Origin of the sequence: Alloprevotella sp. oral taxon 473 str. F0040 (genome assembly GCF_000318095.2) — a bacterium.
Taxonomy (GTDB): domain Bacteria; phylum Bacteroidota; class Bacteroidia; order Bacteroidales; family Bacteroidaceae; genus Alloprevotella.
In genome coordinates this window covers 295534-353204 of sequence record NZ_KB290717.1, presented here as the reverse complement: position 1 = coordinate 353204, position 57671 = coordinate 295534, and the positions used below count along the sequence as shown (strand labels likewise).

At 41.9% G+C, this 57671-nt stretch carries 42 protein-coding genes (1 of these 42 running past the window's edge); 15 read left to right on the top strand and 27 right to left on the bottom strand.

Annotated features, from left to right (window positions below):
* Both yihA and HMPREF9999_RS07060 read left to right on the top strand, forming a co-directional pair.
* Positions 1-308, top strand: partial view of a ribosome biogenesis GTP-binding protein YihA/YsxC gene (gene yihA, locus HMPREF9999_RS07065; protein WP_009752015.1) — the 3' portion only. 298 nt of this gene lie to the left of the window's left edge; only the last 308 of its 606 coding nucleotides appear in the window; the start codon falls outside the window, past its left edge; the stop codon is at positions 306-308.
* Positions 292-1476 carry a sensor histidine kinase gene (locus tag HMPREF9999_RS07060; RefSeq protein ID WP_009752014.1) on the top strand — a complete coding sequence of 395 codons (1185 nt, stop codon included), beginning with the start codon at positions 292-294 and terminating at the stop codon, positions 1474-1476. The genes yihA and HMPREF9999_RS07060 overlap by 17 nt, the downstream gene beginning before the upstream one ends.
* Here the strand turns inward: HMPREF9999_RS07060 and HMPREF9999_RS07055 are convergent.
* From HMPREF9999_RS07055 to HMPREF9999_RS07045, 3 genes are all read right to left on the bottom strand, one after another.
* Positions 1473-2387 carry a glycosyltransferase family 2 protein gene (locus HMPREF9999_RS07055; protein ID WP_009752013.1) on the bottom strand — a complete coding sequence of 305 codons (915 nt, stop codon included), beginning with the start codon at positions 2385-2387 and terminating at the stop codon, positions 1473-1475. The genes HMPREF9999_RS07060 and HMPREF9999_RS07055 overlap by 4 nt on opposite strands.
* Positions 2388-2713: 326 nt before the next feature.
* Positions 2714-5401, bottom strand: a complete 2688-nt coding sequence (locus HMPREF9999_RS07050; RefSeq protein ID WP_009752012.1) for a valine--tRNA ligase — start codon at positions 5399-5401, stop codon at positions 2714-2716.
* Positions 5402-5525: 124 nt separating this feature from the next.
* Positions 5526-6515: a Gfo/Idh/MocA family protein gene (locus HMPREF9999_RS07045; protein ID WP_044063253.1), complete on the bottom strand. Its 990-nt coding sequence runs from the start codon at positions 6513-6515 to the stop codon at positions 5526-5528.
* Positions 6516-6573: 58 nt separating this feature from the next.
* Here HMPREF9999_RS07045 and HMPREF9999_RS07040 point away from each other — a divergent pair, with 58 nt between their 5' ends.
* Genes HMPREF9999_RS07040 through HMPREF9999_RS07030 form a run of 3 tightly spaced genes read left to right on the top strand, consistent with a single transcriptional unit; the run spans position 6574 to position 9501 of the window.
* Positions 6574-7167, top strand: a complete 594-nt coding sequence (locus HMPREF9999_RS07040) for a hypothetical protein (RefSeq protein ID WP_009752010.1) — start codon at positions 6574-6576, stop codon at positions 7165-7167.
* Positions 7168-7172: 5 nt separating this feature from the next.
* Positions 7173-8837 carry a M6 family metalloprotease domain-containing protein gene (locus HMPREF9999_RS07035; RefSeq protein WP_009752009.1) on the top strand — a complete coding sequence of 555 codons (1665 nt, stop codon included), beginning with the start codon at positions 7173-7175 and terminating at the stop codon, positions 8835-8837.
* Between the two features lie 34 nt (positions 8838-8871).
* Positions 8872-9501 carry a lipocalin-like domain-containing protein gene (locus HMPREF9999_RS07030; protein ID WP_009752008.1) on the top strand — a complete coding sequence of 210 codons (630 nt, stop codon included), beginning with the start codon at positions 8872-8874 and terminating at the stop codon, positions 9499-9501.
* A 203-nt stretch (positions 9502-9704) separates the two neighbouring features.
* Here HMPREF9999_RS07030 and HMPREF9999_RS07025 read toward each other — a convergent pair whose 3' ends face one another.
* The 8 genes from HMPREF9999_RS07025 to HMPREF9999_RS06990 form a co-directional block, all read right to left on the bottom strand.
* Positions 9705-10121 carry a deoxycytidylate deaminase gene (locus HMPREF9999_RS07025; RefSeq protein WP_009752007.1) on the bottom strand — a complete coding sequence of 139 codons (417 nt, stop codon included), beginning with the start codon at positions 10119-10121 and terminating at the stop codon, positions 9705-9707.
* Positions 10122-10224: 103 nt separating this feature from the next.
* Positions 10225-12273: a M3 family metallopeptidase gene (locus HMPREF9999_RS07020; RefSeq protein ID WP_009752006.1), complete on the bottom strand. Its 2049-nt coding sequence runs from the start codon at positions 12271-12273 to the stop codon at positions 10225-10227.
* A 3-nt stretch (positions 12274-12276) separates the two neighbouring features.
* Positions 12277-13581 carry a tetratricopeptide repeat protein gene (locus tag HMPREF9999_RS07015; protein WP_009752005.1) on the bottom strand — a complete coding sequence of 435 codons (1305 nt, stop codon included), beginning with the start codon at positions 13579-13581 and terminating at the stop codon, positions 12277-12279.
* 84 nt (positions 13582-13665) lie between these two features.
* Positions 13666-14961 (bottom strand): tetratricopeptide repeat protein, encoded by a 1296-nt coding sequence (locus HMPREF9999_RS07010; RefSeq protein WP_009752004.1) that lies wholly within the window; start codon positions 14959-14961, stop codon positions 13666-13668.
* Between the two features lie 49 nt (positions 14962-15010).
* Positions 15011-17611 carry a DNA gyrase subunit A gene (gene gyrA, locus HMPREF9999_RS07005; RefSeq protein ID WP_044063337.1) on the bottom strand — a complete coding sequence of 867 codons (2601 nt, stop codon included), beginning with the start codon at positions 17609-17611 and terminating at the stop codon, positions 15011-15013.
* Positions 17612-17837: 226 nt separating this feature from the next.
* Positions 17838-18098 (bottom strand): hypothetical protein, encoded by a 261-nt coding sequence (locus HMPREF9999_RS07000; protein ID WP_009752002.1) that lies wholly within the window; start codon positions 18096-18098, stop codon positions 17838-17840.
* A gap of 2 nt (positions 18099-18100) precedes the next feature.
* Positions 18101-18523 carry a hypothetical protein gene (locus HMPREF9999_RS06995; RefSeq protein ID WP_009752001.1) on the bottom strand — a complete coding sequence of 141 codons (423 nt, stop codon included), beginning with the start codon at positions 18521-18523 and terminating at the stop codon, positions 18101-18103.
* Positions 18524-18535: 12 nt separating this feature from the next.
* Positions 18536-18742, bottom strand: a complete 207-nt coding sequence (locus HMPREF9999_RS06990) for a YtxH domain-containing protein (RefSeq protein WP_009752000.1) — start codon at positions 18740-18742, stop codon at positions 18536-18538.
* A 306-nt stretch (positions 18743-19048) separates the two neighbouring features.
* Between HMPREF9999_RS06990 and HMPREF9999_RS06985 the strand changes: the two genes are divergently transcribed.
* Entirely contained in the window at positions 19049-19546 is a 498-nt protein-coding gene (locus tag HMPREF9999_RS06985; RefSeq protein ID WP_009751999.1) for an SPOR domain-containing protein, read from the top strand.
* Positions 19547-20155: 609 nt separating this feature from the next.
* Here HMPREF9999_RS06985 and carB read toward each other — a convergent pair.
* The 7 genes from carB to HMPREF9999_RS06950 form a co-directional block, all read right to left on the bottom strand.
* Entirely contained in the window at positions 20156-23407 is a 3252-nt protein-coding gene (gene carB, locus HMPREF9999_RS06980) for a carbamoyl-phosphate synthase (glutamine-hydrolyzing) large subunit (RefSeq protein ID WP_009751998.1), read from the bottom strand.
* Positions 23408-23413: 6 nt separating this feature from the next.
* A complete protein-coding gene (carA, locus tag HMPREF9999_RS06975; RefSeq protein WP_009751997.1) occupies positions 23414-24505 on the bottom strand; it encodes a glutamine-hydrolyzing carbamoyl-phosphate synthase small subunit in 1092 nt (363 codons plus the stop codon).
* Positions 24506-24615: 110 nt separating this feature from the next.
* Entirely contained in the window at positions 24616-26538 is a 1923-nt protein-coding gene (locus HMPREF9999_RS06970; RefSeq protein ID WP_009751996.1) for a glutamine amidotransferase, read from the bottom strand.
* A 266-nt stretch (positions 26539-26804) separates the two neighbouring features.
* A complete protein-coding gene (locus tag HMPREF9999_RS06965; RefSeq protein WP_009751995.1) occupies positions 26805-27677 on the bottom strand; it encodes a hypothetical protein in 873 nt (290 codons plus the stop codon).
* Positions 27678-27698: 21 nt separating this feature from the next.
* Positions 27699-28148: a DUF6108 family protein gene (locus HMPREF9999_RS06960; RefSeq protein ID WP_009437823.1), complete on the bottom strand. Its 450-nt coding sequence runs from the start codon at positions 28146-28148 to the stop codon at positions 27699-27701.
* Between the two features lie 13 nt (positions 28149-28161).
* Positions 28162-28662 (bottom strand): hypothetical protein, encoded by a 501-nt coding sequence (locus HMPREF9999_RS06955; RefSeq protein WP_009437819.1) that lies wholly within the window; start codon positions 28660-28662, stop codon positions 28162-28164.
* Positions 28663-28682: 20 nt separating this feature from the next.
* Complete coding sequence (locus tag HMPREF9999_RS06950; protein ID WP_009437818.1) at positions 28683-29243, bottom strand: RNA polymerase sigma factor; 561 nt, start codon at positions 29241-29243, stop codon at positions 28683-28685.
* A gap of 298 nt (positions 29244-29541) precedes the next feature.
* Between HMPREF9999_RS06950 and HMPREF9999_RS06945 the strand changes: the two genes are divergently transcribed.
* Complete coding sequence (locus HMPREF9999_RS06945; protein WP_009437817.1) at positions 29542-30270, top strand: YjjG family noncanonical pyrimidine nucleotidase; 729 nt, start codon at positions 29542-29544, stop codon at positions 30268-30270.
* A gap of 90 nt (positions 30271-30360) precedes the next feature.
* On the opposite strand, the gene uvrB is transcribed toward HMPREF9999_RS06945, so the two are convergent.
* On the bottom strand, positions 30361-32460 hold the full coding sequence (uvrB, locus tag HMPREF9999_RS06940) for an excinuclease ABC subunit UvrB (protein WP_044063249.1): 2100 nt from the start codon (positions 32458-32460) through the stop codon (positions 30361-30363).
* A gap of 828 nt (positions 32461-33288) precedes the next feature.
* Positions 33289-33966: a tRNA (guanosine(37)-N1)-methyltransferase TrmD gene (gene trmD / locus HMPREF9999_RS06935; protein ID WP_009437811.1), complete on the bottom strand. Its 678-nt coding sequence runs from the start codon at positions 33964-33966 to the stop codon at positions 33289-33291.
* Between the two features lie 144 nt (positions 33967-34110).
* Between trmD and ligA the strand changes: the two genes are divergently transcribed.
* The 8 genes from ligA (at position 34111) to ettA (ending at position 49439) form a co-directional block, all read left to right on the top strand.
* Entirely contained in the window at positions 34111-36189 is a 2079-nt protein-coding gene (gene ligA, locus HMPREF9999_RS06930; RefSeq protein ID WP_009437810.1) for an NAD-dependent DNA ligase LigA, read from the top strand.
* Positions 36190-36306: 117 nt separating this feature from the next.
* Complete coding sequence (gene dapA / locus HMPREF9999_RS06925) at positions 36307-37197, top strand: 4-hydroxy-tetrahydrodipicolinate synthase (RefSeq protein WP_009437809.1); 891 nt, start codon at positions 36307-36309, stop codon at positions 37195-37197.
* The gene (locus tag HMPREF9999_RS06920; protein ID WP_009437808.1) at positions 37194-39338 is read left to right on the top strand and encodes a putative porin; all 2145 of its coding nucleotides are present in this window, start codon (positions 37194-37196) and stop codon (positions 39336-39338) included. The genes dapA and HMPREF9999_RS06920 overlap by 4 nt, the downstream gene beginning before the upstream one ends.
* 82 nt (positions 39339-39420) lie before the next feature.
* Positions 39421-43284 carry a DNA polymerase III subunit alpha gene (gene dnaE / locus HMPREF9999_RS06915; RefSeq protein WP_009437807.1) on the top strand — a complete coding sequence of 1288 codons (3864 nt, stop codon included), beginning with the start codon at positions 39421-39423 and terminating at the stop codon, positions 43282-43284.
* A gap of 68 nt (positions 43285-43352) precedes the next feature.
* On the top strand, positions 43353-44228 hold the full coding sequence (locus tag HMPREF9999_RS06910) for a glycosyltransferase (RefSeq protein ID WP_009437806.1): 876 nt from the start codon (positions 43353-43355) through the stop codon (positions 44226-44228).
* Between the two features lie 113 nt (positions 44229-44341).
* On the top strand, positions 44342-46087 hold the full coding sequence (locus HMPREF9999_RS06905) for a phospho-sugar mutase (RefSeq protein WP_009437805.1): 1746 nt from the start codon (positions 44342-44344) through the stop codon (positions 46085-46087).
* Between the two features lie 72 nt (positions 46088-46159).
* Positions 46160-46945, top strand: coding sequence for an NAD(+) diphosphatase (gene nudC, locus HMPREF9999_RS06900; RefSeq protein ID WP_009437804.1), 786 nt, complete (start codon positions 46160-46162; stop codon positions 46943-46945).
* A 799-nt stretch (positions 46946-47744) separates the two neighbouring features.
* Entirely contained in the window at positions 47745-49439 is a 1695-nt protein-coding gene (ettA, locus tag HMPREF9999_RS06895) for an energy-dependent translational throttle protein EttA (RefSeq protein ID WP_009437802.1), read from the top strand.
* 215 nt (positions 49440-49654) lie between these two features.
* On the opposite strand, the gene HMPREF9999_RS06890 is transcribed toward ettA, so the two are convergent.
* The 7 genes from HMPREF9999_RS06890 to HMPREF9999_RS06860 all read right to left on the bottom strand — a co-directional run bounded on the left by HMPREF9999_RS06890 (position 49655) and on the right by HMPREF9999_RS06860 (position 57438).
* Positions 49655-51508 (bottom strand): glycoside hydrolase family 13 protein, encoded by a 1854-nt coding sequence (locus HMPREF9999_RS06890; RefSeq protein WP_009437801.1) that lies wholly within the window; start codon positions 51506-51508, stop codon positions 49655-49657.
* A gap of 76 nt (positions 51509-51584) precedes the next feature.
* Positions 51585-52859, bottom strand: coding sequence for an NADH:ubiquinone reductase (Na(+)-transporting) subunit F (gene nqrF / locus HMPREF9999_RS06885; protein WP_009437800.1), 1275 nt, complete (start codon positions 52857-52859; stop codon positions 51585-51587).
* Positions 52860-52879: 20 nt separating this feature from the next.
* Positions 52880-53509, bottom strand: coding sequence for an NADH:ubiquinone reductase (Na(+)-transporting) subunit E (gene nqrE, locus HMPREF9999_RS06880; RefSeq protein WP_009437799.1), 630 nt, complete (start codon positions 53507-53509; stop codon positions 52880-52882).
* A 33-nt stretch (positions 53510-53542) separates the two neighbouring features.
* Positions 53543-54166: an NADH:ubiquinone reductase (Na(+)-transporting) subunit D gene (locus HMPREF9999_RS06875; RefSeq protein WP_009437798.1), complete on the bottom strand. Its 624-nt coding sequence runs from the start codon at positions 54164-54166 to the stop codon at positions 53543-53545.
* 18 nt (positions 54167-54184) lie between these two features.
* Complete coding sequence (gene nqrC, locus HMPREF9999_RS06870) at positions 54185-54886, bottom strand: NADH:ubiquinone reductase (Na(+)-transporting) subunit C (protein ID WP_009437797.1); 702 nt, start codon at positions 54884-54886, stop codon at positions 54185-54187.
* Positions 54887-54904: 18 nt separating this feature from the next.
* Positions 54905-56065 (bottom strand): NADH:ubiquinone reductase (Na(+)-transporting) subunit B, encoded by a 1161-nt coding sequence (locus HMPREF9999_RS06865; protein ID WP_009437796.1) that lies wholly within the window; start codon positions 56063-56065, stop codon positions 54905-54907.
* Between the two features lie 17 nt (positions 56066-56082).
* On the bottom strand, positions 56083-57438 hold the full coding sequence (locus tag HMPREF9999_RS06860) for a Na(+)-translocating NADH-quinone reductase subunit A (protein ID WP_009437795.1): 1356 nt from the start codon (positions 57436-57438) through the stop codon (positions 56083-56085).
* Between the last annotated feature and the right edge of the window lie 233 nt (positions 57439-57671).

Sequence of the window (57671 nt, the reverse complement as noted above, 5' to 3'; positions counted from 1 at the left end):
ATATCTTAGAGCGTCAGCAACTTACATGTTTGTTTGTACTTATCGATTCGCGCTTGCCACCACAGAAGATAGACTTAGAATTTATCCAGTGGTTAGGGGAAGAAGGTATCCCATTTTCTATCATCTTTACACAAGCAGACAAAAATAAGGTGGGAGAGTTGAAGAAGAATGTTCAAGGATTTCTAAAGAAACTTCAAGAAGAATGGGAGGAACTTCCCAAGCACTTCGTTACGAGCAGTGAAAAAGGCACAGGTCGTACTGAATTGTTAGATTATATCGAGGAGATTAACCATGGTTTGGACGGATAAAGTTCGCCAATTAAAGATTATTTTCATTGGAGTTGCGATACTAATTGTCGCAACTTCTCTGTTTGTGTCTCATCAACTAGTTGAAGATTTGAAAGGCGAGGAACGCTCCAGAATGGAAGTATGGGCAGAAGCTATGCGTTCACTAACTGTTGCAGAGGACAATACAGACTTAAATCTAGTATTAACAGTCATCAATGGTAACAACTCCATTCCTGTCATTGTTACTGATGAAGAAAACCATGTCCTTTCTCATAGAAACCTTGGAATTTCAGCTACAGATTCAAAGGACTCTTTACAAAAACTGCATAGGACACTAGTTGAACTCCAACAAACAGGAAAACAGATGAAGATGCCTTTGGAGGTTTCTTCAGCAGAAGAAGTAGTAGCGGAACAAAGTCATATTTATATCTACTATGATGAATCTTTGATTCTTCACAGGTTAGCATGGTTTCCCTATATACAACTTGGAGTGGTGAGTCTGTTTCTCCTTGTTGCACTCTTAGCACTCCTTTCGACGAAACGGGCAGAGCAGAATAGAGTGTGGGTAGGTTTGACAAAGGAAACAGCACACCAGCTAGGCACACCAATCTCTTCCTTAATGGCGTGGATAGCTGTTCTCAAAGAGAATTATCCTCATGATAGTTTGATAGAAGATATGGAGAATGATGTTCAGAGGCTTGAGCGCATCACTGAGCGATTCTCTAAAATTGGTAGTCAGCCAGAACTCAAGTTTACAGAGATAGCACCAGTTATCAATCATGTTATTGACTACCTCAAGCGCAGAGTGTCCAATAGGGTGGAGATTTCTGTGGATTTTCAGGATAAAGTTTTGCTTCCGCTTTCTGCACCGCTCTTTGAATGGGTCATAGAAGTAATCTGTAAAAATGCGGTTGATGCCATGGCTGGTACAGGGAACATAGCATTAACTTGCCACACCATTGACAAGAGCTATGTGATAGATATTCGAGATACTGGAAAAGGAATTCCTCGCAAGCATTTTTCATCTGTATTTAAGGCTGGTTTCACCACGAAACAACGAGGATGGGGCTTAGGTCTATCTTTGTCGAAGCGTATTATCCAAGACTACCATCATGGTAAAATCTATGTTCTGGAGTCAGCGGTTGGTAAAGGCACAACGTTCCGTATAGAGCTTCCGATGAAATCCTAGTTTTTTCCATGCTCTGCTGCGCATAATGTAGCAAAGTAACCGAGCTTATACAAATTGAATATAAACAAAGAAGGGTGGTGTGAAAGAAGGTTCTTTCGCATCCACCCTTTATTGATGCGAAAGAAAGCTCGCAATAAGGCACCAATCCCCATTTTATTTACCTTATTGTAAGTGAGAGCTACGCGAGCCTTCTTTGTCATTGGGGCTCCAAGTCTATTAAGCATTCGGAGTGCAGCTTCGCTGTTGGTTAGAAAAGAGTGATTATCGTTGATTCCTGTGTGTAAGAGTGGGTTGTCTATATGGATCACAGGAACATTTATTTGAGCGAGTTGCACACCCATCATGGCATCTTCGTAACCGTATTCTGTAATCCGTTCATCAAACACCACTTGCTCTAATACAGCGCGGTGAAACATCACATTAAATGTGGAAAAGAAGTCGTAGGGATACTCCAGACGATAAGACAAAGTGCGCTGTTGCTCAGCGGCAAGCTCATACTTTAGTCGTAATTCGTATCCGCGCTGAGCAGATGTTGGTGTTTTGATTCCTCCTACAATAACAGAATTCTGTTGTCGAGCCTCCCAATACATCAACAGAAAATCATCGCTAATTACTTCTGCATCAGCATCTATAAATAGCACATAGTCAAAATGCGAATTAGTTATTAACCAGTTTCTCAAAGACACGCGTCCAACATTGGACTCCATTCGGATGTATTCGCAGTTGGGCAAATATTCCATCATCTCATTCTTGTTGACAATGCTCTCATCAGTACTAGCATCATCCGCTACAAGGATTTCGTAGTCAAAAGACTCTCCATATTGAGCTTGAAGCTCCTCACACTGTTTCTGTAAATCCGTGACAAGACACAGACAGTTCATGTTGTAGGTGGGAATAAGAATTGAGAGCATGGCAAGATAGAGAATGGAAATCTGGTAAGCAGGATAACTTAAAATCTAAAGTTTGAGATAAAACCTCCGACCTCCTTCAGGAAGTCTCCGAGTTTTTCATAAAAGTCTCTGAGAGAATTTTGAAAATGTCGAAGATTTTTACTTGGACTCTAGGAGTTTTTCTGCGAGGTTTCATATACAAACTCAAAATTCTATGCGTTTACAGTATTGAGTATCAGAAGGGGTATATAAAAGATGCGTATCCAGGTGAGAAATCTGGATACGCACCTTGACGTTTACATTATTAGCTCAGAAATGAATGAGTACACTTCTAAAGAACATAGTGCTTAGAGTTTAGCTTCCAAGGCTGCAATCTTAGTAAGTGTATCCGCCTCTTTCTTACGCTCTAGGGCTACAACTGCTTCTGGAGCGTTATTTACAAAGCGTTCGTTAGAGAGTTTACCTTGAATGCTCTTAAGGAACTTGCGTAGGTGCTCTAGCTCTGTACGAGCTGCTTCCTTTTCGGCCTCTAGGTCTACTACATCACCCATATAGAGTGCGTATTCGGTTGTACCAACGAGGAAGGTGCTATAGCCGGCTCCTTCAACTTGAGCTGCTGTCTCGATTTTGTCCAATCCAGCAAGCTTCATAATGAGTCCATCATACATTGCAAGTTCATTTGCTGCCGCCACAATAGTGAGTGAAAGTTGCTCACGAGGAGAAACATTCTTTTGAGCACGCGCAGCACGCACACCAGCAATGATACCCTTAACACGCTCTACATCAGCAATCAAACTTTCATCAGTGGTCTTGGGGGCTGTGATAGATTGAGGAGACACCATGATGCTCTCGCCTTCGCGGCGTTCAGCGAGGTGTTGCCACAATTCTTCAGTGATGAATGGCATGAAGGGGTGGAGCAAATGCAGGAGATCATCGAAATTCTTCAAGGTTGCCTCGTAGGTTACAGCATCAATAGGTTGCTGGTAACCAGGCTTAATCATTTCAAGATACCAAGAAGAGAACTCATCCCAGAACAAGCGATAGACTTCCATCAAGGCTTCTGAGATGCGATACTTAGAGAAAAGATCTGCAATCTCAGCAGCACTCTTACGCAATTGAGCGGCGAACCATTCTGTGGCTTGCTTAGAAGTTTCGGGTTGTGCCAAAGTCTTGTCTACCTCCCAACCTCGTACAAGGCGGAAAGCATTCCAAATCTTGTTACAGAAGTTGCGACCTTGTTCGCACAAAGATTCGTCAAACAAGATGTCGTTACCAGCAGGGGCAGAGAGCATCATACCCATGCGAACCCCATCTGCACCAAACTTTTCAATAAGATCGAGGGGGTCTGGAGAGTTACCAAGTGACTTTGACATCTTGCGACCCAACTTATCACGCACGATACCTGTGAAATACACATTCTTGAATGGCATCTTACCGGTATATTCATAACCAGCCATAATCATGCGTGCCACCCAGAAGAAGATAATGTCAGGACCAGTCACAAGGTCACTTGTGGGATAGTAGTAGTTGATTTCCTCGTTGTTAGGATTGTTAATACCATCAAAGAGGGAGATAGGCCACAACCAAGAGGAGAACCAAGTGTCGAGCGCATCATCATCTTGACGCAACTCTTCGGGTTTTACTTCCCGACCATACTTTTGAGAAGCCAATTGTATAGCTTCTTCTAGGCTGTTTGCTACAACAAATTCTTCCACCTCTGCATTGGGTGCACTTAGGTAGTAAGCAGGAATGCGATGGCCCCACCACAATTGGCGACTAATACACCAGTCTTGAATGTTGGACAGCCAGTTATTATAGGTGTTCTTATATTTAGCAGGGTAGAACTTGATGTCGTCATCCATAACAGGAGACAAAGCAAGGTCAGCAAAGTGTTGCATGCTCAGATACCACTGCATACACAGGCGAGGTTCAACAGCAGTGTCCGCATTACGTTCGCTATAACCTACCTTATTGTCGTAGTCTTCAACCTTTTCAAGAAGACCTGCTTTAGCAAGATCTTTTGCAATCTGCTCACGCACTGCCATGCGATCTTGACCAATATACATGCCTGCAGCCTCAGAAAGCGTACCATCAGCGTTGAAGATGTCAATCGTTTCAAGATTGTGCTTCTTACCCAAAGCGTAGTCATTGACATCGTGGGCTGGGGTAACCTTCAAACAACCGGTACCAAATTCTACATCTACATAGCGGTCTTCAATCACAGGGATTACTCTGTCTACGAGAGGCACGCGTACTAGCTGGCCTTTGAGCCATCCGTTTTTAGGGTCCTTAGGGTTGATGCACATGGCTGTGTCACCCATGATGGTTTCAGGACGTGTGGTAGCCACAACTGCATAGCGACCATTGGCATCTTGGTGAATGACTTCGCCTTCTACACCAGTTGCATTGCCATTGTCGTTAACAACATAATACTTGAGGTAGTAAAGCTTACTCTTCTCCTCACGATAAATCACCTCCTCGTTAGAAAGTGCAGTTTGAGCCTTCGGATCCCAGTTTACCATGCGGAGACCACGATAGATAAGTCCCTTGTTGTAGAGATCTACAAAGACTTTTATGACACTCTCTGAGCGAGTTTCGTCCATAGTAAAGCCAGTGCGATCCCAGTCACAAGAAGCTCCAATCTTACGAAGTTGCTTTAAGATGATACCACCATGTTCTTCTGTCCATTCCCAAGCATGTTTCAAAAACTCTTCACGAGTTAGATCTAGCTTGCGGATGCCTTGTTGAGCGAGTTTGTTTACAACTTTAGCTTCAGTAGCAATAGAAGCATGGTCAGTACCAGGGACCCAACAAGCGTTCTTACCCTCCATTCTTGCACGACGCACCAAGATGTCTTGGATTGTGTTGTTTAGGATGTGGCCCATGTGCAACACACCAGTCACATTGGGAGGAGGTATAACAACGGTATAGGGCTCGCGACCATCAGGTTTTGAGCTAAAAAGTTTATGGTTTGTCCAGTATTCGTACCATTTTCCCTCCACTGCTTCGGGAGAGTATTTAGTGGCAAGTTCCATATATAGAGATAAAATTTCGTTTGCGATTGCAATTACTGGCTGCAAAGATAGCAATTTTTGAGTGATTCTTTGATAGTGGTTGGCCTGAAACTACGTATTCTAAGGCTTGATTATCTACTTTTTGCTAGAATTTCCCTAATATTCGGTCTATAGCCCAGTTGGTTGGCGTTGCACTTACGGAGTCACAGGTGCAGATGCCAGAGCCGTTGAGATGATCCATGATATTCTTGAGCAAAGGCACTTGTACATGTTGAGGATTCTCTACAACAATGTGCTGTTCTCCCGCTTCATTCTGAAGATGGATCGGAAGGTAAGTAAACACAGAGAATGACAATTGCCCCTTATCGCCAATAAGAAGAATACGATCTTCCTTTGCGCTTTCATGAGCAACGAAACACCAAGTTCCAGAAGCTGGGATGCCATTAGCAAAACGGAACGCTGCACTTACCGAATCTTCTGTACTATAGAGCTGACGGAGATTGGCTTTATAACCTTGCACTTCAACTATTGGGCCAAAAAGCTGCTGAAGGTAATCTAGTTGATGTGGTGCTAAATCATAGAAATATCCTCCTCCAGCTATATCTGGTTGCAGTCTCCAAGGGAGATTTCTTGAGTTATAATCCAAGTCTCTAGGCGGTACAGAAAATCTAATTTGAGCAGATAGAACTTTTCCGATAGCTCCCTCTTCGATTAATGCTTTTACACGCTGAAAGTAGGGCAAGTACCGTCGATAGTATGCCACAAAGCAAGGAGTATGTTGAGATGCAGCTACGCGGTTTATACGTAGGCAGTCGGCATAATGTGTAGCAAGTGGTTTCTCAACATAAACAGCCTTCTGAGCATTCAATGCCATAATGGCAAAAGTAGCGTGCGTGGAAGGAGGAGTGGCGATATAGATGGCATCTACATTGGGGTCAGTCACCAGATTTTGTGCGTCAGTGTACCAATGTGGTATATCATGTCGTTCTGCAAAAGCCGAAGCACGCTCAGCACGTCGACTCATGACTGCTACCACCTTTGCATTAGGAAGTTCTGAAAAGGCGGGCAGCATCTTCTTTTCTGTGGCTTCACCGCAACCAATAAAGCCCCATCTAATCGTTTTTTGGTGTTCCATAGGAGCAAAGTTACACAAAATTGTCGTACCTTCGCTTGTAAATAATAGCTTTTTCATTATGATGACATATAAACAAGCTCTACTCTTACTTATGCATTACCCAAATCGGAATGCACGCCCAATGCTTTTGTCTTTTTTCTTTACGGCTTTAGGAGCAGCTGCAGCGATTTTTGGCTTCTGCCATGCTGCTTTTGAAATGGGTGTGCCTTGGTGGGTGTTAGAACAGCAAGGGCTTCCTCGAGAATTACTTTGGGAGATTATGTTAATTGATTTTGTGGGTATTTCCATTCTGGGACTTGGTATTATTGTTTTTCTCATAGGATTGATTAAATCTCATCGTGAAGCCTTAAAGGTTGTACATCTTTTACAGCTCAAAGGACGACATTATCCAGAAATATCGGCTGAACAACGTCTTTCTAGAATCACAATCGCGCTAACGATTTCCTTAATTGCGATAACCATATTGGCTCTTCCTCAAATTGTTGTTGCACTGGGATTGTTTCAAACAGCCAATTCTAGTTTGATGCTTGACGATGCTTTCGTTCCTATTTGGGTATATATAGTGCAAGCTCTGTTCTCTTTTGTTGGAATGTATTTACTGCTTATGCTTGGTGTATACTTCCGACTCGTTTTTTCAACTAAGAAGAAATAATATCTATGCGTTATATACTTTTCATCCTCTCATCATTACTATGGGCTGTATCCTTCGGTGCTCGACCTGTGCGCCATATTCTTACGAAAAACACCGCAGGAGAACCTGTGATGCTTCCTTATAATCATCGGTCTAGTGAGGTTTTTTCAGGAAAAACCTGCTTTCCTTCTTCTTCTCAGCAGATAGCAACACGTGCCTTTCATACTGTTAATCCAGATGGTATTGGTAAATATGGAGAAAGTGCTGCAGGAATTGTTCCCAGTATTGGAGAACCTATTATTCCTGTTGTGATGGTGGAGTTTGATGATGTAGCGTTTCAATCGACCACGACTCCTGATTTAGTGAATCGCTATTTCAATGAAAAAGGGTTCAATAGTGCCAAGGGATGGGGAGGAAGTGTAAGAGACTATTTTGTAGACCAAAGTTATGGACTTTTTTCTCCTAAATTCAATGTTGTAGGTAAAGTTAAACTCCCTAAGCCTCGTGCTTATTATGGGAATAATTCAGGAAATAGTGCACACGTTAATATTGATGAATTCTACCATTCTGCTGTGCAGCAAGCTATGCAATTGGGCGTTTCATTTGAAACTTTTAAAACAACACAACAAAATATCCCTCTCGTGATTCTATATTTTGCTGGAGCAAGTGAGAATAGTGCGTTAGAGTCGGGTAGTGAAGATTATCTTTGGTCGGCGTTTAAAGAATCTCCGTACAATATTGATGGTCATAGTTTTCAAAGTTATTTGGTGGTTGGAGAGCTCATCAATCATTATAAATCAGAAAATGGCAAGCTTCTTCGCGATGCTCAGAAGAATCCAATTGTAGATTATGCAGAATTGGAAGGTCCTGGAGTGAAATGTCACGAAATCTGCCATGCGCTTGGACTACCAGATGTATATGACACTCAAAACAACTATCTTGAAACCCCAGACTACCTTGATCTTATGGATTATGGTCAATATGTGACAACGATGGGTGAGCGACCTATGGGCTTGTCTGCTTATCAGCGCAGTTGTCTAGGCTGGCTTCGATTAGCCGACTTGGAAAAGGATAGGACAGGTTATTATCAATTGTTACCCCTCCATAGCAAAGTATCAGAGCCTAACTCTGAGAACGAATCCCAAGCCTTTATTTTTCGTAATTCACAGAATCCTAGGGAGTTTTTTATTCTTGAGAATAGACAGCCTAGTACTTGGTTTCCCAAGAATTTAGGTGTGGGAATGTTGGTCTACCACGTTGACTACGACGCTTATTCTTGGGTTAGTAATCGCGTAAATGTAGAAGCAAAGCAACAGCGCTATGAAATAGTTCCAGCAGATGGTAAAAGACAAACGCATAATGAAGGATCCAAAAACGATTTTGCTGGAGACTTTTTCCCAGGCTTCAAGAATGTTACATCTTGGACAGCAACAACTTCTCCTGCTATTGTTTGGAGAACAGGAAACGATAATCGAGCTTTATATGGAATAACTATCAAGGTGCCAACATTAAATATTGGTTTTGCTCTGAACGATCAAACATTAGTTAGCATTATCCACCGGAATGTGCAAACATCGTTGAACTCTTTTGATGATCGCTACTATAATCTCCAAGGAAAAGTCCAAGAAAACCCAAAGGAAGGACACATCTACTTACACCAAGGGCAAAAAGTAATCTTTTATCATCACTAATATTTCTCTTTTAAAGGATCATTCTATAGTGTATATGTTGAAAAAAATGATGTTGCTGACTTGTTTCTTTATGGGAATGCAAGTGCTTCATGCTCAATCACTGGGATCTATTGTAAATAGAGCAAAGAATGCAGCCTCAAAAGCTGTGGGTAGCGCCAAGGACAATGTACAAGCGGCATTCATTGGTACACAATCTGTTACAGCTAAACAACTAGTCGGCACCTGGACCTATCAACAACCTGCATTAGTTTTTGAGAGTAATAACCTAGTAAGCCAAGTTGGGGCAACAGGATTGACAGAAAAAATTGAAAAGAATGCTGCGAGTTATTTATCGAAGTATGGAATCAAATCAGGTTCTTTGACGATAACTTTTAATGCCAATGGTGGTTATTCCGCAGTATTAAAGGAAAGAACCATCAGTGGTACTTACAAGTTAAATGGGGCAACGCTTACTTTAGTTGCTCCACAAGAAGTTGTTACTGTGCCAGTCAATGCTAAATTGCAAAGCAACCAGTTGCAGTTGGCTGTTCATGCAGATAAGCTACTTCCTTTGTTGCAAACGTTGATAGGAAGTGCATCAAAATCCTCAGAACAAGCTGCCACTGTTACTAGCATATTGAAGCAGTATAAAGGCGCACTCCTTGGTTTTAAGCTAAAGAAGTAAGAAGATAAAACGCTTGGTATTTACTGCAAAATAGAAAAAAGTCCGTGTCAAAAGAATTTACTTTTGACACGGACTTTATAGAACCTCCAGAGATTGTATAATACATTCTAAAGAAGAGGATAGGGGAGTAAGAGCGAAATACATGTTTCTGCTTACAATCCACTCATAACACTCTAATGAAAGTGCGTGGAAGTGAGTTGTTGTTATAGCGGAAGATGAACAACCTCCACGTTTGCACGCTTGAGCAAGTCGAGCCCCTCATGCAAACGATATTCACGAGCGTAAACAACTCTACGAATTCCTGCTTGAATGATCAATTTAGAACACTCAATACAGGGCTCATCTGTAACATACAACGTAGCCCCGTCTGAATTATTACCAGAACGGGCAATTTTTGTAATAGCATTAGCTTCTGCATGAAGCACGTAAGGTATTGTGTTTCCATCCTTATCTTCGCACATGTTCTCGAATCCTGAAGGTGTACCATTGAATCCGTCTGAGATAATCATCTTATCCTTTACTATTAGTGCACCAACTTGTCTGCGAATACAATAGGAATTCTCAGCCCAAATAAGAGCCATTCGGAGGTAGCGATGGTCAAGAGTATCTTTTTTGTCCATACTTGTCTATATCATTGGGATTTATCGTAGTCATTATCAGAAAATCGTACCTTATCCTAGTACTATCCTTGGCGTTTATCTTGAATGAAAGAATAATGATTAACTACTGATCGGGGAGTTGCAAACCATCTCTTTTCAGCATAGCTTGAATTGTGGCTGGTCTGCCTCGAAAATCATTATAAAGTTTTTGCGGATGTACTGTTCCTCCTCGAGACAGAATCTTTTCTCGGAAATCCTTAGCTACTTCTCTGCTGAAGAGACCGCGCTCCATAAAAGCAGAAAACGCATCTGCATCTAATACTTCTGCCCACTTATAACTATAGTAGCCTGCAGCATAGCCCCCACTCATGATATGGCCAAACTGAACAGACATACATGCTTCTTCCATTCTTGGTAAGAGTTGAACTGATTGCCATGCTTGATGTTCAAAACTTCGAAGATCCTCTTCTAATGGTTTGGTACGTGTGTAGTATGCCATGTCAAGAAGCCCAAAACTAACTTGACGCATACAGGCATAAGCGGCATTAAAGTTATGAGCTTTGCGAATGCGCTCTATCAAATTTTGAGGTATATCCTCACCTGTCTGATAGTGTTTTGCGAAAGTGCGTAGAAACTCGGGTCGTAAAGCATAGTTCTCCATAAATTGTGAGGGAAGCTCAACAAAATCCCAGTATACATTCGTGCCACTTAAGCTTTTATAGCGTGTTTTGGCAAAGATGCCATGTAAGGCATGCCCAAATTCATGTAAAAAAGTCTCTAGCTCATCAAAAGTTAGGAGGGAAGGGGTATTCTTAGTTGGCTTAGTGAAGTTCATTGTTACACTGACATGCGGACGATGCTCACCTTTATCATCAATGTACTCCTCTTGGTATGAAGTCATCCAAGCACCACTTTGCTTTGAGGTACGAGGAAAGAAGTCTGTATATAGCACTGCAAGGAATACACCATCATTGTCAAGAACGTCATAAGCTTTTACATCTGGATGATAAACTGGGATGTCTTTATTCTCTTCAAAGGTAATGCCGTAGAGAGTTGTAGCTAGATTAAATACACCAGAGGTTACGTTAGAAAGCTCTAAGTAAGGGCGCAACATCTCTGCGTCTAGATTATAATCTCTCAATTGAAGCAAATGAGAATAGTGGGCAAAATCCCAGGGCTGAAGTGTAAAGTCTTTTCCTTCTTGTTCTTTGGCAAGTGCTTCTACAGCTGCCACGTCATGCTTTCCCGATTCGAAGTAGTATATTTTGAGATTCTCTAATAGTTCATAGACCTTATCTGGTGTTTCTGCCATACGATTCTTAAGCACATAGGTAGCATAATTGGGGTAACCGAAAAGCTGTGCTAGTTCCATGCGAAGATTTACAAGCTTACGACACACATCGAAGTTATTATATTCGTTGTCTTTTGTGCATTTAGTCATGTATGCACGATATAATTGTTCGCGAAGCTCACGCACTTCAGAGTATTGCATAAAAGGAACAAAGGAAGGTGCATGGAGGGTTATCACCCATCCTTCTAAGCTCTTCTCTTGTGCAGCCAGTTCTGCTTGATCAACTTGACTCTTAGGAAGCCCTTTTAGTTGTGACTTGTCTGTCAAATGAAGATAGAAAGCATTGGTCTCTTTGATATTATTCTGAGAGAACTTTAAAGATGTCTTTGATAGTTCAGCTTTTATGGCTCGGAATCTTTCTTTCTTCTGTGAATCAAGGGTTGCACCTGAACGTTCGAATCCATCGAATGTCTTCTCTAGAAGCATTTTGTCCTCTTCCTGAAGTGTCGGTTCAAGGCGTTCTAAGTCGTAAACAGCTTTGACGCGGGCAAACAATGCTTCATTGAGCATGATGTTAGAAGAGTGCTCACTTAGAAGTGGAGACATTCTTTCTGCCAATTGTTCTAGTTCCTCACTAGTACAAGCGGATAGCTGATTATACATTAGAGTTGTAGCTTTTTCTAGTATCTGTCCAGTTGCAGATAAGGCTACAATCGTATTTTCAAAGGTAGGTGGAGTAGATTGTGATGCTATATTAGCTACTTCCTCTGCTTCTATTCTTATTCCTTCTTTAATCGCAACCTCGATGTCAGCGATAGAAATATCTGGAAAAGGAAATGTATTATGTGGAGTTTGCCAATTAGGCTGTAAAAGAAGATTCATATTTTATGATTTGTGGGGATTGCCTATTTGAGAAATCGCTTCAAACTCTTTCCCTAGATTGAGCTTAAGGTAGACTTCATAGAGAAGTGGCTGCCATTCTTGAATATCCTTTGAAGCTCTAGACCGATAGACTTCAAGGTGTGGTCGCGCTTTAAGATAAAAGTCTTTCTGTTGTTCTAAAGCTTCCTTATATCCCGTAGATCGGATGCTGAGTGGGAGCTGAATAGCCCGAGCTTTTCGGCAATATGCTCGACCAATATAAAGATGAGCACGGAACAAGGTAGAATCACAGGCCAAAGCTTGCTCCGAAGCTCGAATACTTAGGTCATGTTGTTTAAGATTATCATAAGCTTGTGCCGCTGTTAATGGAAAGAGTCCATTAGAAGGATATTTATCTATAAGCCTATTAGACAATTCCACAACGGCCTGATAGTCTTTATGTGCAAATAGGTCTTCAGAAAGCGATTTGAAGAAGAAGAGATGCTGAGGATATTCATCCACTCCGCATTGTAAATAAAATCTATAGCCTTTAGCGTTCTTGTTAGCGGCATTCACAAGAGCAAGAGTCTCAAGAATAGAAGAACGCTTACTTGAATCTTGAAGAGCAAGCTCTGCGTAATGTTCTGCATCTTTGTATTGCCCCGCAGCAAAGCTTGCATATAAGAATTGTTCTGCATTAGACACTAATTGCTGCTGAGATATATTTGCAGGATGCTCATTAGAAAAGATTGCACTATTACGAGCTTCTAAGGCTTGTCGCGCAAACCTTCTTGCTTTGTCCCAATCACTTTTACGAGCAAAAAAATGAACAGCTACAGAAAGATTGGGATAAAGACGATTAAGAAGGCGATTTAACTCGTGACGATGCGAAGGCTGTTTGGATGAACTCTTTAGTTCGCTAGTCTCTGCACTATCGGTAAGTAAGGCATACGTGAAAATAGTATGTATACTTTGGAAGAAAGCAGCTGTGTCTGGCTTTTGTTTCAAATAGATGCGCTCATTTTCATTTTCACAAAGAAGTTTAGCGGCTTCAACCCCTAAATAATAAATGCGAGCATTGCAGGAGCTTAGAGTGCCATTTTTCTGTTTTTCTATAAGTCGCAAAGCTTCTGCCGACTTCTTTGCTTTTATTGCCGCACGAATTTCTTTTACACTCTTTTGAGCATAGGAAATCTGAGGTGCTACGCATGCAAGCAGAAACAATGCATTTAGTAAACACTTTCTTAGGTCGAAGAGACAAAGAATAGAAGTAAATCCTGATCTCAGCAGCGTCCTGTGGAAGAACAGCTTTTTAGAAAAAGCACTCATAGGGTCTAGTCTTAATTGTGGAAAAACAGAGACGCAACTCACTGTTGCGCCTCTGCATCATGATTTTGAATTTATGAGAAGGAATTAGTGCAAACCCTGGCGCATAATGTTCTCCATTTCCTCTGCCTTGGCTTTCTGGTTGAGGTTAGAGTAAATTTGTTCCAAGGCTGAAGCCCAAAGGCGACTACGTTCGGGAGCCAATTCACGTACTTTCTCCATCAAAGGTAAAGCCTTTTCGAAGTAACCACGAATTTCTTTTAGCTCTTTATTGTAAAGATCTACTGCCTTCTGGCCTTTGACGCGATCCAAGTTGCTACCGGCATACTTGTACCCTCCATTTTGGCGTTTGGTAACGACTTCATTGATGTAGCAATAAGCTTTGTTAGCCATCGCTTCTAGATAGTTAGGGTCAAGCTCTAAGGCTTTATCAAACGCATTACGAGCTGCTGCATAATCATGCTTAAGATTCATGTCAACGTATCCCTTGATAAACCAAGCTGATTTACTTTGAGGATTTTTAGCAACCATTTCGTTAGCTGTTTCCTCTGCAGACTTAACATCATTCTTTTCATTGTAGACTGCTACAAGACTTTCCATGAAAGCTTGATTGTCTTCGATGTTGTCAATGGCATGCTTCAAATCATTGACATAAGCCAAAGTGTCCTTCTTACCAGTAAGATTGGCTTCAAATCGCATCAAATATAGATCGCGAACTGGAATCTTTGCTTCGGCTAGTAACTCCTTTTTATGCAAGAGTTCTTGGGTTTGGCGAAGAACATCATCCCATTTCTTCATTTCATAAGCCAACATACTGCAGTAATAGCTGGCTTGAGCATAGTTCTGGGCCTTTGCTTGAATAAGTGAGTCACGTTTATCGGCCAATGCAGGATTATTGACGAATTGTAGATGCTTATTGAAGTATTCGTAAGCTCCTGCTTTGTCACGATTCTGATTTAGAAAGATACCTGCATAGAAGAAATAATCTTGACACCCTAACAACACACGAGTATTTTCAGGAGAGAATTTCACTTTTGGCATCTTACCTTTCGCATCTGGAGTATGTTCCGCAACATAGCTCTTGGTAAAATAGTCCACCATTTCATTCAAAGAAGAAATGAATTTGGCAGTGTCAAGAGGTTCATTTTGAGCTGCCTTCATCAATTCTGGGTTGAACTGTGTGCTTACTAGTTTACCCGCCTGATTGTAGATTTCCGCAAACTTCGTAGTTTTGGGATTATCAAAAGAGGACTTAAGGACCTCAAGAGCTTCGGCTGTTTTATTCTGTTCTTGCAGAAAAGCCGCCTTACTGATGACGCTGTTTTGTGCCATGCTTACCATAGAGCATGCGGCAACAGCAGCCAATGAGAAGATTTTCTTCATGGCAAAATGGTTTTGTTGTAAAATTAATTCTTAGATAATTGAAGACAATTTAGATATCAGCATTTTCTACGACATCACCGTCTGAACTATCATTAATAGAGTCTGTTGTATCTGTTACGTTGTCTGAAGTATACTCAGAATCTTCATTGAGTACTTGTTCGATTTCTTCTTCGTCCTCTTCGGTCGAAGAAGGAACTTGGCAAACACTACTAATGATGTCATTTCGTTTCTTGAGGTCAATCAAACGTACGCCTTGGGTAGCACGACCAGCTAGACGAATATCGGCAACTCGTAAACGCAACGTGATTCCACTCTTATTGATAATCATAAGATCTTCTTCTTCCGTTACGCTCTTGATAGCAACAACGTTACCAGTCTTGTCAGTGATATTTAGTGTTCTGACACCTTTACCTCCGCGGTTTGTAACGCGATAGTCATCAATTGCACTACGTTTACCATAACCTTGTTCGCTTACGACAAGAATGCTTTCGCGTTCTGCATCGTTCACGCAAACCATACCAACAATTTCGTCGGCTTCATTGTCGAGCAACATACCACGAACTCCTGTGGCATTACGTCCCATTGTGCGAACAACACTCTCATTGAAGCGGATGGCTCGGCCATTTTTATTTGCCATTACGAGTTCATCAGTGCCATTAGTGAGTACAACACTAACTACACGGTCATCTTCGTTGATGTTAATGGCATTAACCCCATTTGTGCGTGGGCGAGAGTATTCCGTTAAACGCGTCTTCTTCACGACACCTCTTTGAGTTGCAAAGACAACATAGTGGTTTTCGCAGAAGGTTTCATCTTTGAGCTTGCGAATATGCAAACAAGCATTGATACGATCATCAGGCTCGATATTGAGCATATTTTGGATAGCACGTCCCTTCGATTGGCGTGTTCCTTCTTCTATTTCATATACGCGTAACCAGTAGCAGCGTCCCTTAGCTGTAAAGAACAGCATGGTATTATGCATCGTAGCCTGGTAGATGTATTCAATAAAGTCTTGGTCTCGTGTAGACCCACCTTTTGCACCTACACCACCTCGACCTTGAGCACGGAACTCTGCGAGGGGGGTACGCTTAATGTAGCCAAGATGGCTGATGGTAATAACGACTTCATCATCAGCATAGAAGTCCTCTGCATTAAAGTTAGAGAGGTCGGGTAGAATCTCAGTTTTGCGTTCATCACCATAGGCTTCTTTGACTTCAATAAGTTCATCTTTAATCACCTTTTTGCAGAGTTCTGAATCAGAAAGAATCTTATTGAAGTAGGCAATCTTCTTTTCCAGTTCCTCGAATTCAGCATGTAGCTTTTCTTGCTGAAGACCTGTCAGTTGAGCTAAACGCATTTCAACAATAGCCTTGGCTTGAATCTCATCTAATTCAAAGCGTGACATTAAGCGTTCTTGTGCTTCCTGGGTGTTTCGACTAGAGCGAATGATTGCAACAACCTCGTCAATATTATCAGAAGCTATGATAAGTGCACGAAGAATATGTTGGCGTTCTTGAGCTTTTCTCAAATCAAAGCGAGTGCGACGAATGACAACGTCATGGCGATGATCTACAAACTGCTTAATGCATTCCTTGAGAGTAAGCAATTTTGGACGCATTTTCGCAGGTGAAGTTCCTGGTATAGGAACAAGCGCGATACAATTCACTGCAAAACTAGTTTGCAGACCAGTCATCTTGTAGAGTTTGTTAAGCACCACATTTGCATTCTGACCTCGTTTCACGTCAACAACAATTCGCATGCCCTCACGGTCAGACTCATCGTTCACATTAGTGATACCCTCTACTCGGTTTTCTTTCGAAAGCTGAGCGATAGATTTTACTAAATCAGCTGTGTTCGTACCATAAGGGACAGCACGAATCACAATTTTATCATGCTGCACACCAGTCTCTATCTCGGCCTTAGCACGAATAATAACACGACCTCTACCAGTGTCATAAGCACTGCGGATGCCCGCATTCCCCAATATGTAAGCACCTGTAGGGAAATCTGGCCCTTTAATGTGTTGCATTAGGCCATCTACATCAATCTCTGGATTATCAATATAGGCTACACAGCCATCAATGACTTCACCTAGATTATGAGTAGGTACGTTGGTTGCCATACCCACTGCGATACCAGTTGCACCATTTACCAAGAAAGATGGAATGCGGGTGGGCAATACAGATGGTTCATCGCGTGAGTTATCGTAGTTACGGTTCATATCCACCGTTTCCTTTTCGATATCTTGCATCATGGCCTCACCTACGAGACTCATCTTCGCCTCCGTATAACGCATAGCTGCGGCACCATCTCCATCCATTGAGCCAAAGTTACCCTGGCCTATAACAAGAGGGTAGCGCATAGCCCAAGGTTGTGCCATACGTACTAAGGCACCATACACAGAACTATCGCCATGAGGGTGATACTTACCCAATACCTCACCTACTATTGCGGCTGATTTCTTTGTTGCTTTATCGTGAGTGATGCCCATGTCCATCATGCCATATAGAATACGACGATGCACAGGCTTAAAACCATCGCGAACATCAGGGAGAGCACGGCTCACTATAACCGACATTGAGTAGTCGATGTATGAGGACTTCATTTCCTCCTCAATATTCACCTGTTTAATTCTATCTGTTTCTTGAATCATATCGATTGTATTTGCTGCAAATTTACGCATTTAACGCGATATGACCCAAGAAAGCTCTGATTCTTTTGTAGCTCTAATTCGCAATAGAAGGCATTTATAAGCCTTCTAAGCGCGTTTTCCCTAGTTTTGCAATAATTAATACTGATAAAACGTATCTAAAATACTGATCCCATATAAACAAAAAAGACAGGCAAGACTTATAATGTCTTGTCTGTCTGATAAGTTATTTACGATTACCTCTCGAAAGGAATCGAGTGGCCTTCCCAAATCGGTGAAAGAGCTTATAGCCCATCATTGCGCCGTCAAAGATACTCCATGCCCGAGAAGCGAAGTTAACCATCGATTCAAGTTTATTATTGGAGGCTGGGGGAGGAGCTGTGAGTTCGTTGAAATCCTCAGCGATAGATTGTTCCAAACGCTTGAGTTCTTTTTGCACGCGCTTCCTTTCCCATCGTATCTTTTCTAAGGTGTTGATTGCTGCCATAATCAAAAGTTATTTTGATAAAAAGAACCATCCTTCGCATTAGAAGATTCGTCTTGTTCTTCATCCTCAGGTGCATCCCCTATAAAAACAGAGGATAGAAAGCGAGCAATAGGATTGATGAGCAAGCTTTTACGGAATGCGACTAATAAGACTCCTAATAGGATAAAAAGACAGGCTACTACACAACAAGCGACTACGGCTCCCCCTACTATGGGGACTAGAGCGAAAACTAGTGCAAATGATAGTAGCAGCACAACTATGCTAGCAACTCCAATCAACACCACAGCAACGACAAGCAAGGTCAATACTAAAGCCAACTTACTTACGACGTCGAGCTGCATCCCTTTAAGGCGTAGCTCTCCATAGCGTTTCAAATTGGAGATGAGTCTTGCTATTATTTCTACGTTGTGGTCGTTAGAAAACACGTGATTCGAGCTTTATTCTGTTACGGCACTAAGTTCTTCTGCGATGTCGTCCACCAAACTCTCAAGCTCTTTACCATTGAGTCTGATGCCACGCTTGCGAATAGCTTCTGCAATTCGTGAACGCATATCTTCACCCTTTTCGGGAGCAAAGAGAATACCACAGGCAGCGCCGACTGCTGCACCGCCCAAAAAAGCTGCGAGAATGCTTAATCCTTTCATGATGAATGTGTATTAAATGTGAGAAACTTAAATGTTTGATGCTCCAAAAATACCTATTTTTCTCGAGACTCCAATACTTATTTATCAGAAATTCCATTGTTTAATGTTTTTTGTAGTACTCTTCACGGCTTATTACCCATTTTCCTTGTATATTTGCGCTAAATAGAAATTTTCCGAATCAAAGAAGTAGTCTTTACTAGCAATATTAAGGCATGTCAATTGCTTCTTGTTTTCAAGAATTCTTTGAGTCGGAGTTCTAAAATTGGACTTTGATAACAATCTACGTAAAAGATAAAAGTAACAGACATGAAGAATCACGTAATTCTTGCATTAAGTTTATGCACAGTGGCTATGTTCACAGCCTGCAAATCTCAGGAAAGTGCTTATCGCCAAGCATATGAAAAGGCTCGCGCACAAGAACAGAATAAAACGACTCAAACGGTGACAATTGCACCTCAGCCACAAGAACAAGTGACTCCAGTTGCAACTCAACCTGTTTACAACGACGATGCTACACCTGTTCGCACAATCCAAGGTGGTGTGACTGTTGTTAATGGAGAACCTCTCAAGGCTTTCAGTGTTGTTGTAGGTAGCTTTGTCAACCAAACAAACGCAGAAGGACAAATGAGCTCCTTGCGTAGCCGTGGTATGGCTGCTCGTGTCGTAAAGACAAACGAAACTATTAGCGGTCATACAGGTTGGTATCGCGTCGTCGCATCTTCTTTTGATACAAAAGGTGAAGCTGTTCAAAGTCGTAATACTTTGATTGGCATGTACCCAGGAGCCTGGATTCTTGGCCGTTAATTACTTTAATGTGTCATTTTTTGACTATAAAGCGCATCTATCTATGCATAGATGCGCTTTATGTTTATTTATAATCTTCGAAAGATAAGTCAATACAATTCGCGATTTTAGTGACTTATAAGAATGTATTTCACTTCGCTCACTCCTTTATTCTTGAATATGCTAATACTAGAGCTTCTTCTAACTAAGTGAGTATTAGGGTTAGATGACATACAATCCTTTATTAAGACCATAATTAAGGGATAGCGATTAGCACTCGCTCTTGTTTTTCAAGATTTTCAGCTATGATATAGATATTTTTTTCCTAGAGTTTACAGTTATATCTCCAAGATTTTAGTGGAATTCTCAGAGTTTTTTCTAAAGAAGTTCGAGTTTTTCTAAAGTACGAAATAGAACTATCCTGGCCCAGAAAGCTAGATATATGCTAATTAAGCTGATAAGATTGTCTTGAACATTCGTGATGTTGTTGAGGTTAGGCATAAACAATAGCAAATTGAAAGATGCATTAAAAGAACTCTCTACTCTTTAGCGTGGAAATACAAGATCCGCCTTCTGACAATAGCAGAAGGCGGATCTGTATTTACGGCTAGTCTGTATACTCTTTTCGTATTAGAATTCTTGCCAACTCTTAATCTCTAAATCTTCAACTCGCGTAGTTGTGAAAGCATAGATAAAAGCAGAAGCTAAACGAGCATTAGTGAGTAGAGGGATATTGTGATCAATGGCAGCACGTCGAATCTTGTAACCGTTAGTCAATTCCCCAGTAGAGAAGTTCTTGTGGATGTTGACTACCATTTCAACTTTCTTGTCACGTAGTAAATCTAAAGCTCTGGGCAACTTAGCTTCAGCACTATCAGGCGAGAGAGCTTCTACCTCGCTCGGCCAAAGTACGCGTACACTAGGGATTCCATTCTCAGAAAGATAGCGTGAAGTACCCTCCGTTGCATAGATGCAGTATCCGTGATTTGCTAATCTGTGTGCAGCTTCCAGCATATCTGCTTTGTTTTTACCACTACCGGTAGACAGCAATACATTCTTCTTAGGAATGCGCAAGCCTACTGACAACAAACTCTTGAGCAATGCTGAATTAGCATTCTCGCCTAAGCAGCCAACCTCACCAGTAGAAGCCATGTCTACCCCCAAAACGGGGTCTGCCTTTTGAAGGCGATTGAAGGAGAACTGAGAAGCTTTGACACCAACATAGTCGAGATCGAAGAGAGACTTAGAAGGTTTCTCAACTGGAAGACCAAGCATCACGCGAGTGGCAAGCTCTATAAGATTAATCTTTAGCACCTTGCTTACGAAGGGGAAGGAACGTGATGCACGGAGGTTACATTCTATGACCTTAATGTCGTTCTCACGAGCAAGGAATTGGATGTTGAAAGGGCCTGAGATGTTGAGTTCGCGTGCAATCTGTTTGGAAATCTTCTTGATGCGACGCGCAGTCTCAACATACAATTTTTGAGGAGGGAACTGGATTGTAGCATCTCCAGAGTGAACTCCAGCAAATTCAACGTGTTCTGAGATGGCATACGCAATGATTTCGCCATTCTTTGCCACAGCATCCATTTCGACTTCCTTGGCGTGTTGCAAAAATTGAGATACCACCACTGGGTGTTTCTTGCTGACGTTGGCTGCCATGGTAAGGAACCGTTCTAAATCCTCTTGATTGTGGCAAACATTCATTGCTGCACCCGAAAGCACATAACTTGGACGAACCAAGACAGGGAAGCCTACTTCCTTAATGAAAGCATTGATGTCATCCATAGAAGTAAGTGCGCTCCATGCGGGTTGGTCAACACCAATTCTGTTGAGCATTGCTGAGAACTTCTCACGGTCTTCTGCATTGTCGATATCCTTTGCCTGAGTTCCAAGGATGGGAACACGTTGTTCATCGAGTCGAAGTGCCAAGTTGTTAGGAATTTGTCCGCCTGTGCTAACAACTACACCATAAGGAGCTTCGAGGTCTAGAATGTCCAGCACACGTTCAAAAGTGAGTTCGTCAAAATATAGACGATCACACATGTCATAGTCTGTAGAAACAGTCTCTGGATTGTAGTTAATCATCACAGAGCGGTATCCTTCTTTTCGGATGGTATTGAGAGCTTGTACTCCACACCAGTCAAATTCCACAGAAGAACCAATGCGATAAGCTCCCGAACCTAACACGACTACTGAACGCTTGTCATTTTCAAAACGAATGTCGTGTGCAATACCACTATAAGTAAGGTAAAGATAATTCGTTTGAGCTGGGTACTCTGCAGCAAGTGTATCGATTTGCTTCACGTAGGGAACGATTCCAGCGCGCTTACGATGCTCTCGCACCAGCAAGCTAGCACGTTCTGAATCCATGTCTTGCTCCATGCCTAAAGCGCGTGCAATTTGGAAGTCAGTAAATCCTTGTCGTTTAGCTGTTGCTAGAAGAGAAGAGTCAAGCGTGTTGATATTGCCACATGCATGAAGAGCAAGACTTGTTTCGTAGATGTTATATAGTTTCTTGAGGAACCACAAGTCTATCTTGGTCAGATCATGGATTTGTTCTATTGTATAGCCTTGCTTGAAGGCCTTTTCAATGACGAAGATTCGCTTGTCTGTTGGTGCTTTAAGAGCTGCTTCTACATCTTCAATCGTCAACTCACGATTCTCAACAAAACCATGCATCCCTTGGCCTATCATGCGCAATCCTTTCTGAATAACTTCTTCAAAGGTGCGGCCAATAGCCATGACTTCTCCCACAGACTTCATAGAACTACCAAGTTCACGATCTACACCTCGGAATTTACCTAAGTCCCAACGAGGAATTTTACATACAACGTAGTCAAGAGCTGGTTCAAAGAATGCTGCTGTGGTTTTTGTCACTGAGTTCTTCAAATCGAACAGACCGTATCCTAGGCCGAGCTTCGCTGCGACGAAAGCCAATGGGTATCCTGTAGCTTTAGAAGCCAATGCAGAACTACGGCTAAGACGAGCATTAACTTCGATTACACGATAATCCTCGCTTTCTGGGTCAAAGGCGTATTGGACATTACATTCACCAACAATGCCTACATGGCGAACAATTCGAATAGCAAGCTCGCGAAGCTTATGGTATTCGCTATTTGTCAAGGTCTGTGAAGGCGCAATGACAATGGATTCACCAGTGTGGATGCCGAGTGGGTCGAAGTTCTCCATATTGCAGACCGTAATACAGTTATCAAAACGGTCGCGTACAACTTCATATTCAACTTCTTTCCAGCCTTTAAGACTTTTTTCTACCAAAACTTGAGGTGAAAAAGCGAAAGCCTTTTCTGCGAGTTTATTGAGTTCTTCTTCATTGTCGCAGAAACCAGATCCTAAACCGCCGAGTGCGTAAGCTGCACGTATGATTACGGGATATCCAAGAGTTTTAGCTGCACGACGAGCATCCTCAATGTTGTTCACAGCTTCACTCTTGATGGTCTTTACATCAATCTCATCAAGTTTCTTGACAAAAAGTTCACGGTCTTCCGTATCCATGATGGATTGTACGGGAGTTCCCAAAACTTTTACGTTATATTTTTCTAGCACACCACTTTGGTATAGCTCAACACCGCAGTTGAGTGCTGTCTGCCCACCAAAGGCAAGCATAATACCTTGGGGTCTTTCTTTCTCAATAACACGCTCTATGAAGTAGGGTGTAACAGGAAGGAAATAGATTTGGTCAGCTACCCCTTCAGAGGTCTGTACAGTTGCAATATTGGGATTGATGAGAATGGTATCAATACCTTCTTCTTTAAGAGCTTTAAGGGCTTGGCTACCTGAATAGTCAAACTCTCCGGCCTCACCAATCTTGAGTGCGCCAGAACCGAGGAGAAGAACTTTCTTAATACTAGGGTCAATCATGATGGTTTATTTGAGAAGGTTTACGAAGTCATCAAAAAGAAAATCAGTATCTACTGGGCCACTGCAGGCTTCTGGATGGAATTGAGCGGAAAACCAGGGGTTAGTTTTATGTCGCACCCCTTCATTAGATCCATCATTCATGTTTACAAAGTATGGTTCCCACTCTGCTGATAAAGTATCAGACTTTACTGCATAACCATGGTTTTGAGAAGTGATGAAGCAGCGATTCGTACCCACCATACGCACAGGTTGGTTGTGAGAACGATGGCCATATTTCAATTTATAGATGGTAGCACCTGCAGCTTTTGATAAGAGCTGATTTCCCATGCAAATGCCCATGCAAGGACGCACCTTGGGATTCTCCAAAAAACTACGGATATGTCCTACTGTTACAGCGCAGGTCTCGGGGTCTCCAGGTCCATTTGCCAAGAAAAGTCCATCAAACTCCAATTGATTAAAGTCATAGTCCCATGGTACTCGCACAACTTCTACACCACGATTGATTAAGCTGCGAATGATATTGTGCTTCACACCACAGTCCACAAGAACAACTTTTGGAGCATCAGTTGCACCATTGCTAGGAGCATAGTGAATAATCTCTTCGCAACTTACTTTTGCTACGAAGTTTATCCCTTCGTATTGGGCCTCTGGTATCTCGTTAGGCAGATCATCAAAGAGAATTTTCCCCATCATTACCCCATGTTCACGAAGCACCTTGGTAAGCTCGCGTGTATCTATTCCTGTAATGCCAGGTACTTTCTCTCGTTTCAACCATTCCGCTAAGCTTTCTTGAGCGTTCCAATGTGAATAGTTTTCACTATAGTCGCTCACAATGATGGCACTTGCATGAATCTTGTTACTTTCCATGAAGGTAGCAAGTCCATTGTCCTCAATTGTAAAAGGAGGTACACCATAATTGCCGACCAACGGATAGGTTAGCACCATGAGCTGTCCTGCATAAGAGGGGTCAGTAAGGCTTTCTGGATAGCCCATCATGGCAGTATTGAACACAACTTCTCCAGCTATGGGAGCTTCGTAGCCAAAACTTTCTCCATGAAATTGAGAGCCATCGCTGAGCAAAAGGGTTACTTTTCGCATTTTCTATGAAGGTAATAGGGTGAATCAAGTATGGATGATTAATCTTGTCGCAGCATCTATTTGCTAATATAAACAGACGTGCTTTGGAAGTTGAAGATATTGAGATTTGATTAAGACAGCAACTCTGCTTGATGAGTTTCCATGTAGCGGATAAAGGCTGCGTTTACACATTTGTTTCCACCAGGGGTAGGATAATATCCGCTAAAATACCAATCACCAGGACTATTGGGACATGCCTTGTGTAGGTCTTCAATGCTGAGGTATACCATGTGGATTTCTGTATCCACACCTGTAGGCCTTAATAACTCTATCATCTTGATGTTTAGATCTTCTTCAGTAAATGGAGCATAAAGCTCACGTATGAAATTCTGAACCTTTTCCTTTGGAAGATTTTCTTGGCTTTTACAGCGATGATAAAGATTTGTGAGCATATTCATCGTTCCGCGTTCTTGGTGGAGGGCTATAGCAGCACGGAAAGCTATAAACTCGTCCATATTAGCCATATCAATTCCATAATAATCTGGATAGCGCACTTGCGGAGAACTGCTAACAATAACTATGCGTTTAGGATGTAAGCGATTCAGAATACGAAGAATACTTTCCCGTAAAGTAGTTCCTCTAACAATGCTATCGTCAATAACAACTAAATTGTCTACGTGAGGCAAAACGCTACCATAAGTAATGTCGTAGACGTGCGCAGCTAAATCATTACGTGAATTGCCTTCTGCAATAAAAGTACGCATCTTAATGTCTTTCCAGGCCACTTTCTCAGCACGTATGTGACGAGATAGTACTTGGGCTATACGAGTTTCAAGAGCAGTTTTTCCAGCTTCGGAACTATAAGCTGGGTCTTTAAGTAAAGCCGTAATAGCTTGTGTCTTCTGGTGATTAAGATATTCCTCGAAACCTTGGTATAGACCATAATATGCAGCTTCTGCAGTATTAGGAATATAAGAAAAAACAGTGTTGTCTACTTCATTGTTGATGGCTTTCAAGATAGAAGGCACGAGTCGACGCCCCATTTCTTTACGTTCTTGATAAATATCAATGTCTGAACCACGACTAAAGTAGACACGTTCAAAGGAGCATGACGCAAGTTTCTGCGCTGGAAGTATTTGTTCTATTCGCAACTCTCCTTTGCGGTTAGTCATAATTGCTTGTCCAGGTTGAAGCTCAACTATATCATTTGCTTCTAGTCCAAATGTAGTTTGTAAGACAGGACGTTCACTAGCAAGTGCAAAGACTTCATCATCCTTATAATAGAATGCAGGACGAATGCCCCAGGGATCTCGTAGTACAAAGGTCTCTCCGCTACCTGTTATACCACAAACAACATAACCACCATCCCAAACAGGGGCAGACTCTTTAAGGATGTTCGCTACATTTATGCGACTTTCAATGTGTTCTGTAATATCGCGATCAGTCAGCCCAAGAGATTCTGCCTCTGCAAAGCATCGTTCCGCTTCACGATCGAGACGATGTCCTAATTGTTCAAGTAAGAGATATGTATCGCTAAGCATGCGAGGGTGCTGACCTTTTACGGCTATGTGGTCAAAAATCTCTTGCACGTTAGTCATATTGAAATTGGCGCACAAGCAAAGATTCTTTGCTCTCCAGTTGTTTCTACGTAGGAACGGATGGACATACGAAAGGCCACGCTTGCCAGTAGTAGAATACCGGAGGTGGCCCATATAAATCTCTCCTACAAAGGGGATGTTCTTGCCAGCGAAGTCAACATCGGCAAGTTCTTCAGGAGTAAAAGTGGAGAATTTAGCGTGAACTGCCGCAAAAATTTCTTGTATAGCAGTATTTCCTTGAGCACGCTCACGAAACATAAACTCATCTCCAGGTTCTGCCTGGAGTTTCAACGCAGCAAGTCCCGCAGCTTCTTGGCCACGGTTATGTTGTTTCTCCATCATTAGATAGAGTTTGTTGAGACCGTACATCCAGGTGCCGTATTTCTCTTTATAGTAGCTGAGAGGCTGGAGCAATCTAACCATTGCTACACCGCATTCATGCTTGATTTGTTCCATCAGATACGCTTTGTTCAGTTTCTTTGTTCGCAAAGTTACTACTTTATTTTGAGTTACTCTCTCTTCTGCTCCTTCTATTCTACAGTTTGAATCATGTTTTTAACGAGAGAAGCTGTTATTTGTTATTTAGTCATGACAAAATACATTGGACAACGATGGAAAAAGTGCTCTCTATTGAAGATTTACTCTTGCAACAGAAAGCACCCTATACAAAATTGGCAACGTTCTAAAATGTATCTCTTTTTTCGAATGAGAAATATTCTAATCTAGAATAAGGACAGTCCCACAGTGAGGGTTTGGAAGTCAGGACCATACCCTTTTTCAAACAAGGATTTAGGGGTATAGCGCACAAAGACGCCAAACCAGTCTTTTTTTATTTCTCCATAGAAAGACACCGTGGCAGGAGAGAAATGTATACCCTTTTTATAAGCATCTTGTTGTTCTGCTCCATTGGAATTCAGATAAGTATTGTAAATTCGCGGACGAACATTGAGATTCAACACAGGACCAACGCTCAAACACATTCCACTTTCTTGATATGTATAGAGTAGTGGGAAAGAATGTCTGTTGAGGCGAAAGACCGAACGAATCGGCGTTTGTCCTTTTGCGAAGGTTCCAATTGTGGTAACTCCATTATTGAGTTGAAATGCCAGACCACCATCAAGTGCAATCTTAGTCCAGCCATAGCTCCAACCCAATGAGAAACGATGGTGTCTGTTTCGAGTAATAGTAAAATTCGTCAAATTGAGCTCCACATCTATGTTGCGTCCCCAAACATCTGAATTAATACCTTTGGAACCATTTTGAGCAATATTAAACCCAAGGAGAAGACTACCTGCTGTCACTTCGTAAAAGTTCTTATTGTCGCCACTCTTCTTTTTGAGGGTAAGCGGAGCTTCAGGAAACTTCCAGCGACTGGCGGCAGCATCCACCAAACTAGTACCTTTAGTTGGAATAGTATAAACAAACTTTGCGGTTTTGTCATTATAAGCACCATCTACCTTTAGTGTGATAACTGAATCATTGCGAGTGAGTAGTACGGAATCCGGATGATTTACTTTTATGATAGTGTCATTGAGCTCAGCAGCAACAGCAGATAAGCCAAAGCTAACGAGAAGGGAAAGAAAAAAGCGTTTCATGTGTCGTTGAATTTTATGAGATTAGGGAGTAAATTTTCTTTTTAAATCTTGGAGCGAAGTCTGACCTTCCATGTATATGATGGTGTAGGTGGGATTCCCTCGTGGTTGAAGTCCATTGTTCCTATAAAAGAGAAACTGATGGTAATTACTATTCTCTTTTTTCGGCAATTGATAAAAACCATAGTATAATCTACCATGCTTAGAAGCAGATTCTTGTTCAGTAGCGTTGTATGTGTCTTTAGCAACGGCTTTCTCTAATTCTAATACTTCTTGCAAGGACAAGCTCATCGTTACGCTATAAAATTTAAGCAGGGAGTAGTCTACTAAGGATTTTCCAGAAAGCTTTACCATAGAAGCTTTGTGTGATTCGACAAACCTTGTTTTAAAGAAGGGTGCTACATGTAATTTATCTTGGGCTATGGTTGACAACATTACCATTAGCCCTATGAAGAGTAAGCATAATCTTTTCATATTAGTAAAATAGTTATTGTTGAGGTGTAGAGAATAAATCACGCAACAAAAGGGCAGGCTGATTTTCTGGCGTATCTTGTAGTGTTTCTTCCATGGTATGATGCATTTCTTCAATCACTATTTGCTCATCTGTGATTTTTCTGCCATCAATATAGGCCACACATTCATCATTGTCTGACAAACCCCACATTACGACGGCAGGTGTGAGCACAGAAAGACTTAAAATAATTATTGCTGCCCAGCGCATTAGCTGGCGTCTCGACTCAGAAAGCAATGAAACCTCTTGTTTGCATGTAGTAAGTTTGCTCTGAGATTTATCACTTTTGTGCTGATTAATCCGGATTCTACGCTGTAACATTGTGGTCAATCCCATCACAGCTTTGATTTGATCGAAAGAAGGGTCTTGAGCTTCCGAACTACATAAAAATAATTTCAGCTTTTCCTCTTCTTCTTCAGTGGTAGATGCTTCGAAATAGGCTTCCACAAGTGCTCTATATTGGTCAATACTCATCATTGTTGCTTGATTTAGAATATTTAGTCAGGATATTGCCGACGATAAAGTTCGCGAAGCAATTTTCGCGCTCGAGAAAGCTGCATTCTAACTGCTGTCTCTTGCATACCTAATTGTTCAGAAATAACTGAATATGCAAGCCCATCTACGTCTCTCATATGAAGAATGCGCTGTTGCAGGGAAGAAAGATGACAAGATATCAATTTTTCTAATCTGCATAGTCGCTGTTCAACTTCTAGTTCATCAGGGATAACATCTGTTGTGCCTTTTCCTTCAGGAATAACTTCCAAACTATCTGTAGGATGAGAGTGTCGTCTGCGTACTTCATCAATACTTATATTTCTTACTGTAGTCGTAAGTATTGCCTCGGCTTGCCTAGAGTTTTCCCAAGCTTGAGGACTTTTCCATAATCTCAAAAAAGCTTCTGACAAAGCGTCTTCAGCTTCAGTTGGATTTCCTAAGATACTAGTAGAGATTACCTGCAACCTTCGCCGTATTTGTAGGAAGGTTGCAGTCAATACATTCCCTTTGTTTTCTGAAGAATGTAAAGCTGGTTGAATATCTTTTATCTTAGAGGTTGGCATATAAAACGATGTGACCACATTACAAGTGGCTCTCTATTACTAATACGCGAAGGTAACGATTTTGTAACATATTTCCAGTACATTTTTTTGAACTTTCTTTGGAATCCCTCCTTGATTCCCTCCTACAATAGCCATATACTCAGTTGTTATTCTTTAGATAGTATAATCTGGACTTTATTAACCAAAGGTCGAATAGCCGTATGTACATTCATTTACCTCCATGCTAACTTGCTCTCTTCTCCATTAAGTCGTAACTTTGCACTCGCAAAATACTTCACATTTCCCACAATTTATTTTTATGCTCCCTTATAAAGATATATTTATCGACTTTGACGATACCCTATATGACACACATGGCAATGCAACATTGGCTTTGGAGGAACTATATGATGCATTTCATCTAGACAGGGTGTTTGAGAATAAGAAGTTTTTTACCGAGAACTATTGGGAAATCAATGAGAACTTATGGGCTCAATACGCTCATGGCGAGATAACACGTGACTTTCTTATTGTTGAACGTTTTCGACGTCCTTTAAGCATGGGTAAAGGTGCCAACCTTTCTGATGACTTCTGTTTAGAACTTGGAGAAGTTTTTCTTGAGTTTAATTGTGAGAAAACAGGAGTTGTCGACGGGGCAAGAGAGTTGCTTGCTCATCTAAAATCTCGTGGCTATCGTCTCCACATTTGTAGTAATGGATTTGCTGAGGTGCAGTATAGAAAATTAGACAAAGTTGGTATGACAGATTATTTTGATACAATTGTGCTCAGTGAACAGGCTGGTGCCAACAAGCCCTCTTCTCAGTTTTTCGACTTCGCTTTTGCTAAAACAAAAGCTGTTCCTGAGTCAACCATGATGATAGGAGACAATTATTCTACCGATATGTTAGGAGCTATGAATGTTGGATTAGACACCATCTATTTTAACCCCAACAAGATACAACTTTTTTCAGAATCGAATAAAGATATTTTCCCTGCAGTTCCTACACATGTCGTACATACACTATCGGAAATACAGCAAATTCTTTGAGACAACACAAAATAGGGAGAAGATCTTAGAGGTCTTCTCCCTATTTTTGTGTGCACACTTTATCATTATGGCTCTTTTAGCTCAATCCTATCAGCTCAAACAATCCTTAGACTCCAATTGTAACAGTTCATCTCTTAGCTGTGCTGCAGTAACAAAGTCTAGTTCTGCTGCAGCCTTTTTCATAGCTGACCTCAACAGTTCTATACGCGCGCTTCTTTCTTCTGGAGTGAAAGATTCGGCTGCAACATAATTACTTGGGGAGTTCTTACCATAAGCTGCAGTAGGTTCAGCTACCATGCGATTATTCTGTCCTTTCTCTACGGTTGAAGTGTAATGAGCACCTCGTTTACTAGCACTAAGATTTTGTACTGCTTCCGAGCGTTCCATGCCCATTTTACCTAACTGGCTTACATTATTACTCTTTTTCACTTGCGTTGGAGTGATGCCATGCTCTTCATTATATGCCATTTGCTTAAGTCTGCGGCGATTCGTTTCATCAATGGTTTGCTGCATACTATCTGTTATCTTTTTAGCATACATAATGACGCGTCCATTGACATTACGTGCAGCTCGGCCAGCAGTCTGAGTCATACTTCTCCGATCGCGTAAGAAACCTTCTTTATCAGCATCTAGAATGGCGACTAACGCTACTTCTGGTAAATCTAATCCCTCGCGTAGCAAGTTCACACCGACTAACACATCGTAAACCCCTGCACGAAGTTCTTCCATAATTCTGACGCGTTCCAATGTATCCACGTCAGAATGGATATAAGCAGTAGAGATGCCCAACCCCAACAGGTATTCTGTAAGCTCTTCGGCCATACGTTTTGAAAGAGTAGTAACAAGAGTACGCTCATTCTCCTTAATGGCTATCCTAATCTCTTCAAGCAAATCATCCACTGGAAAGTCGGTGTCTCTAACTTCTATAGGAGGGTCCAGTAGCCCAGTTGGGCGTATCACTTGATCCACATACGTGCCACCTGCTTGTTCCATTTCATAATCTGCTGGAGTTGCACTTACATAAATCACTTGGTGTGCTAGCTCTTGAAACTCTTCAAACTTCAGTGGACGATTATCCATAGCTGCAGGAAGACGAAAACCATAGTTGACAAGACTTTCTTTACGCGACCTGTCTCCCCCGTACATCGCTCTTATTTGGGGGACGCTCACATGACTTTCGTCAATCACAATAAGATAGTCTTCTGGAAAGAAATCCAAAAGGCAATAGGGACGTGTTCCAGGCTGGCGCCCATCAAAATAACGCGAGTAATTCTCAATGCCTGAGCAATGTCCAAGTTCACGAATCATCTCGATATCGTAACTCACTCTTTCTTCAAGACGTTGTGCTTCCAACCCTTTGCCTTGTTCTTTAAACAAAGCCACTTGTGCTACCAAATCATCTTGGATTTGACGTATTGCCATCTCTTGCGTTTCCTTACTGGTCAGAAAAAGGTTAGCAGGATAAATCTTATATTCAGCAAAGTTTGCTTGGCGTGCACCAGTCAGACCATCTATTTCTTCTATACTGTCTATCTCATCTCCCCAGAAATTAACACGAAGCACATCGTCAGAGTAAGCCAAAAAAACATCAATGGTATCGCCCTTCACGCGAAAATTACCGCGAGTAGGCGCAACATCATTGCGAGTATAAAGAGAATCAACCAGGCGTTTAAGTAAAACGTTCATGGCAATTCGTTGTCCCATTCTCAGCAGGATTACGTTCTCATAAAAAGCAGCAGGGTTTCCCATGCCATAAATACAGCTGACAGATGACACTACGACAACGTCCTTTCTTCCAGAGAGCAATGCAGAAGTGGCAGCAAGTCGCATCTTGTCTAAGTCATCATTAATAGCTAAATCTTTCTCGATGTATGTGTCAGTAGAAGCAATGTAAGCTTCAGGCTGGTAGTAGTCATAATATGAAACATAGTATTCCACAGCATTATCAGGAAAGAATCCTTTCATTTCAGTAAAAAGCTGTGCTGCCAATGTCTTGTTGTGAGAGAGAACTAAGGTGGGTTTACCGATATTGGCAATTACATTAGCTATTGTAAAAGTTTTTCCCGACCCAGTTACCCCAAGCAACACTTGGGCTGGTTCGCCATTGCGTACGCCTTCTGTGAGTAGACGTATAGCTTCGGGCTGATCGCCCATTGGAGAATAGGGAGAAACAAGATGAAAGTCTGCCATTTAGTCGTGAGTCTAGTATATAAGAGATCAACTCCAATGTTGTTATAAAGAATTCTATGAAAAGCTTGGACTTATCTAGGCAAAGTTACTAAAAAACATAGGGATAAACATGGAATCTACACTTAAAGTGCCTGAAATGAATTAGTAATCCCTTCTGTTTATAAGAAAGAACAGAAAAGAATGAATTCAGAATATTCAACTGCTGTTCTTAGTGATAGAAAAGTGAAGAGACAAACTTTGCAGGCACTTACACAGTGCATCTCAAGAAACTTTCAATTCTTTTCAGAGGAAAATCGTTAAATTGAAGACGGTAAATTGAGAGGAGTTTTCAAAAAACTAGAACATAAGTTGCAAGTTCATAGCTGCAGTTGCGATGTTGCATTTGCTTCTTAAGCCAATAATCAGGAGGTAGTAACGCAAAAAGCTCTAAAATCCATCTCTATTCTTCCTATTTTTCAGCATACGATGTAGGAGAAAAATCATTTTTTCTCTGACATAACCCAACAAAACTAGGAGAGATGACTGCTTTGATAAGAGATTTGTTGTGCATTTTCCAAAAAACTGGAAACTGAGACCTTCACACAATCAGATTAAACACAAAGGGAAATCCTTCGTCTCAATGTACAGTGTTAAAATCGTAGCGTAAAAATGTAAAGTTTTCCTGTGAAGTTTGATCTGAAAACTTATACATTGCTTAGTGGAAAGAGGAAAGATGAGAGCGAAAACAGATTGTGATGGAGGATTTAGACCTTAATATCAAAAATGCTAAGAGTGAGTTCCTCCTTTGCAGAAGTCTCACTCTTAGCAAGTTCCCAATTAACACCTAGCTCATCCCTCCAATAAATCAGGGCGTAAACGCTGTGTACGCTCCAAGGCTTGCGACATCTCCCATTCTCGAATGCGAGCTTCGTGACCAGAAAGAAGAATGTCAGGAACTTTCCAGCCTTTATAATCTGCTGGTCTTGTGTAAAGGGGCGGAGCAAGTAGATTGTCTTGGAATGAGTCGCTAAGGGCACTTTGCACATCCCCGATAACGCCAGGAATCAGACGAACAATAGCATCTGTCATTGCAGCAGCAGCTAATTCACCACCCGTGAGGACGAAGTCTCCAAGGGAGATTTCGCGTGTTATAAGATGTTCTCTCACCCGAAAATCTATTCCTTTGTAGTGACCACAGAGAATTATGATGTTTCCTTTCAGGGAAAGCTCGTTGGCCATGGGTTGGTCAAACTGATCGCCATCAGGAGTCGTAAAAATAATTTCGTCGTACTCTCGCTCCGCTTTAAGTGCTGAAATGCAATCATCAATAGGCTGACACTGCATCACCATACCTGCTGATCCACCATAAGGGTAATCATCCACTCGTTTGTGCCTGTCTTTGCTGTAGTCACGAAGGTTATGCACGTGGATTTCAGCTAAACCTTTCTTTTGAGCCCTTGCTAATATGGAATGATTAAAAAAACCTTCCAACATTTCAGGAATCACAGAGATAATATCAATGCGCATAAAATAATTACGAGAGTTGAACTAATTGAAAAATGCCGTAGCCAGAGACTAACGAGCTGACTACAGAAAAATCAACTGCAAAGTTAGTGATAATTCTGCGAAAAGCCGTATTTTTGCTATTCCAAATTCATTAGTATTTCGAAGATGAACCCCCGAATTTCCGAACTCAGAGCGATGCTCCATCGCTATAATCACCAATACTACGTAGAGAATGCTCCATCAATTTCTGATCAGGATTTTGATAAACTTATGGCAGAGTTGATAACGCTCGAGCAAAATCACCCTGAGTGCTATGATCCCAATAGCCCCTCTCAGAGAGTTGGAAGTGACTTGTCTATCGACTTTACTCAAGTGACTCATGAACATCCAATGCTTTCACTAGCAAATACCTATAACAGGAAAGAAGTAGGAGATTTTTATGATAGAGTTATGCAAGGACTGGAAGGAGAACCATTTGAAGTTTGTGCAGAGCTCAAATTTGATGGGCTTAGCATCTCTTTGATATACGAAGAGGGTAGACTAGTTCGAGCGTTAACCCGAGGCGATGGTCTTCAAGGTGATGACGTAACTGCTAATGTACGCACCATTCGCTCAATACCTTTGGTTTTAACAGCGGGAGAAAAATGGCCTGCACGTTTTGAAATCCGTGGTGAAATACTAATGCCATGGAAAAGTTTTGATCGGCTTAACGCCGAACGCGAAGCAAGAGAGGAAAATCTCTTTGCAAATCCTCGTAATGCAGCAAGCGGAACGCTCAAAAGCAAAGATAGCCGTGTAGTAGCACAACGACAACTTGATGCTTACTTTTATTATCTCATTATGGATGAATCCGAAGGAGAAGATAACAAATCGCATTATGATAATATGCAGAAGGCAAAAAAATGGGGATTCAAAGTGAGTGAAGCGATGAAGTTGTGTCGCTCGCAGAAAGAAGTGAGTGACTATCTTGAATATTGGGATGAAGAGCGAAAGTCTCTTCCCGTAGCTACTGATGGCGTTGTGCTTAAAGTCAACAATCTAGCTCAACAATCTAGACTCGGTTATACAGCAAAATCACCGCGATGGGCAATAGCTTATAAGTTTCAAGCAGAGCGTGCTTGCACTCGTTTGAATGAAGTGACTTTTCAAGTAGGACGAACTGGTGCTATTACACCTGTAGCCAACATGACTCCCGTACTATTAGCAGGTACAATGGTGAAACGCGCTTCGCTTCACAATGAAGACATTATCAATCAGCTTGATCTTCATATCGGAGATCAGGTGTATGTAGAGAAAGCAGGAGAAATTATTCCGCAGATTGTGGGAGTAGCCTCTGAATTACGAGGAAAAGATATAGGTGATAAAGTGACATTTATCACGCACTGCCCAGAGTGTGGCACACCTCTTATTCGCTATGATGGAGAGGCTGCGCACTACTGTCCTAATGTTAACTGTGCTCCGCAATTAAAAGGAAGAATTGAACATTTTATTAGCCGAGATGCTATGAATATCATGAGTCTCGGCCCTGAGGTTGTTGATAAGTACTTTGAAAATGGACTGGTTCGCACTCCAACAGACCTATTCAGACTTACCCTTCACGAGTGGGACAAACAATGGTATCTTACAAATGGAGAATTTCAAGCCCCAACTCTTTTTGCACCACTTGAGGATAAACATGTTATGATACCTGTCTCTCAAAGGTCTACACAAAAGATTCTAGATGGCATCGATAAGGCTAAATCTGTATCTTTTGACCGTTTACTTTATGCATTAGGAATACGCTTCGTTGGGAAGGTTGTTGCTAAAAATATTGCAAGGCATTTCAAATCAATGACTGCACTGCGCGCAGCAACTCTTGAAGATATCGTAAAGGTTGACGGGGTAGGAGTTGTCATCGCTCAAAGTGTACTACAATATTTTCGCCAACCCGATAATCTGAAACTAATTGATGATTTGACACATATTGGATTACAGATGGCTATGCATGATACGATGCAGACGGATAGTGCTTTGGCAGAAAAGAGCATTGTGATAAGCGGAACATTCATATGCCATTCTCGAGAGGAGTATAAGAATATTATAGAATCTCATGGCGGAAAGAATGTTTCAAGTATTTCAAGTAAAACAAGTTTTGTTTTAGCTGGTGATAGCATTGGCCCCTCAAAACGTGAGAAAGCTAAGAAGCTAGGCATTCCTCTTGTAGATGAAATGTCTTTCCTTAAAATGATTGGAGAGGAAAACTAGCTCCGCTAATTGCACAAATCGAAATTTATCGCTATTTTTGCAGTAATACATAGCACATAGATTTTTTGAGTGCAATTTGATTATCTAACTAACCCACACTTTTCTCTAAAGCATCCCATGAGAAATCATCCATTTCAAGGAACCGGCGTTGCCGTTATCACCCCCTTTACCGAAGATGGTGAAGTCGACTTCTTTGCTCTGCGCGAACTCATCGAACGATTGATTGAAGAGGGAGGAGTAGACTATCTATGCGCTCTTGGAACGACTGCAGAAACTCCCACTTTGAGCCAGGCAGAACGAGAAGCTATAATTGAGACGTTTGTAGACGTGATTGCAGGTCGTGTGCCGCTACTTCTGGGGTGTGGAGGTAATAACACTGGAGCAGTTTGCGCTTTTTTGGAGAATGCAGATTTTGATGGAATTGACGGAGTTCTTATTGTGACTCCCTATTATAATAAACCATCCCAAGAAGGCTTATACCAGCATTACAAAGCTGTGGCACAATCTTCTCCTGTCCCCGTAGTACTATATAACGTTCCAGGTCGTACTGGGGTAAATATGACAGCGGAAACAACGCTTCGTTTGTCACACGACTTTGAGAACATTGTAGCAATTAAGGAAGCATCTGGCAAAATTGAGCAAGTAGAGAGTATCTTAGCCGATAAGCCTGATGGTTTTGACGTAATTAGCGGTGATGATTCTCTAACGTTTGAACTAGTATCATTGGGAGCTGCCGGTGTCATATCTGTAGTGGGCAATATGTATCCTGCAGAAGTTGCTGCTATGGTCAACGCGCTTCAAGCCGATGACATCACAGAAGCTTTACATATTCATCGCCGCTTTCGAGACATATTCTATCTAGCTTTTGTGGAAGGTAATCCTGCTGGTATTAAATGTATGCTAGCTGTGCGCGATGAAATTCAAGAAGTTCTGCGTTTGCCATTACTTCCTGTTACAAAAGATACCAAAAACAAAATCACAGAGGCCGTTGCAGCCTTTTCTCTATGACTTTATTCACAAGAGTATCCAATAGTTTGCTAAGCATCGCCGTGGCGATGCTTTTTGCCATCCAAGGACAAGCACAACTTACTGCGCGCGACTTTGGAAATAATCGAGGAAAACAGTCTCAGAATCGAGATATATATGGGCATGCCCATGATAGTATTGATGAGAAGACAGTTCCTAAAGGACTTTATGTATGGAATGTGGACGAACGTTTTGGAACCATTGTCCCTATTGAGCCAGACACCGTACAACATCTCTTTCAAAACTCGAACCAGACTGCTGGTATGTATGGTAACTTTAACTTCTTAGGAGGAATAGGTTCCCCTCGAATCAATAGAATATACGATGGGCGACAAGATTTCATGATGGGATCACAGTTTATCTTCACTAAACCTTATAGCTTCTTCTTGTTTCCTAACAGTAAGTTTGTTTTTACTAATACTAAATCTCCTATTGCTGATCTCTATTACTATAGCTCAGGAGACAAAACAGATGGTGATGATCATTTTAAGGCTCGGTTTGTAACTAATATCAATAAACAAGCAGGCATAGGCTTCGATATCGATTATATCTATGCAAGAGGTTTCTATCGCAACCAAAGCCATTCATCATTTGGTGCAACTTTATATGGAAGCTATCGCGGGGATCAGTATCAAATGCATAGTTTCTACACTACTGGATACACTAAGAATTTAGAGAATGGGGGTATCGAGGATGAAAACTACATCAATAATCCTGAGAATTTCCCCACAACTTATCGTCCTGCTGATATGCCAATGCGATTAGAAGGCGTTAGAAATAATGTTAGTATCGATAAGTTCTTCTTGACTCATCGATATTCAATGGGTTTCTATGAGAAGAGTGATTCGACAGGGCGCATAGTAAGTCGTAGTCTTAAAGCTACATCTGATACGACTACAAACAGGAAGTCTACAAAATTAGTAGACCAAAAAGGCAATATTATACCTGATTCTCTGCTCATTACAAAATTTGTGCCAGTAGCTTCCATTATTCACACAGCTAACATAGAATCTAATTATCGTACATTCTCTTCCCAAAAGAACATTGACAACTATTTTATTAGTAGTCCTTATCTTTCAGGTAAAATAGCCAACGATAGTACGCACTATATATCAGTACAAAATACTGTAGCATTGGAAATGAGGGAGGGCTTTCGTAAGTGGGTGAAGACGGGCATGAGACTCTTCGCAAAACATGAACTTGCACGTTTTACTCTACCTAATACAAAAGGTACAGTAGATGCTACAACAACGAACTATTTCACTCTAGGTGCTCAATTGCTTCGTGCTCAATCTAAGCGTTTTCGTTATAATGTGCTTGGCGAGATCCGAACGACGGGAGCTGATTGGGGTGAGTTTAATGTAGAAGGACAAACTGGTCTTCACTTCAAGTTATGGGGAGATACACTAGCACTTCAGACTGGTGGTTTTATTCGCAATGAATCCCCATCGTTTTACTATCAATCTTATCATTCGCGCTACGCATGGTGGGATGAAAATCTCAATAAAATATTTAGAGCTCGAGTAGAAGGTAGCTTTTCATTTCATAAAGCAAAGTTGAAAATTGGAATAGAAAGCATACAAAACCATGTATTTCTACAAGAAAAACAGGAAGATGGTGAGAAAGGAACATTAGCAACTCGTAAATATGGTATAGAGGTGGCTCAGTCTTCTCAGAACATTCAAGTACTTTCTGCTGCTTTATCTCATGCACTACGTTGGGGCATTTTAAACTGGGAGAATGAATGGACGTTTCAACAAAGTTCTGAAAGCACCCTTCCACTTCCCAAGCTTAACATTTGGAGCAATGTATTTTTGCGTTTCCGAATTGCAAAAGTTCTAGACACAGAGTTAGGAGCTGATGTGCGATACTTTACTGAGTATTATGCACCTGCTTATTCGCCTGCTATAGGATTATTTGCTGTTCAATCACCTTCTCATCGTACGTTGATTGGGAATTATCCTTGGATAAACGCTTACTTAAACTTCAAACTCAAAGGCGTTCGTTTTTATCTAGCTTACAATCATCTAAACCAATCTGAGGGACGGTACTTTCTTGTACCTCATTATCCTACTAATCAGCGTATGTTACAATTTGGAATCTGCTGGACTTTCTTCAACTAAGTTCAGTGTTTAGACTTAAGACGAAGTTATTTCAAATAGTATCACTTAGAGTAATCACCTTCCTTGCCGTATATTCTGCATTATGATTCCGTTTGTACATTTGCATGTCCACTCTTATTACTCCATTCTTGATGGTCAGGCATCAATTTCTCGATTGGTCGATAAAGCCATAGCCGATGGCATGCGCGGAATGGCTTTGACCGATCACGGAAGTATGATGGGAGTCAAAGATTTTTATAACTATGTACAGAAAAAGAAGAGTGGCGCCAGCAAAGATTTCAAGAAAGCCGAAACTTATCTCAAAGAGCTTCAATCTAAAATAGAAGACTCTAACGCAGACCCAATGACAACCATCTTAGAAGATGGGAGGGTATTGTCAGATGCCATAGCAGAAACAAAGAAAGCTATGGACAAAGCAAAGCGAGTGATGGCTTTCAAACCGATCATTGGCTGTGAAATGTATTGTGCACGTCGGACTAAATTTGATAAGACACTCAAAGAAGACCGCAGTGGTTGGCATTTAGTCGTGTTAGCTAAGAATGAAGTTGGCTATCACAACTTAGTTAAACTGGTTAGCCGTGCTTGGGTGGATGGCTTCTACATGAAACCGCGTACCGATAAGGCAGATCTAGAACAATTTAAAGAAGGGCTTATAATCTCTTCTGCTTGTTTAGGTGGTGAAATTCCCAAAAAACTGCTCGCTGGGGACGAAGAAGGAGCGGAAAAAGCAGTAATGTGGTTTAAAGAACGCTTTGGAGAAGATTATTATCTTGAACTTCAACGTCATGAAGTCAAAGATCCTGCTCAGCGCGCCAACAGAGAAACCTATCCACTTCAACAACGAGCTAACGAGGGCCTTATACGTTTAGCAAAAAAATGTGGAGTCAAGTATATTTGTACCAATGATGCTCATTTTGTTGACGAAGATAATTCTGAAGCACATGACCTTCTAATTTGTCTTTCGACTAACCATTACGTCCGTGATGAGAATCGCATGCTGTATTCAAAGCAAGAATGGTTCAAATCGCAGGCTGAGATGAACGAAATTTTCAAGGATCTACCTGAAGCATTGGCTACAACACAAGAAATTGTAGACAAAGTAGAGGAGTACTCTATAGATCACGGGCCTATCATGCCCAACTTCGAAATTCCTGAGGACTTTGGCACAGAAGAGTCTTACCGACAAAAGTATACGGAATCGGATCTCTACGATGAGTTTACCCAAGATGAGAATGGAAATGTCATAGTTAGCCGAGAAGAAGGAGAAGCCAAGATAAAAAAACTTGGAGGTTACGACAAACTTTATCGCATTAAACTCGAGGCTGACTATTTAGCTAAGCTTGCCTATGAGGGAGCGCATTGGAGATATGGTAACCCTCTTGATGAAGAGACGGAGGCACGTATCAAATTTGAACTGCATATTATGAAGACCATGGGTTTCCCAGGGTACTTTCTTATAGTGCAAGATTACATTAAGGTTGCCCGCAAAGAGCTTGGTGTGTTAGTTGGGCCAGGTCGTGGTAGTGCAGCGGGAAGTGCTGTGGCATACTGCTTACGCATTACTGATATTGACCCCATCAAATACGACTTGCTTTTTGAAAGATTCTTGAATCCTGATCGTATTTCTCTTCCTGATATTGACGTAGACTTTGACGATGATGGTCGAGGACGTGTGTTACAATGGGTAACAGACAAATATGGTGAAGAAAAAGTAGCCCATATTATTACCTATGGTACAATGGCTACTAAATTGGCTATCAAAGATGTAGCAAGAGTACTTCAGTTACCGTTGAGCGAGTCCAATCGTCTCTGCAAACTCATACCTGACAAACTTCCTGCTGGTGACAATGGTAAAGTTCCGAAGATGAACCTTCCAAACGCAATTGCAGCAATTCCAGAACTTAGAGAAGCAGAAGCTTCTGCTGATCCTTTGATGCGCAATACGATTCGTTACGCTAAAATGTTGGAAGGGAATGTACGCAATACAGGTGTACACGCTTGTGGTATTATCATCTGTCGCGATGATATAACCGACTGGGTTCCTGTTTCTACTGCCACAGACAAAGAAACTGGAGAAAAACTTCGCTGCACACAATACGAAGGAAGTGTCATTGAAGAGACAGGACTCATTAAAATGGACTTTCTTGGTCTCAAAACACTGTCAATCATTCGTGAAGCTTTAGAGAATATCAAACTCTCTCTCGGTATTGAAGTGGACATTGACATGGTGTCCATTGAAGACCCCGCAACCTATGACCTCTATTGTGATGGGCGAACCATTGGCACCTTCCAATTTGAGTCTCCAGGTATGCAGAAATATCTCCGAGAGCTGCACCCTTCGACTTTTGAGGATTTGATTGCGATGAATGCTCTTTATCGTCCAGGGCCCATGGAGTACATTCCGCAATTTATCAAACGTAAGCACGGAATTGAGCCTATTACGTACGATCTCCCTTGCATGGAGAAATACCTCAAGGACACTTATGGTATCACGGTATATCAAGAACAGGTGATGCTTTTGTCTCGTGAAATAGCAGACTTTACACGAGGCGAAAGTGATAACTTGCGTAAGGCCATGGGAAAAAAGCTTATAGATAAGCTAAACCACATGTATCCCAAGTTTGTTGCTGGAGGAGAAAAGCATGGCTATGCCTCAGAAACTTTGGAAAAAATTTGGAAAGACTGGACTGCCTTTGCTTCCTATGCTTTCAACAAAAGTCACGCAACCTGCTATTCATGGGTGGCTTACCAAACAGCTTACCTAAAAGCCAACTTCCCATCCCAATATATGGCGGCTGTGATGAGCCGAGCCTTAGGCAATATTGCAGATCTCTCTAAATTTTTGGCTGAAACTAAAGCTATGGGAATCGTCTGCAAAGGTCCAGATGTCAACGAAAGTTTCCGGAAATTCTCAGTTAGCCACACAGGTGATGTACGATTCGGCCTAGCTGGTATCAAAGGGTTGGGCGATAATGCGGTGCAGAGCATCATTGATGAACGAGAAAAGAATGGCCAATTCAGAGATCTCTATGACTTCTTTGAAAGAGTCAATCTCAACGCATGCAATCGAAAGAACGTTGAATGTTTAGTATTGGCTGGAGCCTTTGATAGTTTCGAAGATTTTACGCGTGAACAATACTTCGCCAAAAATGATTTAGGCTATACTTTTATTGAAACGCTCATTTCTTATGGACAACGTTTTCAACAAGAACAAGATGAGATTCATAACAGTCTCTTTGGAGGAAGCGATGCCGTGGAAATTAGTAAACCAAAGTCGCCCCCAATCTACGACAAATGGAGCGATTTAGAAAGACTAAACAAAGAAGGAGAGCTGCTTGGACTCTATATCAGTGGGCACCCTTTGGACGAATATGCTATAGTGTTGAATAATTTATGCACTCTTCCCATGTCCAACCTAGAAGATCTCAATCCCTATCTTAATCAGGAGGTTACTATGGGAGGTATTGTGACACAAGCTAATGAGTATATCTCAAAGCGCGGTAGTGCCTATGGTAAAATCCGAATAGAAGACTTTAATGGAGGAGGAGAGTTTCCTATATTTGGTGATACTTGGGCGCAATTCAAAGGTTACTTCTCTGTTGGCAATTCAGTCTTTATCACAGCTCGAGTAGCTCCTCGTCGTTGGGGAGATGGAGATCCTGATTTACAACTTCTAAAAGTTGACTGGCTTGCTGATGTAAAGGATAGAAAAGTTCAAAGCATCACTATCAATGCTAATCTTCATGCCATAGATGTTACCTTGGTTGCTGAACTGTCAGATCTGGTACGAAACAGTGAAGGCGAGAGTTCTCTCAATTTTCACATAATTGATCCTGAATCAGGACAATATGTTACGCTTAGCAGTCGTGATTCACGCATCAATGTCACTCGAGAATTGATACATTACATAGAATCTCATCCAGCACTGACCTACAGAATCAATTAGTGCAGCATGAGACTATGCAGTTGTAGTACAATTTTAATAAAGTCATTTTTCTTCTCTATGTGTAATAAATGAATCAACCTAAGCTCTCTATTCTTATCTGCACAATTAACGATCGCATCACTAGCGTTCCTGACATTCTACTTCCTCAGATTGAGGAGGTCTGTTATATTGTTTCTATGCAGTATACTGACGATTTGTTTTTAGAGCAGATTCCTTCAGTACTTCATGAGAGGACAGATGTACATGTTTATCCCTATTTTGGAGCTGGTCTTTCTGCCAATCGCAACCATGCATTAAAGCATTGTACAACAGAATTAGCCGCAATTGCGGACGACGACGTGCGTTACACAGGCGAGACACTAAGAGCGGCCATTGCACTTGCTAGTACCCATCCTGAAGTAGACATATTCTGTTTGCAGGTTCTTAAAGAAGATGGCTCTCCTATACGTTCGTATGCTCACCACCAATTTGACTATGCTCACCAACCCAAGGGCAACTATTTTGTAAGCTATGAGATCATAATACGTACTGATGCCGCTCTTCCTGCTTTCGACGTAAGATTTGGTCTAGGGACATCCTTTCTAGGTTGCGGAGAAGAGGAAGTATTTCTTTATCAAGCTCATCGTCACGGAGCAAGTATAAAATATTTTCCACAAGTGCTATGCAGTATTCCTATGACTCCTACAACAGGTAGTCAGTTTTTTACGAATCGCAAAGTTCGACATGCCAAAGGAGCCGTGCTTTATATGATGCATGGCTTCCTAGGTAGTTTACTGCGCATCACTATCACGGCTTTTCGTTTACCAAGCAAGGTAAGCCGATTAAGTTTTTGGTGGGATATGTTTTTAGGCATCCGATATATTTGGCAGAATCCTTTAAATGAAGGTGTGGCCGACGATATTCCACTCGATTTTCAGCCCATAGATATTACGAAGCTTCCTTGATAATAGACGTTTTATAATAAAAAACTCATAGGCTTTTGCCTTATCAGCAGAAAATATGTACCTTTGCTGTAACTCTCCCTCAAAAGACAAACTACTAATCACAGATATTTCTCATGGAAAATCAAGAATTGATTACCCAATGTGCTACAGTAGCACAACAGTGGCTCGACTCACCAATCTATGATGAGGCTACTAAGCAAGAAGTAAATGCAATGCTCAAAGCAGAAGATAAGACACCACTCATAGATTCTTTTTATCGTACGCTTGAATTTGGTACAGGTGGTCTACGCGGTATCATGGGCGCAGGCACAAATCGCATGAATGTCTATGTAGTAGGTGCTGCCACTCAAGGTTTAGCCAACTATCTTTTGAAAAACTTTGCTGATCGTAAAGAGATTTCTGTAGTGGTTGGTCACGACTGCCGCAATAACGGCCGTTTCTTTGCACAAACTGTAGCGAATGTATTCTCAGCAAATGGTATTAAGGTATATCTTTTCGAAGACCTACGCCCAACTCCAGAAGTATCCTTCGCCATTCGTCACTTAGGTTGCCAGTCTGGCGTAAACCTCACAGCTTCTCATAATCCCAAAGAATATAATGGTTACAAAGCCTACTGGGAAGATGGTGCTCAAGTACTAGCCCCTCATGATAAAGGCATCATTGATGAGGTAAACAAAGTACGTGTAGAAGACGTTAAATTCGAAGGTAATCCTGCTCTAATTCAAACTATTGGTGCAGAGATTGATGAAGCATACCTCAAAGGTGTAAAGGAACTTAGCATAGACCCTGAAGTTATTCAACGTCAAAAGGACTTAAGCATAGTTTATACACCTCTTCATGGCGCAGGACGAGTTCTGGTTCCATCAGCTCTTAAGAGTTGGGGATTCGAAAACGTAAACACCGTTACCGAACAAATGGTGAAAGATGGAAATTTCCCCACAGTGGTGTCGCCAAATCCAGAGAATGGAGAAGCACTTACGCTTGCCCTTAACTTGGCTAAGAAGATTGATGCCGACATCGTCATGGCTTCTGACCCAGATGCAGACCGTGTAGGTATGGCCTGCAAGAACAATGAAGGGGAATGGGTGCTTGTTGATGGTAACCAAACATGCATGATTTTCCTTTACTACATCATCAAGAATCGTATTGCAATGGGCAAGATGAAAGGTGATGAGTACGTAGTAAAGACTATCGTAACTACTGAGCTTATTAAAGCGATTGCAGACAAAAACAATGTAAAGATGTATGACGAATACACTGGCTTCAAATGGATTGCTCGCGTGATTCGTCTTCTCGAAGGTAAAGAAACCTACATTGGTGGTGGTGAAGAGAGTTACGGTTTCATGGCTCAAGACATTGTTCGTGACAAAGACGCCGTATCAGCATGCTGCCTACTAGCTGAGATTTGTGCATGGGCTAAAGACCAAGGTAAAACTCTATTTGACGTTCTCATGGACATCTACGTAGAATATGGCTTTGCACTCAACCACACTATCAATGTTGTGAAACCAGGAAAGAGTGGTGCAGATGAGATAAAAGCCATGATGGAAGCTTTCCGCACCAATCCTCCGAAGGAAATCGCAGGTTCTTCTGTTGTAGTCACCAAGGATTATCAAGTGCTCAAAGCTTATGATGAGCAAGGCAACAGCACCTCACTTGACTTCCCTGAGACTAGCAACGTCTTGCAATGGTTCACTGCTGACGGCACTAAGGTAAGTGTTCGTCCTTCTGGCACAGAACCCAAGATTAAGTTCTACATCGAAGTACGCGGTGACATGGAATGTCCTAAGTGCTACAAGGCAGTACGCGCAGAAGCGATGAAGAAAGTTGATGCTGTGCGTGAAAGTCTAGGTCTCTAATCTATTGATTTAGAATAACTGTCAAATATTTGCCGCATTACTTCTTGATGGGAGTAATGCGGCTTATTTCTTATGTCAAAAGTATATTGGATTGTCTTTTCAAAAGACCAACTTTGGTTTTCGGATCAAGGAAAACTTCCTGAAGAAAGTGAGATACTAGAAACTCTGTCTTCCCAAGAAAATGTAAGAACCATAGAAGATGCAGATGGCCAATACTTTAAGGGAGTGCAATTAGCAGCCGAAAGTTTGCCTAAAGATTGGAAGTTGGTACATCTGCGTCAAGCTTTCGAGGTCCTGTCTGCCAATGAATATAAAGTAGTATGCAAACTTAAGGAACTGCTTCACTGGGATGAGGAACATCAGTTTTGTGGCAAATGTGCTCATAAGCTCGATAAACTAACAGATATCTCCAAACAATGTCCCAATTGTGGCAGAGAATACTGGCCATCCCCAAGCCCAGCTATGATTGTTTTAGTAGAAAAAGCTTCAGAAGACGGAGTAAAGGGGCACGATGAGGTGTTGATGATTCGCACACACAGCTTTCCTGGTAGTTTTCATAGCCTAGTAGCTGGATATGTAGAGTCAAGTGAAACCTTAGAAGACACAGTTGAGCGCGAAGTATTAGAGGAGACAGGAATTAGCATCAAGAATATTCGATATGTAGCCTCGCAGTCATGGCCATTCCCTTTTGTACAAATGATAGGATTTCGTGCAGAATATGCTGGGGGCTCACTTCGTTTCCAAGAAGAGGAAATCGAAAAAGGTGGTTGGTTTCGCAGGAATAACTTACCAGAATTGCCCGGTAGAATTAGTTTAGCGCGCAAGCTTATCGATCAATGGTTGAGAGAAGGAGAGTGATGGGCTCAGGTGATTGCTAATCCTGTCTATGACGCGTACTATAAAATCGAATGTAGGATAAACAAGCATGCATTCACCCCGAAAATAGAGGACAAATTAGATGATAAATTAGGCGGCGCATCATACGATAACTAACAACTTATCAAGTGCAACAATCTACACTTTCATAGGTGCATTAGTTGTTTGCAGCGCATCATCCGTAGATGCCGAAGAAAATTTCCCCCTTTTTTAGGGGATACACTCCCAAGAATGCGCCAGAAAATCCGAGAGTTTTTTGAAAACGTCCGAGATAATCTTCAAAATGTCTGACATAACTCAAATTATCTCAGAGATTTTCCATAATTCGTCCCATCGTCCTCGCTCCAATCCCTCTTCTCTCTTTCCATATACTCTAAGCAAAGCTTTCTGCTCTCAAATAATTCGATTTATGCTCTTGGATTTATCGAATTATTTTGCTAATTCTTGGATCAGCCATTAGCCTTCCTCGTAGTAGGCTCAAATATATAATCGCACTAAACATCAGAACAAGTCTTACGACCTATCGACTTTCTGTCAATAGTCATCAGTTTGGATGGAGAACTCGTGCTTTTTTCGTATATTTGCACTAAAGTAGTTCCTTTTCAAGATGTCCAGATTTCGCCTACTTTTCTCTATATTTGAATGAAGACATAGACAGGTGGGTTACTAAGCCTTTTAACATCACCTTTGTAATTGCAGTCAAATACATACAATATGTATTGCCCTTACTCCTCAACACTACTATATTAAGCAAAAAAGAATCATATATAATCACAATATAATGGCAACAGTAGACGATAAAAAAATTATCTTCTCGATGGTCGGTCTTACAAAGACTATCAAACAGACGAATAAGACTATTCTCAAAAACATCTATCTTAGTTTCTTCTACGGAGCAAAGATTGGTATCATTGGTCTGAATGGTGCTGGTAAATCCACACTCATGAAGATCATTGCAGGATTAGACAATGACTATCAAGGCGAGGTTGTTTTCTCTCCTGGTTATTCTGTAGGATACTTGGCACAGGAACCTCATTTAGATGATGCTAAGACCGTAAGAGAAGTAGTACAAGAAGGAGTACAACACGTAGTAGACGCTTTGGCTGAATACGAAGAAATCAATCAAAAGTTTGCGCTTCCTGAGTACTACGAAGATGCAGATAAGATGAATGAACTCTTTGCACGTCAGGGAGAACTACAAGATATTATTGATGCCACCGACGCTTGGAACCTAGATAGTAGGCTAGACCGTGCAATGGCTGCCTTGCATTGTCCACCTGCAGACCAGAAGTGTGAGTACCTTTCTGGAGGTGAGCGCCGCCGTGTAGCACTTTGTCGCTTGCTACTTCAAAAGCCCGATGTCTTGCTTCTCGACGAACCTACCAACCACTTGGATGCTGAATCTATAGACTGGCTAGAACAACACTTGAACCAATATGAAGGAACGGTAATCGCTGTAACGCACGACCGCTACTTCTTGGACGATGTTGCAGGCTGGATTCTTGAGTTGGACCGTGGTGAAGGAATTCCTTGGAAGGGAAACTACACCTCTTGGCTGGAACAAAAGTCTAAGCGCATGGAAATGGAAGAGAAAGTTGCTTCCAAACGTCGTAAGACTCTTGAGCGCGAGCTTGAGTGGGTGCGCATGGCTCCTAAGGCTCGTCAAGCTAAGGGTAAAGCACGTTTGAACTCATACGACAAGTTGCTCAATGAAGATCAAAGAGAGAAAGAACAACATTTGGAGATTTACATCCCCAATGGTCCACGTCTTGGAAACAAAGTCATCGAAGCTCAGCATGTTGCTAAGGCATACGGTGAAAAGACCCTCTTCGGTGATTTGAACTTTGCCCTTCCTCCTAACGGCATTATCGGTGTTATTGGACCTAATGGTGCAGGTAAGACGACACTTTTCCGCCTTATTATGGACCTTGAACAAGCCGATAATGGAACATTTGAAGTGGGAGAGACCGTAAAGTTGAGCTATGTGGATCAACAACACAAGGACATCGATCCCAACAAGAGTGTCTACGAGGTGGTTTCACAAGGTAGTGAGCTTATGCGTATGGGAGGCCGTGACATCAATGCGCGTGCTTACCTTTCTCGCTTCAATTTCTCAGGTGCAGACCAAGAGAAGAAATGTGGTGTTCTCTCCGGTGGTGAGCGCAACCGTTTGCACCTTGCACTTGCACTAAAGCAGGAAGGTAACGTCCTTCTTTTGGACGAACCTACCAATGATATTGACGTGAATACGCTTCGCGCTTTAGAAGAAGGTTTAGAAGCTTTTGCGGGCTGTGCTGTTGTTATTAGCCATGATCGTTGGTTCCTCGACCGTATTTGTACCCACATTTTGGCCTTTGAAGGTGACGGTAATGTGTTCTTCTTTGAAGGTTCCTATTCTGACTACGAAGTGCACAAGGCGAAGCGTCTTGGAACAGAAGAACCTAAACGCATTCGTTACCGTAAACTTGAAGACTAAAGCAACAAACTTTCGTTTATAGTCTACTTCGTTCAATAGCTCATGTGGTGGAGTAGAGTAGTTAATGCGGATGGCAGCACAGAATGATGTGAAAAGGCTTGTTTCTCGCTACTAAACATTAACTTCTACCTTCCCAATTGGACTTATAAAAATCCCCCTGAATCCAAGTGATTCAGGGGGATTTTACTTGGCTTTCTATGTTTGTATCAACAAAACTATTTAGAGAAATCCAGAATCATTATACCTCTAGGCTCTAGAGTAAGTTCTTTATCCCAAGAGGTTTGTTGTTGCGTAAAGACATTGTAAGCTGTAGTTGTAGGTAACACCTCAGCATAGTGAGTAAGATTGAGAGTGCGTGCTTCTTTCTTACCATTGAGAATCACTACTACATGACGGTCTTTTGATGTTCGTGCATAAACGTAGACTCCATTTTGCACAGTAAACTGAGTAAGTTTACCTTCTGATAATGCAGTATTCCCTTTACGCCAGTTAAGTATACGACGAGTAAAGTCAAAATATGCAGTTTGTAGGCTATCTCTTCCTTCTGCAGTGAAAGCATTAGGCTGTCCATCCGCAAAACCACCAGGGAAATTAGCACGCATAGCCCCATCGCCTTTATCGTGATTCGCAGCCATACCGATTTCATCGCCATAGTATAACTGAGGAATTCCTCTTAGTGTAAGCAACAAAGTGAGAGCTTGCTGATAACGACGCAAGTCTTTAGCTTGTTCCGGCGATGAAGAGAAACGATTGGTGTCATGATTGTCCAAGAAAGTAAGCAGATGCATTGGATCTGCGTAAATGAAATCTTGAGATAGTAGATTGTAGATTTTAGCGAGTCCGTTGTCCCAGTCGTCAGTCTCCTCGTTGACAGCTTGTTGTAAAGCATACATTAGAGGAAAATCCATAACGGTCTTCAGTTGGGTGTTGCGTGGTGCTGCAAGTTTACTGTCCTTTTGCCAGTAGCTTACACTTACGTTGTTGTTAATCCATGTTTCTCCTACAATATTGAAGCCAGGATATTCACGCTCCATGCGTTGATTCCAAGCAGCCATCGCATCAAAATCTGCATAAGGATAGGTGTCTTGGCGTATTCCGTCGATATCCGCAAACTCAGTCCACCAGATTGAAGCCTGAATCAAATAGGTGAGTACTGCAGGATTACGTTGATTGAGGTCGGGCATGTTCTTTACAAACCAACCATCTTGAGCTAGCAATCTCTCGCGTTTTGAGGCATAAGGGTCTGTAAGCGTAGCTAACCTGTAGTTTGTTTGTTCATATTGGCTATTAAAGTTGAACCAATCGTCAGAAGGTCTGTCGCGAAAGAGGAAGTTCTCACTTCCGCAGTGATTAAATACCCAGTCCATGATATACTTGATGCCATGGTTATGGCAATCAGCCACTAGTGCTTTGAACTCGTTGTTGGTTCCCATACGTGGGTCTACTTGGTAGTAGTCGGTAATGGCGTATCCATGATAGGTGTGACTAGGCATATCGTTGACGAGCATTGGGGTTGGCCAAATTGCCGTCACACCCAAATCCTGCAAGTAGGGAAGTTTGCTGCGTAGTCCTGCGATATCACCACCATGTCGTGCATCAGGATTATTGAGGTCAGTCTTGGGTTCTTTAAGACCCGGGACATTATTCAACTTAGGATTGCCGTTTGCAAAACGATCGGGCATAAGTAAGTAAACAACGTCTGAAGCATCAAAGGCAGCGCGGCTCAGTTTTTGTCTTGACTCAAGGGTGTAGGGTAGGGACTTGCGAACTTTCTTACCTTCCCTCAGTAAGATCTGAAAAGTTTGTGGTTGAGCAAAACGAGTATCTACGTATAAGAAGAGGTAATTGGAGTTAGATACTCGTTCCGTTCTGAGAAGTTTTACTCCTTGAGCACGAAGCTCTGGTTCGAACTGGGCGACATTGTCACCATGAATCATGATCTGCAACTCAGGCTGAGCCATACCAACCCACCAATTAAGAGGATGAACGTGATGGATGTTCACTGTGGCTGCTTGCATACCTAGCAATGAAAAGGCGCAGCCTACTAAAAAGGTAAATAGTTTTTTCATGGGGATTTGGATTAAAACAAACACTCCCTCTCTGGAAATGCCAGAGAGGGAGCGAGAATTATCGTTGAAATGCGGATTAGCCTCCAAAGTCGTCGAAGGAAATCATGTCACGCTCCACACCAAGGCTGTCGAGGAGGTCAAGCACTGTCTTAGACATCATAGGAGGTCCGCAGAGGTAGTACTCAATGTCTTCGGGAGCTTCATGCGCCTTGAGGTAAGTATCACCCATAACGGGGGCTATGAAACCAGCAGTGTACTTCACGCCGAGGCTGTCTGCCTTGGGATCTGGACGGTCAAGGGCAAGATGGAAGTGGAAATTGGGGAAATCGCGCTCAAGTTGAAGGAAGTCTTCCAAAAAGAACACTTCATCAATGGCACGCGCTCCGTAGAAATAGTGCATTTCACGGTCACGCACATTCTTTGTCTTGAGCAAGTGCATAATTTGTGCACGAAGAGGAGCCATACCAGCACCACCGCCGACCCAAATCATCTCACGCTTTGAATTGTATCGTGGGTGAAAATCTCCATAAGGACCGCTCATCGTTACCTTATCACCAGGCTTGAGGCTAAAGATATAAGAAGATGCAATACCAGGAGACACGTCCATAAAGCCGGGGCCTTGGTCTTTTGGCTTGAAGGGTGGGGTAGCAATACGAACAGTAAGGGTGATAATGTCACCTTCGTCGGGATAGTTCGCCATAGAATAGGCGCGAACTGTAGCTTCTTCATTTGTACACTTCAGACCTAAGAGACCAAACTTCTCCCAAGCTGGAAGATAGAGATCTCCGATGAGACTCTTGTCAAAATCTTTATCGTAATCAAGTGAGAACTCAGGGATTTTGATTTGAGCATATGAGCCAGGTTCAAAGTCCATGTGCTCACCAGGAGGCAACTGCACCTTGAACTCTTTAATGAAGGTTGCTACGTTACGGTTACCAATTACGGTGCATTCCCATTCCTTAACGCCCATTACGCTTTCAGGAACTTTGACGCCCATATCGCCTTTTACCTTAGCTTGGCAACCCAAACGCCAGTTGTCTTTGATTTCTTTGCGAGAAAAGTGGGGTTTCTCAGAATCAAGGATTTCGCCACCGCCTTCGGGGATTTGACAACGGCATTGTCCGCATGATCCCTTACCACCACATGCAGAAGAAAGGTAGATGCCATTCTCAGAAAGTGTGGTGAGCACGCTGCTACCTTGCTCTACTTCAATTGTTTCCTTACCGTTGATTGTGAGGTTCACCTTGCCCGAAGGGGAGAGATAACGCTTCGCCACGAGCAGAATCGCCACCAACACGAGGATCACCACGAAGAAGACGGCAATACTGATTAGAATAAATTTCGTATCCATTGAAGATTCGTAATGAACTGTTAGATTTTAAGACCAGAGAAGCACATGAAGGCCATTGCCATCAAGCCTACCGTGATGAAGGTAATACCAAGACCTTGAAGGGACTTGGGTACATCGGTATAAGCCATCTTCTCACGAATGGCAGCAAGTCCAGTGATTGCAAGCAACCAACCGATACCAGATCCAAGCGCATAAGCAATCGCATCCCAAACACTAGCAATCGCCTGCGTAGAAGTTGCAGGATCCATAAGGATTCTTTGCTGCATGAAGAGAGAAGCACCCATAATTGCGCAGTTTACTGCGATGAGTGGCAAGAAAATACCCAGTGCAGAATAAAGTGAAGGAGAGAAACGCTCTACTGCCATCTCAACCAACTGAGTGATACCTGCGATAACCGCGATAAACAGAATGAACGAGAGGAAGCTCAAGTCCACGCCTGGGACAAGTGCATCAGGATTTAGCACATAAACCTGCAAGAGATAGTCAACGGGAACTGTAACGAGGAGCACGAAAGTAACAGCAACTCCAAGTCCCAACGCTGTTTTTACGTTCTTCGATACTGCCAAATAGGAGCACATACCCAAGAAGAACGCGAAAATCATATTGTCCACAAAGATGGAACGGACAAATAGACTCAATAGATGTTCCATTGTTTATTTGTTTTGTATGGAATTACACATTACTTATTTAGACTTCTTACGATCATTGATGGCACGATGCGCCCAAACGACACAGCCACAGATAATCAACGCCATTGCTGGCATTGTCATCATACCATTGTGGAAGAAATCGCTCTGATCAAGCAGAGGAATCTTATGTCCTAGAATGGATGCCGAACCGAGAACTTCGCGAACAAATCCTACAACAACAAGAATCCATGCGTAGCCCAAACCGTTACCAATACCATCGAGGAAAGAAGGCCAGGGACTATTCATCATAGCAAAGGCTTCTAGACGTCCCATCAAGATGCAGTTGGTAATAATCAAACCGACATATACGGAGAGTTGCACACTTACATCATAGGCGAAAGCTTTGAGCACTTGGCTTACAATAGTAACAAGCGCAGCAACTACAACAAGTTGTACGATGATACGAATGCGTGATGGAATAGTATTACGGATAAGTGAGATAATCACATTAGAGAAAGCCGTAATAACAGTCACAGACAAACCCATAACAATGGCGGGTTCTAGCTGAGAAGTCACAGCCAATGCAGAACAAATACCAAGTACTTGCGACACAATGGGATTGTCGAGATTAAGAGGAGCTTTGAGAACCTCTTGATTGCGCTTTGAAAAAAGACTCATAATGGTTTGTCCTCTAAATTATTTGTGATTAGCACTAAAATACTTCTGATAAGGGAGTAGACTTGTTTGGAACATTTCGCTTACTCCGTTACTTGTTAAAGTGGCTCCTGTGATAGCGTCTACTTCATGTTCGGGTTTCTCAATCTTTTTGCTGAGAACTAAAGCTACTTTTTGGAAAGTACTATCTGAGAAAGCCTTTTTGCCAACAAACTTCTCTTGGAATTCTTCTTCTACAATACGAGCTCCGAGACCTGCAGTCTCACTTTCGTGGGTGAAGTATGAACCAAACACTGTATCAAAGTCTTTCTTAAGAGCTAGATAACCTGAGATACCGCCCCAAAGTCCACGACCATAGAGGGGAACAACGTAAATGGTGTCGTTGTTAACTTTGGCTACATAGAGAGGAAGCTTTTTATCAGCAGGATTCTTAGCGGTTATATCTTTGCTTTCTACTTCAAAACCGCCATCTTCTTTGATCACTTGACCGTTTGCGTCCAAGACAAGATCATGTAGAATCACTTTGTTATACTCGCCAGTCACATCATCTACATTACGGATGTTGAGCGACGAGAGAATTTGTCCGCGTTTGTCATTGGCAACATTTGCTTCTTGGGGAGCTTTGAGTACAGAGGCAACAAAAGCTAACAAGAAGGCTGCAATGATAACCATAACTGACGCATAGACAATCGTATAGACATTGCTATTGGTATTGAATTTCATAATCGTGATGTCGAGAGATTACTTTTTTACGCGTGCAAGGCGCTTATTGATATTGCGTTGTACCACGAAGTAGTCAATGAGAGGAGCAAACATATTCATGAAAAGAATAGCAAGCATCATGCCCTCAGGATAACCAGGATTCAAGACACGGATGGTAATCGCCAAAGCACCGATGATGAAACCATAGATATATTTACCTGTCTCAGTGCGAGCGCTAGTCACTGGGTCCGTTGCCATGAAAACAGCACCGAAAGCGAAACCACCCAAGCACAAGTGTTGAGCAACACCCAAATGAGCAACTGCATTGTCTGCAGCACCCAATGCATTGAACAGTGTTGCAACAAGGGCTCCACCGGCAAAGACGCTAAGCATAATTCGCCAAGAAGCGATACGAGTCCAAAGGAGAATTGTAGCACCAATCATGATAGCGATGAAAGAAGTCTCACCAATAGAACCAGGCATCAAGCCAGTCAGCATGTCGCTGAAGGAAGAAGTAATCTGATGCCCAGCACCTGCTTGTCCGAGTGGAGTAGCAGCAGTGAAACCATCAGCGAGCTTGTTACCGAGACCTAGCACTTGCTCTGTGCTCACCCACACAGCATCACCACTCATCTTTGTAGGCCATGCAAAAAAGAGGAATGCACGCGCAACAAGGGCGGGGTTAAAGATGTTCATACCTGTACCTCCGAAGATTTCCTTTGCGAAGACTACAGAGAAAGCAACTGCTACTCCGAGCATCCAAAGGGGAGTTCCAACAGGCACAATAAGAGGAATGAGCATACCAGATACCAAGTATCCTTCTTGGATTTCTTCGTTCTTCCATTGAGCAACAACGAATTCGATACCAAGGCCCACAGCGTAACTCACAACAATCTTTGGAAGCATCACTGCGAGACCGTAAAGAAACATTGTTATACAAGAAGCTTCCACACCAGCATGCGTGTAGTTCTGATAACCAATGTTGAACATACCCACCAAAAGAGCAGGGATAAGCGCAATCACAACGAAACTCATGATACGCTTCGAGTCAATGGAGTCGTGAACACTCACACCGCTCTTAGAAGTTGCGTTAGGAACCAACGCAAACGTTTCCATTCCATCATAAACACTGCGAAGAGCCTGAAGTTTACCTCCAGGTTCAAAGTGAGGACGAATGGTGTCGAAAAACTTTTTAATCATAGAAGTAGTATAATATACTAAGCATTCTCTTTACGAAGAATCTCAAGACCTTCGCGAACGATGCGTTGAAGTTCTAACTTAGAGGAACAAACAAATTCAGCAGGCGCAAAGTCTTCTGGTGCAACTTCATAAATACCAAGTGCTTCTTGCTGATCAATATCACCAGTGATGATAGCCTTTACCAAATATGAAGGAAAGATATCCATAGGGAATACACTTTCATATTCTCCCGACATAATCATGTGACGTGGTCCTCCTTTAATACGGCTGTCAAGATTATATTCTTTCTTACCACTCAACCATGAGAAGTAACTACGATTGACAGAGAACTGATCTGGGCGTGGACAAATCCATCCTAAAACTTCGTGGATGTCATCTCCCTCAGGAATCGCTGTTACTTCTGTCACATGAGCTCCTAAGAAATCATTTAAGGAAGCTTTCTCACCAACAAGTGGGTTACCATTGATAATACGTACATTGTGCTCTACTGGCTTCAGGTTGTTAGCTAGAATATCAGAGAGTTTAGCACCTATTTTCACCTTCACATATTGCGGAGTTATTACTTCGCTACCGGCTACGGCTATTGTGCGGGTGAAATCAACTTGGCCTGTGCGTAACAAACGTCCGATTACAACCACAAGTTCGGGTGCCAGAGTCCAAACAACCTCACCTTTATTAACAGGAGCAACATGGTTAATCTGTACACCTACATTACCAGCTGGGTTCAACCCTTTAAAACACGCCACATCAACATTATTTGCTTCAATGGGCAAAAGCTTCGTGTTAAGCTGTTCAGGGTTTACCCCTACATGCACCTTTGCAATATGTGATAAAGCAGAGATACCCGCCTTAAAATCATTTTCCTGCCCTGCAACAACAAACGAAAAATCAGCAGCCAAAGGCATAGAGGAAAACGCACTCACAAAGATATCTCGTGGGGCAACATCAGGAGAAGGGACAACATCATAAGGACGTTGACGGAGAAAAGCAAAAATACCAGTCTCTAACAATAGCGCAGTCATATTCTCTGCATTTCTCTGGCCAGAAGCTGGTACTTCAAATGTTTTTGCTGCCTGTACACTATCTGGTTGTATACGAATGCTGAGCAATTTTCGACGATCTCCGCGCTCTACATTGGTCACAACACCACTTACAGGGGCAACAAACTTGACTTTCTCCGTTGCTTTATCCACAAATAATGGAGTTCCAGCAAGCACTGCAACTCCTTCTTTCACAAGAACCTTAGGTGTTATACCTAGAAAGTCAAGTGGACGCAACGCATACTCTGATGAGGGCTTAGCCTCTGCTACTGAATTCTGGGCTTCACCAGTCAGCCTGAGGTCGAGTCCTCTTTTAATCTTATAAATATCCATAGATGCGATTGAAATTTTAGCGCAAAATTAAATAGAAACACAGAAACTACCAAGTATTTGAATGCATTTCTGTACATTTTGAAGGCATTTAGTGAAAAACTTTCCTAAGTAGATATTCTAAAGTGCGATAAAGCTTACTTTTCAGTCCATTCCAAGCTGTATGCTAAAGTTTAACTTACCATTTGATAATGTAATTATCTCAATCACTGATTTAAGAAAACTACACAGTAAAA

Excerpts from the sequence above, each read along its gene's own strand:
- HMPREF9999_RS07060 (WP_009752014.1), top strand. The coding sequence starts at position 292 with ATGGTTTGGACGGATAAAGTTCGCCAATTAAAGATTATTTTCATTGGA.
- HMPREF9999_RS07055 (WP_009752013.1), bottom strand. The coding sequence starts at position 2,387 with ATGCTCTCAATTCTTATTCCCACCTACAACATGAACTGTCTGTGTCTT.
- HMPREF9999_RS07050 (WP_009752012.1), bottom strand. The coding sequence starts at position 5,401 with ATGGAACTTGCCACTAAATACTCTCCCGAAGCAGTGGAGGGAAAATGG.
- HMPREF9999_RS07045 (WP_044063253.1), bottom strand. The coding sequence starts at position 6,515 with ATGGAACACCAAAAAACGATTAGATGGGGCTTTATTGGTTGCGGTGAA.
- HMPREF9999_RS07040 (WP_009752010.1), top strand. The coding sequence starts at position 6,574 with ATGATGACATATAAACAAGCTCTACTCTTACTTATGCATTACCCAAAT.
- HMPREF9999_RS07035 (WP_009752009.1), top strand. The coding sequence starts at position 7,173 with ATGCGTTATATACTTTTCATCCTCTCATCATTACTATGGGCTGTATCC.
- HMPREF9999_RS07030 (WP_009752008.1), top strand. The coding sequence starts at position 8,872 with ATGTTGAAAAAAATGATGTTGCTGACTTGTTTCTTTATGGGAATGCAA.
- HMPREF9999_RS07025 (WP_009752007.1), bottom strand. The coding sequence starts at position 10,121 with ATGGACAAAAAAGATACTCTTGACCATCGCTACCTCCGAATGGCTCTT.
- HMPREF9999_RS07020 (WP_009752006.1), bottom strand. The coding sequence starts at position 12,273 with ATGAATCTTCTTTTACAGCCTAATTGGCAAACTCCACATAATACATTT.
- HMPREF9999_RS07015 (WP_009752005.1), bottom strand. The coding sequence starts at position 13,581 with ATGAGTGCTTTTTCTAAAAAGCTGTTCTTCCACAGGACGCTGCTGAGA.
- HMPREF9999_RS07010 (WP_009752004.1), bottom strand. The coding sequence starts at position 14,961 with ATGAAGAAAATCTTCTCATTGGCTGCTGTTGCCGCATGCTCTATGGTA.
- HMPREF9999_RS07000 (WP_009752002.1), bottom strand. The coding sequence starts at position 18,098 with ATGGCAGCAATCAACACCTTAGAAAAGATACGATGGGAAAGGAAGCGC.
- HMPREF9999_RS06990 (WP_009752000.1), bottom strand. The coding sequence starts at position 18,742 with ATGAAAGGATTAAGCATTCTCGCAGCTTTTTTGGGCGGTGCAGCAGTC.
- HMPREF9999_RS06985 (WP_009751999.1), top strand. The coding sequence starts at position 19,049 with ATGAAGAATCACGTAATTCTTGCATTAAGTTTATGCACAGTGGCTATG.
- carB (WP_009751998.1), bottom strand. The coding sequence starts at position 23,407 with ATGATTGACCCTAGTATTAAGAAAGTTCTTCTCCTCGGTTCTGGCGCA.
- carA (WP_009751997.1), bottom strand. The coding sequence starts at position 24,505 with ATGCGAAAAGTAACCCTTTTGCTCAGCGATGGCTCTCAATTTCATGGA.
- HMPREF9999_RS06970 (WP_009751996.1), bottom strand. The coding sequence starts at position 26,538 with ATGGAACAAATCAAGCATGAATGCGGTGTAGCAATGGTTAGATTGCTC.
- HMPREF9999_RS06965 (WP_009751995.1), bottom strand. The coding sequence starts at position 27,677 with ATGAAACGCTTTTTTCTTTCCCTTCTCGTTAGCTTTGGCTTATCTGCT.
- HMPREF9999_RS06960 (WP_009437823.1), bottom strand. The coding sequence starts at position 28,148 with ATGAAAAGATTATGCTTACTCTTCATAGGGCTAATGGTAATGTTGTCA.
- HMPREF9999_RS06955 (WP_009437819.1), bottom strand. The coding sequence starts at position 28,662 with ATGATGAGTATTGACCAATATAGAGCACTTGTGGAAGCCTATTTCGAA.
- HMPREF9999_RS06950 (WP_009437818.1), bottom strand. The coding sequence starts at position 29,243 with ATGCCAACCTCTAAGATAAAAGATATTCAACCAGCTTTACATTCTTCA.
- HMPREF9999_RS06945 (WP_009437817.1), top strand. The coding sequence starts at position 29,542 with ATGCTCCCTTATAAAGATATATTTATCGACTTTGACGATACCCTATAT.
- uvrB (WP_044063249.1), bottom strand. The coding sequence starts at position 32,460 with ATGGCAGACTTTCATCTTGTTTCTCCCTATTCTCCAATGGGCGATCAG.
- trmD (WP_009437811.1), bottom strand. The coding sequence starts at position 33,966 with ATGCGCATTGATATTATCTCTGTGATTCCTGAAATGTTGGAAGGTTTT.
- ligA (WP_009437810.1), top strand. The coding sequence starts at position 34,111 with ATGAACCCCCGAATTTCCGAACTCAGAGCGATGCTCCATCGCTATAAT.
- dapA (WP_009437809.1), top strand. The coding sequence starts at position 36,307 with ATGAGAAATCATCCATTTCAAGGAACCGGCGTTGCCGTTATCACCCCC.
- HMPREF9999_RS06920 (WP_009437808.1), top strand. The coding sequence starts at position 37,194 with ATGACTTTATTCACAAGAGTATCCAATAGTTTGCTAAGCATCGCCGTG.
- dnaE (WP_009437807.1), top strand. The coding sequence starts at position 39,421 with ATGATTCCGTTTGTACATTTGCATGTCCACTCTTATTACTCCATTCTT.
- HMPREF9999_RS06910 (WP_009437806.1), top strand. The coding sequence starts at position 43,353 with ATGAATCAACCTAAGCTCTCTATTCTTATCTGCACAATTAACGATCGC.
- HMPREF9999_RS06905 (WP_009437805.1), top strand. The coding sequence starts at position 44,342 with ATGGAAAATCAAGAATTGATTACCCAATGTGCTACAGTAGCACAACAG.
- nudC (WP_009437804.1), top strand. The coding sequence starts at position 46,160 with ATGTCAAAAGTATATTGGATTGTCTTTTCAAAAGACCAACTTTGGTTT.
- ettA (WP_009437802.1), top strand. The coding sequence starts at position 47,745 with ATGGCAACAGTAGACGATAAAAAAATTATCTTCTCGATGGTCGGTCTT.
- HMPREF9999_RS06890 (WP_009437801.1), bottom strand. The coding sequence starts at position 51,508 with ATGAAAAAACTATTTACCTTTTTAGTAGGCTGCGCCTTTTCATTGCTA.
- nqrF (WP_009437800.1), bottom strand. The coding sequence starts at position 52,859 with ATGGATACGAAATTTATTCTAATCAGTATTGCCGTCTTCTTCGTGGTG.
- nqrE (WP_009437799.1), bottom strand. The coding sequence starts at position 53,509 with ATGGAACATCTATTGAGTCTATTTGTCCGTTCCATCTTTGTGGACAAT.
- HMPREF9999_RS06875 (WP_009437798.1), bottom strand. The coding sequence starts at position 54,166 with ATGAGTCTTTTTTCAAAGCGCAATCAAGAGGTTCTCAAAGCTCCTCTT.
- nqrC (WP_009437797.1), bottom strand. The coding sequence starts at position 54,886 with ATGAAATTCAATACCAATAGCAATGTCTATACGATTGTCTATGCGTCA.
- HMPREF9999_RS06865 (WP_009437796.1), bottom strand. The coding sequence starts at position 56,065 with ATGATTAAAAAGTTTTTCGACACCATTCGTCCTCACTTTGAACCTGGA.
- HMPREF9999_RS06860 (WP_009437795.1), bottom strand. The coding sequence starts at position 57,438 with ATGGATATTTATAAGATTAAAAGAGGACTCGACCTCAGGCTGACTGGT.